Below are 55,452 nucleotides of genomic sequence, written 5' to 3' on the forward strand. Positions count from 1 at the left end.
GTGGCCGGTCTTGCTGTGGCTCAGGCGCAGGACGCTGCCGTCCTGCCGCCGCTTCCCAATGTCATCGATGCGCGCGTGACCGCCACGGCCGATCGCGCGCGGCTGGTGGTCGACCTCGCCGAGCGCACTGCATTCTCCTTTGTTTCCCTCGCAGACCCGCAGCGGCTGGCGATCGACGTGCGGGCCGGCACCTTTTCCGTGCCCGAACCTTCGGGCGCACCGGCAGAAGGCCTCGTCGAAGCCTATGTCATCGAACAGGCAGCGGCGGACCGCGTGCGCACGACGTTGACCCTGCGCGGGCCGGCACAGGTGCAGCAGGCCTATGTGCTCGACGCCTTCGAGGGCCAGCCGGCCCGGCTGGTGGTCGACATCATTCCCGCCACGGCCGAGGAATTCGCCGCCAATGTGGAGCGCGACAAGCAGGGTTCGGAGGCCGTTGCCGCGCCAGCCGTCTCGACGCCCGCGGGCGGCTCGGAAGTGGCCAGCGACAGCCGGCCGCTCGTGGTGATCGATCCCGGCCATGGCGGCATCGACAGCGGCGCGGAGACGCCGGAGGGCGTCAAGGAAAAGGATATCGTCCTGGCCTTCTCGCTGCGCCTGCAGGAACTGCTCGTGGCATCGGGGCGGTTCGACGTGGCCCTGACCCGCGAGGACGATTCCTACCTGCGGCTCGAGGAGCGCGTGGAACTGGCGCGTCAGAACAAGGCCGACCTTTTCATCTCTCTGCATGCCGATAGTTTCCAGCAGCCGGAAATCCGCGGCGCTTCGGTCTATACGCGTGACGAGAACGCCACCGACGTGCTCGACAAGGTGCTGGCGGACAACGAGAACGCCTCGGACGTGATCGCGGGCTTTGCCATGCCCACGACCATGGCGCCGGAAGTGGTCGATATCCTGCTGGACCTGATGCGGCGGGAGATGCGCGTGCAGTCCTTCATGGCCGCCCAGTCGATCGTGCATCAACTGGAGCCCAGCGTGCAGTTGCGGCGCTTCCCCGTGCGGCAGGCCGACTTTTTCGTGCTGCAAGCGCCCGATGTTCCATCCGTGCTGGTGGAACTGGGTTTCCTCTCCAACGCCAGCGACATGGCCAACCTGATGCAATCCGATTGGCGGGATCGCACGGCCGAAGCCATTGCGCGCGGCATTTCCACCTATTTCGACGGTCTCGAGGAACAGCCGTGAATCGCGTTCGAGTGATCAACAGGGCGGTTCGCTTCTGGTATGATTCCGTGAAGGCCGCTTCGGCAGCCGGGAGAGTCTGACCAGATGTTTCGTCTGCTTGGCTGGCTGTTTGGCTTCGGCATGTTCCTCGCCCTGGGCGGGGTTGCGGCGGCGGCCGTCTATCTGAGCGTCGTTTCGGCGCAATTGCCCGACTATACGGTGTTGCAGGACTACCAGCCGCCCGTTACTACCCGCGTGCACGCCGCCGACGGGACGCTGCTGGCCGAATATGCGCGCGAACGGCGCCTGTTCCAGCCGATCGAGACCGTGCCGCCATTGGTGGTCGAGGCCTTCCTCTCGGCCGAGGACAAGGATTTTTACAGCCATAGCGGCATTGCCGTAGACGGCGTGATCCGCGCCCTGCGTGACAACGTCATGGCGCGCATGGATGGCGACAGCTCGATCCAGGGTGGCGGCTCCTCGATCACCCAGCAGGTGGCCAAGAATTTCCTCCTGACCTCGGAACAGACCTGGGACCGCAAGATCCAGGAAGCGGTGCTGGCGCTGCGGATCGAATCGACTTTTTCCAAGGACAAGATCCTCGAGCTCTATCTCAACGAGATCTTCCTCGGCCTCAATTCCTACGGGGTGGCGGCGGCGGCGCTGAATTATTTCGACAAGGCGCTCTATCAACTGACGCTGCCGGAGGCGGCCTATATCGCTGCCCTGCCCAAGGGACCGAACAACTACCATCCGTTCCGTCGCGCCGAAGCGGCCATCGAGCGCCGCAACTGGGTGATCGACCGCATGGTCGAGAATGGCTATGTCACCTATGAAGAGGCGGCGGCCGCACAGAAGGAGCCGCTGAACGTCATTCCGCGTGCCGCCGGCAGCCAGCTCTATTCGGCGGAATATTTCACCGAGGAAGTGCGCCGCGACCTCGCCAAGCTCTACGGCGAGGACCAGCTTTATGGCGGGGGCCTGTCGGTGCGCACGACGCTGGAGCCGCGCCTGCAGGAATATGCGCGGCGGGCGCTGATGGACGGACTGGTGGATTTCGACCATGCCCGCGGCTTCCGCGGTCCCGTGGCCAGCGTGGAACTGGGCGATGACTGGGGCGCTGCCGTCGCGGCCATCGAACCGCTCAGCGACGTGCCGGAATGGCAGCTCGCCGTCGTGCTGGACGTTGGCAACAACCAGGCGCGCATCGGGCTGCGGCCCGAAGACGATGTCGATGGCGCGGTGACTTCGGCGCGCGTCGAGGGGACGCTTTCCGGGCCGGAGATTCGCTGGATTTCCCAGCCGGTGCAGGACATCCTGAAGGTCGGCGACGTGGTCTATGTGTCCCCGGTATCGGGGCAGGACGGCGTCTTCACGCTCGAGCAGGTGCCCGAGATCGAGGGTGCGCTGGTGGCGATGGATCCGCGCACCGGCCGCGTCCTGGCCATGGTGGGCGGGTTCTCGTTTGCCGAAAGCGAGTTCAACCGCGCCACGCAGGCGCTGCGGCAGCCCGGTTCGTCGTTCAAGCCCATCGTCTATGCGGCGGCACTCGACAATGGTTATACGCCGGCTTCCGTGGTGCTGGATGCGCCGGTGGAAGTGCGGATGGCGGATGGTTCAGTCTGGCGGCCGGAAAACTATTCGCAGGAATTCTACGGGCCGCAGACCTTGCGGCGCGGCATCGAGCGCAGCCGAAACGTCATGACCGTGCGCCTGGCGCGCGATATCGGCATGCCGCTGATCGCCGACTATGCCCAGCTCTTCGGCATTTATGACAATATGCAGCCGGTGCTGGCCATGGCGCTGGGTGCCGGGGAAACGACGGCGATGCGGATGACGGCGGCCTATGCGACCATCGCCAATGGCGGGCGCAAGATCGTGCCGACGCTGATCGACCGTATCCAGGACCGCTATGGCGAAACCGTTTATCGCCACGACCAGCGGGTCTGCGACGGCTGCGAAGCGGCGGACTGGCACGGGCAGGGGGAGCCGCGCATCCTCGACAATCGCCCGCAGGTGCTCGACCCGATGACCGCCTACCAGATCACCTCGATGATGGAAGGCGTGATCCAGCGCGGCACCGGCACCAAGGCCCGCGCGCTCAATCGGCCGGTGGCAGGCAAGACCGGCACCACCAATGACTACAAGGATGCCTGGTTCGTCGGCTTTACGCCCGAGTTGGCCGTCGGCATCTATGTCGGCTACGACCAGCCGCGCTCCATGGGTTCGGCATCGACCGGCGGCGACATGGCCGTGCCGATCTTCACCAGCTTCATGGCCAATGCGCTCCAGGGCAAGCCGGCGACGCCGTTCAACGTGCCGGATGGCATGCAGGAGACGTGGATCAACCCATCGACGGGCGTCAAGGCGTTCGAGGGCGAGGAGGCCATCGCCGAAGCGTTCAAGCCCGGCACGGGGCCGAACCTGATGACCTCGGTCATCGGGCTCGATGTGCAGGCGTTCGACGCCATCCAGCGCGAACAGATGATGCAGCAGCAGTATGGCGCCGGCTTCACGACCACCCAGCCGAGCGGCAATGGCAGCTTCCTCGATCCCAGCTTCGAGGAGAGCACCGGACGCTGGTGACAGGGCCGCGCAGGCTGTTGCGCGGCGCCCACTTCTCGGCTAGGAACCGAGCCGTGCCCCTCTGGCGGAATGGTAGACGCAGAGGACTCAAAATCCTCCGCCGCGAGGCGTGCCGGTTCGAGTCCGGCGGGGGGCACCATTCCTTCCAATCCGATCCGGACATGGATTGCGGCGACGACCGCCGGGCAGTCGTCGCGCGCCTGTTGCGGCACCGCAATTGACGCTCCGCCGGGCGAGGCGTATGCAAGCCGCCGTCATTGCCCAAGCCTCCAGCGCCCGTCCAGCCGGCACCGCAATTGCGCGGTGTGAATTGGTCCCCCCGGCCGCCTGCCAGGTATTTTCGACAGCAGCCGGATTGGGGCCAGAGCCGTGACGCGCCCTTTGTTGCATTTTCCGGAGCGTTCGCATGAACCCCCAATCCACCCGCCCCCTCTGGCAGCGGTTTGCCTTTTTCCTGGTGCCTCTGATGGCATCGAATATCCTTCAGGCGCTCTCGGGCACGATCAATTCTATTTATGTTGGGCAGATGATCGGCGTGGAGGCGTTGGCCGCCACCGCGACCTTCTTCCCCATCATGTTCTTCCTGATGAGTTTTATCATCGGCCTGTCGTCCGGCTCGACCGTGCTGATCGGGCAGGCCTGGGGCGCACGTGACATCGACAAGGTGAAGCGGATCACCGGCACCACGCTGACCGCGGCGATCGCCCTGGGACTGGTCGTGGCCTTTGTCGGCGGCATCTTCACCGAGCAGATCATGACGGTGCTGGGGGCGCCGGAAAACATCCTCCACATGGCCGTGGGCTATGCGCGGATCGTGCTGATCGGCATGCCTGGCTTTTTCCTCTTCCTCGTTGTCACCTCGGTGCTGCGCGGGGTCGGCGACACGATCACGCCGCTCCTTTCGCTGATCATGTCCATGGCCGTGAGTCTGGTGGTGACGCCGGCGCTGATCCAGGGATGGTTCGGCCTGCCACAACTGGGCGTCGATGCCGCTGCCTGGGGCATGATCGCCGGCTTCCTCACCGTGCTGGTCTTCCTGTTCGTCTATATGCGCGCCCGCAACATGCCGCTTGCCCCCGACGCGGTGTTGCTCGGCGCCATGCTGCGTCCTGACTTCAGGCTGCTCGGGCTGATCCTGAAACTGGGCGTGCCCGCAGGCCTGCAGATGGTGATCTCCTCCATCGCCGGCATTGTTGTGGTGGGCCTCGTCAACCGGTTCGGTTCCGATGCCACGGCCGCCTATGGCGCGCTGGGGCAGGTGATGAGCTATGTGCAGTTTCCGGCCATGTCGATCGGGATTGCCGCCTCGATCTTCGCGGCCCAGGCGATCGGCGCGCGCCGCAACGATCAGATCGGGGAGATCACCCGCACGGCGGTGGTGCTGAACCTCATCATCACGGGCGGGCTGATCATCCTGGCCTATCTGTTCAGCCAGCATGTCGTGGCCCTGTTCATCACCGATCCGGAGGTCGTGGAGCTGACCGAGACGCTGCTGCATGTGGTGCTGTGGAGCATCCTCTGCTTCGGCTGGAGCGTGGTGTTCTCGGGCATCATGCGCGCCAGCGGCACCGTCTATGCGCCGATGATCCTGTCGCTGGCCTGTATTCTCCTGATCGAGCTTCCCGGCGCGGTGTGGCTGAGCCAGACCAGCCTCGGGCTGACCGGCATCTGGGTGGCTTATGCGGCGAGCTTCACCATGATGCTGGTGCTGCAAGCGGCCTGGTACCAGTTCGTGTGGAAGAAGAAGGAGATCGTGGCGCTCGTTTGAGCGCCACGACACCGATCAGACAGCCCGCGCTGCGGCTACGGCCAGGTAGTGCGGGTTGTACATCAATGCCAGGATGTGGCCGAAGGGATCGATCACCGAGGCGCCGATGAACCCGCGGCCGAAGTCGCGTGCCGGTTGATGCAGCGTAGCGCCGAGGCTGACGAGGCGCGCCAGCTCGGCCTCGATATCGTCGACATGCCAATAGACGATGGCGCCACCGGCCGCAGCGGGCGCCTGGGCGAAGCCACCCGACATCGGGACGTTCAGAAGACCGAATTCATGCTGGTAGTCCCCGACCCGGAACTCGGCATAGGCCGGCGTGTCCATATAGGGCGCAATCCCGAAGACTTTGGTGTACCAGCTCTTGGCGGCGTCGAAATCGGTGACCGGAAAGACAACGGTCGTGAGGCCGCGCAGCGGCGACGGGATGGGGTCGGTTTCGGTACTCATGCTGGGTCTCCTTTTGAAACGAGGCCAGCATGGAGGAGCGGGGCGTCAGTTTTCGTCAGCTGACGCCGGATGTCAGGAGACCTCAGCCCTGGCCGAGGGTCAGCCGCAGCGCGCGCTTGCCGCCGGGGGCGAAGACATCGACTTCGACATGGACCGGGTCCTGCGCCATGCGGCGGGTGCGGGCCGAGAGCGCCATGACCACGCCGAGCAGGTCGCCCACCGAGCGCTTCTGGCGCGGCAGCATCCGCTCGGTCATGCCACTCAGCGCCTTGTTGCGGACCTTCATGTCCGGCGAGGCGAGGGGTGAGCGGCCAACGAAATTGGCCAGCTCGATAAGAGCATTGCGGTCACTCATTGGGCTACTCCATACACAAGCACCAATTGATCCCCGGAGACGGCAATACGCGCCGTCCATTTGCTTGGGCCGGTTAGGGGCCCGCGGCCGGCGGTAGGTCCGCCGTGCCGAAGCTTGCTGTTACCCCTGCATGGCCAGGCACGACATGTCCTGGTCCTTGAGGTGATTGCACATGGTGGTCGCGGCATCGCGGTCGCCGAAGCCGACGAAGCGGGCGCGGTAGAAGGTCTGGCCGTTCTTCTCGAAGGGTTCGACATAGGACCGGAAGTCGCCGAGCGAACCGACCTTGCTGGCCGCGTCGGACAGCATGGCGCGGGCGCTGGTCTCGGAAGGGCCTGCGCCGATCTGGACGATCCAGCCGCTGACCGGGGCTGCGTCGGCGACGGAACCCGAATGCATCAGGTCGACCGGCTGGCCGGCGGCGGGAGCGGCATTGTTGTCGACCGATCCGGGCGGCAGCAGTGGGCTCGAGGGCGCGGTCTGGCCGAGCGCGGCCGGCGGGGCGCCGAGATTATAGGTCTCGCTGAGCCAGGCGCCGATGACATCCTCGTTGGGATAGATCGGCTCGGCCTGGCTGGGAGCGGCAAGGACGGTGGCAGCATGAACGGCCGGCGACAGGCCGAGGTCGGCCGGGGCAGGGGTGGGCAGCGCCACCGGGGCAGCCGAAGCGACGGCGACCTGGGGCTGCGCGCCATTGGCCGCAACCAGCGCCGCAAGCCGGAAATCGGGCATGGGCGTGGGCATGGCGAAAGTGGGCTTGCGCGGCTGGGCCAGCGCGAACTGGGTATTGCCCTGGCGACCCGGGACCGGAACCATGGCGGTCTGCAAGTAGTCGCCGCGGCGGCCCTTGTCGAGATAGTTGGAGACGAGCTGGCGGACCTTCTCATCGCGCGATGCGGCGGAGTTGAAGCCGAAGGCGACGACCACGATGTGGCGGTCGTTCTTGCGGGCAGCGGTCAGGAGGTTCGAGCCGGCAGCATTGATGTAGCCGGTCTTGATGCCGTCGACGGCGCCCATATAGCCCAGCACGCGGTTGTGGTTGCCATAGGTCTTGCCGCCATAGCGGAACGACGTGGTCTGGAAGAATTCGTAGTATTGCGGGAAGTGCTGGTAGACGGCGATGCCGAGGATGGCCTGGTCGCGCACGGTGGTGACCTGGCCGCCATCGGGCAGACCCGAGGCATTGCGATAGGTCGTGCTGCTCATGCCCATGGCGCGAGCCGTGGCGGTCATGCGCTCGGCGAATTTCGATTCAGTGCCGGAAATGTGTTCGGCAATGACGCGGGCCATGTCGTTGGCCGACAGCGTCACGAGGGACTTGATGGCGTCTTCCACTGAAATGGTCGACCCGGCGCGCAGACCCAGTTTGGTGGGGACGGCCGAGGCGGCGTGACGGGAGACGGTCATCTTGGTGGAGAGGCTGAGATTGCCTGCCTGCAGCTCCTGGAAGAGCACGTAGAGCGTCATCACCTTGGCCACGGAGGCCGGGTAACGCCTTGAATCGGCTTGCTCCTCATAGAGGATACTGCCGGATTTGGCGTCCACGACGATGCCCGCATATTTGCGCAGGTTCTCAATGGCGTGGGCCGGCGCCGCAGCTGAGAGGCTGACGGTCAGAACAAAAAGAACGGCCGCAACAGCGCGAAAAATGGCGACGTGAAAGGGGGTCTTTGCCAGGAAAATCACCCGGTACTCCAATTACTTATCGGACTTCTGCCCGTACGCACTCGTTTGACGCAGCCGGTTTTCGATTGGCCCCAAACCTCGAAATCCAGCCTCAGTGCAGATTAGCCACAGGCCGTTACGAATCTGTAAAATGCGATGGATTTTTGGCGCCTCACGGCATTTTGCCGGCTCACTGTGGGCAGTTGGCTGCACCAGTTCCCGAAAAAGGTTGCCTGGCGCGAACTAAGACCCAGGTCACATTTTCGGGATGGGATGGCCCTTAACATGGCGCTGATTTTGCCTACATAATGGGTCCAACCAACTGCTTCGTTTCCTCCGGCGACAGTACGACTGCCATGACCATGACTTCCCCTTTGCCCGATCTCATCCTGCCGTCCGCCAGCCGGTTCGCTTCGCCTTTGCGCGTCGTTGCCGGCCCCAAGGATGACGACGGGCGCCGACCAGGCGGAAACGATGCGGATTTCGAAACCGGGACGGTGACCAAGACGCGTCCCAAAACCAAGCGCCCGAACCTTTACCGGGTGCTGCTGCTCAACGACGACTACACGCCGATGGAGTTCGTCGTTCTGGTGCTTCAGGACGTCTTCAACAAGTCACGCGAAGACGCCATGCGCATCATGCTGCACGTCCACCAGAAGGGGGTCGGTGAGTGCGGCGTATATCCATACGAGGTGGCCGAGACCAAGGTGACCCGCGTCATGGATACGGCACGCAAGAACCAGCATCCGCTGCAATGCGTGATGGAAAAACAGTAGGAACATCATATGCCCTCATTTTCGCGCGGACTCGAAAAGGCCCTGCACCAGGCGATGAACCTGGCTCGTGAGCGCAACCATGAGTTTGCCACGCTCGAGCACCTGCTCCTGGCCCTGACCGATGACCGCGACACCGTGGCCGTGCTGACCGGGTGCGACGTCGATATCGACGCGCTCAAGAGCGACCTCGAAGACTTCATTAATGAAGAACTGGACAGCCTGGTCGTGCAGAACGGCCAGGATGCGCGGCCGACTGCCGCCTTCCAGCGCGTCATCCAGCGCGCGGTGATCCACGTCCAGTCATCCGGTCGCGAAGAGGTTACGGGTGCGAACGTGCTCGTCGCCATCTTTGCCGAACGCGAAAGCCATGCCGCCTATTTCCTCGAGCAGCAGGACATGAGCCGGCTCGACGCGGTGAATTTCATCTCCCACGGCATCACCAAGTCAGGCCCCAGCGAAGAGCGCAAGGTGCGCGGCTCCGAAGAGGGCGAAAACGGCCATGCCGAAGGCGGACCGGAGGCCAAGAAGAGCTCGGCCCTCGCCGATTTCTGCGTCAACCTCAACGAGAAGGCGCGCCTCGGGAAGATCGACCCGCTGATCGGCCGCGATGCCGAGCTGCGCCGTACCATCCAGGTGCTGTGCCGTCGGTCCAAGAACAACCCGCTTTATGTGGGTGACGCGGGCGTGGGCAAGACGGCCATCGCCGAAGGCCTGGCGCGCAAGATCATCGAAGGCGACGTCCCCGAAGTGCTGCAGGAAGCGGTCATCTATGCGCTCGACATGGGCGCGCTGCTGGCCGGCACGCGTTATCGCGGCGACTTCGAAGAGCGTCTCAAGGCGGTGATGAAGGAACTCGAGAAGATGCCCAATGCGGTGCTCTTCATCGACGAGATCCACACCATGATCGGCGCCGGCGCCACCTCGGGTGGCGCGCTCGATGCATCGAACCTACTGAAGCCTGCTTTGGCGTCGGGTGCGATCCGCTGCATCGGCTCGACCACCTACAAGGAATATCGCCAGTTCTTCGAGAAGGACCGGGCTCTCGTGCGTCGCTTCCAGAAGATCGACGTCAACGAGCCGACCGTTCCTGACGCCATCGAGATCGTGAAGGGCCTGAAGCCCTATTTCGAGGACTTCCACAAGGTCACCTATACCGACGAGGCCATCAAGTCGGCAGTGGAACTGAGCGCCCGCTACATCACCGACCGCAAGCTGCCGGACAAGGCGATCGACGTCATCGACGAAACCGGGGCCAGCCAGAAGCTGCTGCCGGAAGGCGAGCGCAAGAAGGTGATCGATGTCGAGGACATCGAAGCCACCATTGCCACGATCGCGCGCATTCCGCCCAAGTCGGTCAGCAAGTCCGATGCGGAGCTGCTCTCGGGGCTCGAACAGAGCCTCAAGACGGTGGTGTTCGGGCAGGATTCCGCCATCACGGCGCTGTCCTCGGCGATCAAGCTGGCGCGCGCCGGCCTGCGCGAACCGGAAAAGCCGATCGGCTCCTACCTGTTCACCGGCCCGACCGGCGTAGGCAAGACCGAAGTCGCCAAGCAGCTCGCCGATACGCTCGGCGTCGAACTGCTGCGCTTCGACATGTCCGAATATATGGAGCGCCACACGATCAGCCGGTTGCTGGGCGCCCCTCCGGGCTATGTCGGCTTCGACCAGGGGGGCCTTCTTACGGACGGCGTGGACCAGCATCCGCATAGCGTGGTGCTGCTCGATGAAATCGAGAAGGCCCATCCGGATCTCTACAACGTCCTGTTGCAGGTGATGGACCACGGCAAGCTGACCGATCACAACGGCAAGGCGGTAGATTTCCGCAATGTCATCCTGATCATGACGTCCAATGTCGGCGCCGCCGAACTGGCCCGCTCGCCCATCGGCTTCGGCCGCAAGCGTGAGCAGGGGGACGACGAAGAGGCGATCAACCGCACCTTCTCGCCCGAGTTCCGCAACCGGCTCGACGCGATCATCTCCTTTGCGCCGCTGCCGCGCGAAGTGGTCCGTCGCGTGGTGGAAAAGTTCGTGCTGCAGCTCGAAGGCCAGCTGGCCGAGCGCGGTGTCACGATCAACCTCACGCCGGAAGCGGCCGACTGGCTGGCCGAGCACGGCTATGATGAACGCATGGGCGCGCGCCCGCTGGGCCGCGTGATCCAGGAACACGTTAAGAAGCCGCTGGCCGACCAGGTGCTGTTTGGCGAACTGGTCAATGGTGGCTCCGTCACCGTGGCCGTGGTCGGCGAGGGCACGGAGGCCAAGCTGGAGCTGGTGGCCGTGCCGCCGCGTCCGGCCAAGCCCAAGGCGCTGCCGCGGCCCAAAAAGCCGAAGGCGACCGCCGACAAGAGCTGACAATTCAGCTCGGACGAAATGAAGAAGGCCCGGAGCGATCCGGGCCTTCTTGCTGTGTGAGCGATCGGAGTCAGTCGGCGCCGCTGATGCCAGCAGGGATGCGCCCACTTGGAGAAATGGCATCGGCCGGGCAGCGGCCTCGGTCCCTTGCTTGATCCAGGTCAACGTACCCGCTGATTGGTTGACGTATAGGGAAGGGTAAGGGCACACGCAGGAAGGCGGTACGGAATGGACCAACAATTTACGCAACTGATCACGCGCAGCGGCCTCACCCTGCGGGTGCGGCCGGTTCGTCCCGGCGATGAAGCGGCGCTGGCGAAATTTTTCGAAGAGGTCACAGCCGAGGACAGGCGGTTCCGCTTTCTGAGCGTCGTGCGGGTGGGGCGCGAGCATGTTGCGGCCATGACCCAGGTCGATCACCACCAGACCGAAAGTTACGTGGCCCTCGACGAAACCGGCACCACCATTCTCGGGACGGCCATGCTGGCCTGCGATCCAATGCTCGAAACGGGCGAAGTGGCGATCTCGGTGCGCGGGGATCAGAAGAACCGCGGAATCGGTTGGGAATTGCTGCGCCATGTCGAACGCCAGGCCGAGGCCAGGGGCGTCAAGCGCCTGATGAGCATCGAAAACTGCGCCAACAAGTCCGCCATCCAGATCGAGCGGGAAATGGGATTCGACGCGCATGCCTATGACGGCGACATGACCCTGGTGGTGCTGCAAAAGGGTCTGGCGGCCTGATCGGGTAGCCGCATCACGCTGGCCGGACATGGTTCCGGCGCCTGGTGCGAGGCCAGTGCCCGTGCCGACCCCGTACGCAGATAGGGACGCCGACCATGGTTGCGGGACGCAATGCCATTCGCAGCGGGCCGGGGCGGGATAGGCTGGCGCATCCAAAAGCCAATGGGTGCGTCATGAGGGTCTATTCCACAGTGCAGTCCAGCGAGCGCTTGAGGCTGCGAGCCGCCGTCTCCACAGCATTGCTGCTCATCGCTGCCCCGGCCGCCATGGCCCAGCCGATGCAGGAGACAGTGATCTTCGAGAATGTCCGGATTTTTGACGGACAGTCTGAAACGCTGTCGGAGCCTAGCAATGTCCTCGTGAGCGAGGGACTGATCTCAAGCATATCTGCCAGCCCCATTACCGAGGAGGGTGCCGTCGTCATCGATGGCGAGGGCATGGTGTTGATGCCGGGGCTTATCGATGCGCATTGGCATACTATGCTGATCCGCAATACGGCGCCGCAGAGCATTGTCGGCGACGTCGGCTACAACAATATCGCCGCAGCCGACGAAGCGGCCGATACGCTGATGCGCGGCTTCACCACTGTGCGGGACGTCGGCGGGCCTGCCTTCGGGCTCAAGCAGGCTATCGACGAGGGGCTGATCGAAGGGCCGCGGATCTATCCGTCCGGCGCGATGATCACCGTGACATCAGGTCACGGCGATTTCCGCCAGTTGCACGAATTGCCGCGCACCATCGGCGGGCACATGTCGCGCATGGAGGTGATCGGCGGCGCCATGGTGGCCGACAGTCCGGACGAAGTGCGGGTGCGGGTGCGTGAGCAGTTGATGCAGGGCGCCAGCCAGATCAAGCTGACGGCCGGGGGCGGGGTGTCGTCGCCATTCAGCCCGGTGGACGTCTCTACCTTCACGCTCGAGGAACTGACGGCAGCGGTGGAAGCGGCCGAAAACTGGGGCACCTATGTGACCGCCCATGCCTTTACGTCAGCAGCCATCCGGCGTTCCATCGAGGCAGGTGTGAAGGTGATCGAGCACGGCTTCCTGATGGATGAGGAAACGGCGCAATTGATCGCCGAAAAGGATGTCTGGCTCAGCCTGCAGCCATTGCCCGAGGCGCTGCGGCTGGGCTTTCCGGAAGGATCAGTGCAGCGTGTCAGCGCCGATCAGGTTTTTCCCGGCATCGGGCCGACTTATGAGTTGGCCAAGAAATACAACATCAAGACGGCCTGGGGCACGGACGTGCTGTTTTCCCAGGCGCTGGCGCAGCAGCAAGGTGCGATCCTGGCCTCGCTGGAACAGTGGTACACGCCGGCCGAGGCTTTGATCATGGCCACCAGCGCCAATGCCGAAATGCTGGCGCTGTCGGGCCCGCGCAATCCCTATCCGGGTGCGCTCGGCGTGGTCGAGGACGGCGCGCTGGCCGACCTGCTGCTTGTGGACGGCAATCCGCTGGAGGACCTTGGCCTCGTGGCCGACCCGGCAAACTTCGTGGTGATCATGAAGGATGGGGTCATCTACAAGAACACACTTGATGAGGAGCCGTCGGATCCCTAGCCGAGGTAGACCTTGAGGTTCTTGAGCGAATAGAGCGGCACCAGCGGCAGCAGGATAGGGACGCGACGCTCATAGCCCCGGAACTCCGCATCGTCGCCATAGCGCTCCGCCTGCTTGAATTCGAGACGGCGGGCGGAGCCAAGCATGATGAGCTGGATGCAGATCAGGCCCGCAAGCGCCAGGGCCCAATCGAGAAGGCTCGCATAGGCCGATAGGCCGGAGACGAAAATGCCGAGCCAGAAAACCATTTCGCCGAAATAGTTCGGGCAGCGGACCATGGAAAAGAGGCCGGTGTCGCAGAAGCGCTGCGGATAGGCTTTCTTGAATTGGGTCTTCTGCCAATCGGCAAGCGCTTCGAGAGCAAGCCCGAGCGCCGCGACCGAAAGCCCCCATGGCAGCGAGGACAGGTCGGCACCGTCCGCCCGCGCGGAGAGGCTGATCAGCGCCGGCGCATACATGGCGACGTAGAGCGCCGCCACGCTGACCCAGATCACCAGTTTCAAACCACCCTTGATATGGCGGCTGCGCTCCTTCGAGGCCTCGAGCTCGCGGGCAAAGCTCGGCTGGCGTTCGCGGGCGATCAGGTGGCTCGAGAGCCGTAGGCCATAGGCCAGCAGCAGTCCAGACTGCGCCAGCGTAAAGAGATCGAGCTGAGGCTGGTAGGCCAGCGGGAAAGCCACCGCGAGCAGGGCGATGGAAAAGCCATAGCCGAGACTGACGAAGTAATCGGTGCGGATGAAGCCCAGCGCCGAAACCAAAAGGGTGAGGACGAGGGCAGCCGGCAAAGCGGGCCAGGGATAGGCTAGCAGCATGGGACGTCTCCGGATCGCAGAGCACAACGCAGCAAGTGGCGCTCTGGATTGCCCGCGAGCGCAACCTTTGCGGCTGCATATGGCGGATCGGAGGTGCAGCCAGTCTGCGATTGAGTTGCTCGGTCGCAATGTTTATCTAGGGCGAAGTTCCCTGAGGCAAAATTGTGCTCCGTACTGCGCGTCTTTTAGCAATCTGGCCCGGACTCCTTCTCAGTATGGGTGTCGCCGCCCTGGCCGCCGGAGTGGAATGGGCGGAAGTAACCCTCAGCGGGCATCGTTGGATCGATGGTCTGGTGCTGGCCATTCTGTTCGGTACCGGCATCCACACTGCGTTTGGGCTCGATCCCCGGTTTCGTGCGGGCGTCAATTTCGCTGCGAAAATCGTGCTGGAACTGGCGGTGGTGGCGCTCGGCGCGACGATCAGCGGGGCGGCGATTCTGGGATCCGGTGCGCCCTTGCTGGCGGCCATTGTCGTGGTCGTGGTCGTGGCACTGGGTGCCAGCTACGCAATCGGCCGGCTGGTCGGGCTCAACCGGCGTCAGGCGGTGCTGGTTGCCTGCGGCAATTCCATCTGCGGTAATTCGGCGATCATGGCGGCGGCGCCGGTGATCGAGGCCAAGGCCGAGGACGTGGCGGCTTCGATCGGCTTTACGGCGGTGCTGGGCATTCTGGTGGTGCTGCTGCTGCCGGGGACCCTGCTGCTACTCGACCTGTCAGCGGGCCAGTATGGCATTGTGGCCGGCTTGTCCGTTTATGCGGTGCCGCAGGTGCTGGCGGCAACGGCACAGACCGGGCCGGTGAGCAGCCAGATCGCGACGGTGGTAAAGCTCGTGCGCGTGCTGATGCTGGGGCCGGTTGTGCTTGTGCTCGGTCTCATTACCGGCAGGCGGCAGCGGCGCCGGGTGGCCCCCGGGCTGCTCGTGCCATGGTTCATCATCGGCTTTCTGGTGTTGATGCTGCTGCGAAGCGCCGGTGCGCTGCCGCAAGGCGCCATCGACCTGCTCGGCGTAGTGTCCGGCCACCTGACGCTGGTGGCGATGGCCGCGCTCGGGCTGTCCGTCGACCTGCGATCCATAGTTGCCGCAGGCGGAAAGGTGCTGCTGGCCGGAAGCCTATCCATTGCCATGCTGGTGACGCTGGCACTGATCGCGGTGGCGGTGCTGCCGCCGATCTAGAGTGTCACAGAATCGAAATACGCCTAGCTTATCGGTTCGCTGACCTCCTTCCGGTGCTACCACCTTGCACGCTCTGCGATACCTGCTTGTCCTTGCCATTGGCCAGAATGTCGGCTGGGGCACGATCGGCCTGCTCACCGTGCTGGGCGCCGATATCGCGGCGGGTCTCGATATGTCGCTGCCTTCAGCCTTCATGGGCAGCACGGTGTTCTACGTCACCATGGGCCTTGTCGCCCCCGTGATGGGGGCTGCTTTCGTGCGCTTGGGCGCGCGTCGCCTGCTGGTGGCTGGGTCGCTTGGCCTGGCGCTGGGCTTTGCCGCGCTCGGAGCGAGTCAGGACATCGTGACTTACCTGGCAGCCTGGCTGGTGCTGGGCCTGTCGGGGGCGACCTCGCTGTCCACGGCGGCCCATATTGCGCTCAACGAAGCGCTGGGCGCCAAGGCCGGGCGCGCCATCGGGGCCTTGATGATCGCATCGGGTCTGTCGGGAACGATTTTCTGGCCAATCACTGCCTATCTCAGCCAGGGCATGGACTGGCGACTGGTCTGCGCGCTCTACGCTGCGCTGCTGGTGGCCACCGCCGTGTTGTATCTCGGGGGACTGCCCATGAGGCCCAATGCGGAGCCGGGCACGAACAAGGGCGTCGAAGCCCCGCCGCCTGTGGAGCTGGGTGGCACATTCTACATTGTCGCCGCGGCCATTTCGCTCAATGCCTTCGTGACCTTCGGTTTTTCGGGCATCATCATCGAACTGCTCAAGAGCTATGGCCTGCCGCTGGCGACTGCCACGACACTCGCGTCGTCTCTGGGGATCATCCAGATTTCTGCGCGCGCCCTGGATTTTCTTGGCGGTCAGCGCTGGGACGGCCTCAACACGGCGCTGGTCGCCGGCCCGACGCTGCTGGCGTCATTGCTGCTGCTGCTGGTGATGCCGGAGCCGAGCCTCGTTGCCATCATCGGTTTCATCGTGATCTACGGCTTTGGGGCGGGAGCGCTCGCCGTGTCGCGGGCGACGATGCCGCTGGTGTTCTACGACCGGGCTGACTATGCGCGGGCGCTGTCGCGGATTGCCCTGCCGCTGAACCTGCTCTCGGCTGCGGCGCCGCCGATCCTCGTCGCCCTGCTCGAGGGCATCGGGCCCTCGCTCATGCTGCTGGTCGCGTCGACCTGCTCTGCCGCGGCGCTGGGCCTACTCGTCATGCTGCACCTGCGCCGGCCGGCACAACGCCGCTGATTTCAAGCGTGCAGCCGACCTGCCCACAGATGGGCGAGGGTGAAGGCCGCGTAGATGGCGAGGGGTAGCAGCAGGGTGAAAATGCCGACGAAACGATAGGCGAAGGCGCCGAGGACCGCGCCACCAAGCAGGCCGAACCAAACCGCCAGATGCTGGAGCCAGCGGAGGGGCGGCGCCAACCGGCGTAGCGCCAGCGCCAGGTCCTGCCCGGCGGCATAGAGCGTTCCTGTCACGAAGGTGGCGCCGAGCCGCACCGCGCCGCGCATGGGCAGAATGGCATTCTGCGCGCCGGCAGTGGCCGCCAGCACCAGCATGGTCTGTCGCGCCGGGTAGCCCGCAACGGTCAAGGCCAGCGTGGCGGCAGTACCGGCGAAGACTGCGCCGCTCGCCAGCGCCGGACCCCATCGCGTTCCCGAATGCGCAAGGAAGGCGCCGATCGCGCTGCCGATAAAGAAGAGAAGGATCAGCGAGCCCGTCAGGACGACCGTGGGCCAAACACCGTCCACAAAGGCGGCGCCGCCTTGGGTGGTGTTGCCGCTCATGAAGGACGTGAAATAGCCACCCAGCTCGATAAAGCCGACGGCGTCTATAATGCCGGCCGACGCCGTGAGCACCATGCCGGACGCAAGAAGACGAGCGGGTGTCACGATAGGGTCAGAGCTGGGCCGCGATGGACTTGGCCAGCGCCGCCAGTTCGGCATCGTCGGCGCGGCCGGAAGCGTGGGCCCCCGGTGCGATGCCCTCATAGGCCGGGATGAGGTGGAAATGCAGGTGAAAGACGGTCTGTCCGGCAGGCGCCTCATTGTACTGGGCGAAGCGCAAGCCGTCGGCATTGGTCACAGTTTTGAGGGCTCTGGCGACGCGCTGGACGAGGGGCATGACGGCCGCGAGGTCGCCCGGATCGGCATCGAGCAGGTTACGCGACGGGGCCTTGGGAATGATGAGCGTATGCCCCTTGGATTGCGGAAAAATGTCCATCATCACGAGGGCGGTGTCATCGTCGTAGACCTTGTGGCAGGGCAGTTCGCCCTTGAGGATCTTTGCGAAGATGTTGGTGGGATCGTAGGTCATGGACTTCCTCTCAGGCACACTCGCAGAAGCCCTCAACACCCCGATCGTCACCCTCGGGCTTGACCCGAGGGCCTGCGCTTGATCTAGGCATTGCAAGTATAGAGCCCTCGGGTCAAGCCCGAGGGTGACGCGCGGTGATGGCGAATACCCCCACCCGACCTCCCCCTGAAGGAGGGGGAGGAGAAGAGCTACCGTTCCTGCCGCTCGCCTTTGCGGAAGGGCATAAAAGTCTCCAGCAGCTCCTGCTGGTGTTCGATGGCCGGGCGTTCGTCTTCGAGATAGTCGGCGACGGCGCGGCGCAGGCCGGGGTGGGCAATCCAGTGGACGGAGTGGGTCAGCACCGGTTCGTAGCCGCGGGCCAGCTTGTGTTCGCCCTGGGCCCCGGCCTCGACCACGGCCAGCTTGTGGGCAATGGCATAGTCGATGGCCTGATAGTAGCAGACCTCGAAATGGAGGAAGGGCACGTCGCGGACGGCGCCCCAATTGCGGCCGTAAAGCCGGTCCTTGCCCCGGAAGTTTATGGCACCGGCAATCGGAATATCGCCGTCATAGGCGAGCATCAGCACGACACGCTCGGCCATGTATTCGCCGAGCAGCGAAAAAAAGGAGCGATTGAGATAGGGACGGCCCCATTTGCGGGCGCCGGTATCCTCGTAGAAGTCGAAGAAGGCGTCCCAGTGCTGCTCCTCGATTTCGCGGCCGGAAAGCCACCGGACCTCGATGCCGTCGGCCAACGCATCGCGGCGCTCGCGGCGAATGGTCTTGCGCTTGCGGGAGGACAGGGTTTCGAGAAAATCCTCGAAGCTCGAATAGGACTGGTTGTGCCAGTGGAACTGGGTATCGACGCGGCGCAGCCAGTCGAGAGAACCGGCGAGACCTGATTCGGCCTCGGGCACAAAGGTGAGGTGTACCGACGAGGCATCGAGCCGGCCGGCCAGTTGCTGGGCGGTCGACAGCAAGGCGGACTGGGCTTCGAGGCTGCCCGAGGGGACGAGCAGTTTTGGCGCGGTTGCGGGGGTGAAGGGCACAGAGCCCTGGAGCTTGGGGTAATAATGCCCGCCGGCGCGTTCGAGGGCATTGGCCCAGCCGTGATCGAACACATACTCGCCCATGGAGTGGGATTTCAGGAAAAGCGGCAGGAGCCCGACGGGCGTGTCCGCCGCATCCTTGAGAAGGATATGCTGCGGCTGCCAGCCGGTCTTGCCGGTGGCGCAGCCGGATTCCTCGAGCGCGCGGAAAAAGGCGTGGTCAAGGAACGGATTGTCGGGGACGCCCGATGTAGACGGCACGAGGCTGTTCCACACCGCAGCGGGAATAGATGCCGTGGTGGGGTGGATTGCAGCCGTAAAACTGGGTTCGGGCACTGGGATGGATATCCCTGACTGGAGGTCAGGCCGATATGGTGAAAGGCCGCCCCGGTTTCAACCGGGGCGCCCGGTCACACTTCGATGACTGCCTCGATCTCGACGGCGGCGCCGAAGGGCAGGGCGGCCACGCCAAAGGCGGCGCGGGCATGCTTACCCTTGTCGCCAAGGACCCCGACCAGGAGGTTGGAAGCGCCATTGGCCACCAGGTGATGCTCGAAGAATTCGGGCACCGATGCGACCAGCACGGTGAGCTTTACCACGCGCTTGACTTCGTGGAGCGGGACGCCGGCCATGTGCACGACTTGGGCGAGGATGTTGACGGCGCAGAGCTCGGCGGCATTGCCGCCCTGCTGCACGTTCATGGTGTCGCCGAGGAGGCCGGTGACGACGCCCTGGTCGTTGCTGGAGAGCTGGCCGGAGACGTAAAGGAGATTGCCGGTGCGGGCGACCGGGACGTAGCTGGCAACCGGCGCCTTGGGGGCGGGCAGTTCGTAGCCATATTCGCGGAGCTTTTCGATCGGGTCGGTCATCTGGATTTGCCTTCGAGGTCGTCTGCTTCTTCTTCGGATATCGGAGCCGATGGAGCATCGGGCCGGGATGAATAGAGCTTGCCGCGAACCACGGCGCTGCGCCCGAACCGGGTGCGCACCTTGTCCATGGCCCGCTCGGCGGCGGCCTTGCGGGCCACCATCGGCTCCAGCAGATCGCCTGGATCGGAGCCATCGGCAGCATCGAGGCCGGAAACGCCGATGCCGATGAGGCGGAACGGCGTGCCATCGATTTCGCGCTGCAACAGGCTCATACCGGATTCGTAGAGCACATTGGCAAGCTGTGTCGGCATCATCAGGTGTCGGGCGCGCGTGCGCAACCGAAATCCCGCAGTCTTGAGTTTCAGCGTCACCGTGTCGCCCACCACGCCCTTGGCCTTGAGGCGCTCGGACAGGCGCTCCGAGCATTTGAGGAGCTCGGTGGAGAGGTCTTCGAGCGAGGCGATGTCCTGGTTGAAGGTGGTTTCCGACGAGATGGTCTTCATCTCGCCGTCGATGGACACCTTTCGGGCATCCTGACCCTGGGCGAGGCGGGCGAGGCGCGCGCCGGATTCGCCATAAAGGCGCATCAGGCGGGTCGGATCCTCCTGCTGGAGCTGACCGATCGTGTGATAGCCGTCCTTCTTGAGGGTTTCCGAAAAGACCTTGCCGACGCCATAGATGAGGCTGATCGGCCTGGGCGCGAGGAAATCGAGGGTTTCTGCCCTGCCGATAACGGCAAAGCCGCGCGGCTTGTCGAGATCGGAGGCGACCTTGGCGAGGAACTTGTTGTGGCTGAGGCCCACGGAGATGGTAACGCCGATCTCCTGTTCTATGGCGCGGGCAAACCGGGCGAGGGTAAGGGCCGGTGGCGCCTTGTGGACGCGCTCGGTGCCGGTCATGTCCAGAAAGGCCTCGTCGATGGAGAGCGGCTCGACCAGTGGGGTCAGGGCGTCCATGTGCTTGCGGATCTGCCGGCTGACCTCCACATATTTGCTCATGTTGGGTGGAATGATCACGGCATCCGGACAGAGTTTGCGCGCCTTGAACATGGGCATGGCGGAGCGCACGCCGGACTGACGGGCGATGTAGCAACAGGTGGAGACGACGCCACGCTGGCCACCGCCGATGATCAGCGGCTTGTCCCGCAGGCTGGGATCGTCGCGCTTCTCCACCGAGGCATAGAAGGCGTCGCAATCGACATGGGCGATGGAGAGCGAAAAAAGTTCGTCGTGGTGCCGGAGCCGCGGCGAGCCGCAGGACGGGCAGCGCCCCGGCGGGGCACTGGACCCGCTGGTCAGGCAATCGCGACAGAACCAGTCCGTGGCCATCTACTCGGTCCGGTTGAGCTTGTGCCAGACGCGCATGAAACTTTCCGGCGTCATGCCGGCATTGGCGCACAAAGCGAGCAGAATCGGTTCGTTTGCGGCAAAATAGTCGATGAGGCCGTGCTGCAGACGCACGGAGCCGAGCGCAGCGCGCAGCGAAGTGGGGTCGAGACCTGCCTGCTGCATGAAGGCCAGGAGGTCCTCGGGATGTTCCGCGAGGTATCCGAGGCAGGAATCAGCAAGGGCGGAAACGTCCGGCGCGCGGTCGGAAACGGGCAAGAGGCGGCCTCATGAAGGTGTTTTGTTTAAGTTTCAATGCTAGCCCAGAAGCAATGGAAAGCGAAGCTGCGGGACGTGCCGCGGCAGCGCTTTCGGGCAGGGCGCCGGGCAGGCGCCCAAGCGAGGTAGAATGCCCAAGAGTGTGATGATCGTCGAAGACAACGAGCTCAACATGAAGCTCTTCAACGATCTGCTGGAATCGCGCGGCTATGAAGTTATCCAGACCCGTAACGGGATGGAGGCGCTGGACCTGGCGCGCGCCCATATGCCCGATCTGATCCTGATGGACATCCAACTGCCTGAGGTTTCGGGGCTGGTGGTGACCAAGTGGCTTAAGGATGACGAGCAGCTCGCCCATATCCCCGTCGTGGCGGTAACGGCCTTTGCGATGAAGGGTGACGAGGAGCGCATCCTGCAGGGTGGCTGCGAGGGCTATATTTCCAAGCCGATCTCGGTGTCTCACTTTCTGGAAACCATTGCGCAATATATTGGCCCCGCCTGAATAACTTCGCGCCCCCCGCGCGTAACTGATGGCAGTGGCCGGGCCGGCGTGTGTTTGCCGCCGGATGGTCGAGTATGGATTGCGTGATCTGTGGCTCTGCCTTCGGTTACGCTGCGTATCCGGAGTGCTGTTGTGACCGCGCGCGTTCTTATCGTCGATGACATTCCCACCAATGTCCGCCTGCTCGAAGCGCGGCTGACCGCCGAATACTATGAAGTGGTCACGGCCAGTTCCGGCGCGCAGGCGCTCGAGATCTGCGAAAACCAGGACATAGACATCGTCCTCCTTGATGTCATGATGCCGGAAATGGACGGGTTCGAGGTCTGCCGGCGACTCAAGGCCAGTGCGAAGACCCACCACCTGCCGGTGCTGATGATTACGGCTCTCGACCAGCCCTCCGACCGCGTGCAGGGGCTTGAGGCCGGCGCCGACGACTTCCTGAGCAAGCCCGTCGATGACACGCAGTTGATGGCGCGAGTGAAGAGCCTGGTTCGGCTGAAATCCCTGACCGACGAATTGCGGGCCCGGGCCCTGACCGGCCAGCAGATCGCCATCGAGGACGCGTTGCGGGCCATGGACAGCATTTCGGCCAGCGGCGGCAATATCCTCATCATCGACACCGACCGGCGCCATGCCGAGCGGATCCAGGGTTATCTCACGCCGGAGCACAGCGTCGACATCCTGACCGAGCCGGCCGATGCCGTGTTCCAGGTGACCGGGGCGAGCTATGAACTGGCGCTGGTCAGCATGAGCCTTGAAGATTTCGACCCCTTGCGGGTATGCTCTCAGGTGCGGACGGTGGATCACTCGCGCAACCTGCCGATCATCCTGCTGGCCGACACGGCTGACAAGCCGCGCGTGGTTCGAGCCCTCGACCTGGGCGTGAACGACTTCATCAGCCGCCCGGTGGATCGCAACGAGCTGATGGCGCGGGTGCGGACCCAGATCCGACGCCACCGCTATGCCATGGAGCTGCGCGAGAGCGTCAACAACACCATGGCGCTGGCGGTGACGGACGCGCTGACGGGGCTCTACAACCGGCGCTATTTCGACCGGCACCTGGGCGTCCTGCTGGGCAAGGCGCAGGAGCAGGACCGCGACATGGCCCTGATGATCCTCGACATCGATCTCTTCAAGTCGGTGAACGACAATCACGGCCATGATATCGGCGATGCGGTGCTCAAGGAATTCGCGGCGCGGCTCAAGCGCAATATCCGGGGCGTGGACCTCGCCTGCCGCTTTGGTGGCGAAGAATTCGTGGTGCTGATGCCCGATACCGATATCGGGCAGGCGGAGGCGGTGGCCGAACGTGTGCGCCAATCCATGGCGGAAAGGCCGTTTGACGTGGGTGCGGCGCGGCCGCTGTCGGTGACGGTGTCCGTGGGCGTTTCGATCCGCGAACGGCAGACCGATACACAGGAAAGCATCATCAAGCGGGCTGACGTGGCGCTCTACCGCGCCAAGCGCGAGGGTCGCAACCGGGTGATTTTCGACGCCGCGTGAGCCGCGGTCGGTAAAACCCGAGGCGTTAGGGTTATCTGTTATAATTAACAAAGAGTTGCGAGCGCGGAAGCGCTGGATTCGCTTGGCCTTTTGACGGCTTGGGACTAGGTTCTTCTACAGAGGGCTTGGGAAATATCCCAATGCCTCATGAGGTCCCTACGGCCCAATCTCAGGTCCGCCGCAACTCCTGAGTTCCCGTAGGGCGGTTGGTCCGGACGCGGACAGAGTGGCCTCTTCGACATGCCGCTCCGGACCAGCCACTCACTTCCCCTCCATCCATACCTGTGGACGCAGGACCGCTCCCGTGAGCCGTGGCATCATGCCTGGCCGGGAGCGGAACGCCAATCAAAACGAAAACCCCGCAATCGCTTGCGGGGTTTTGTTCATTACGAGAATGAGGAGCCAGATTACTTGATCTTGGCTTCCTTGAATTCGACATGCTTGCGCACGACCGGGTCGTACTTCTTGAAGGCCAGCTTTTCGGTCTGGGTACGGGCATTCTTCTTCGTCACGTAAAAGAAGCCGGTGTCGGCCGTCGAGACGAGCTTGATCTTGATGGTGGCGGCCTTGGCCATGATAGTGGTCCTTCACAAAGCGAAAGGCGCCGCATCTGGGCAGCGCCGGAATTTGCGCGCAACCTACGGATTTGCCCGCCGTTGTCAAGTGATAGCATCGGCCGAGGAAACACAGGATGACCGCACCGACGGAATTGCTGCACAAACTGCAGATCAAGTCCGGTGCCAAGCTGTGGCTGATCAATGTGCCGCAGGTACTGGCCGAGGAATTGTCGGCCGGAGCGGAAGTCGAAATCGTGCGGGAGCAGGATGCCTATGACGGCGTGCTCGCCTTTTTCGACAATGCGGCAGAGGTGGCCGCGCTGGTGCCGCGCATTCTCAAGGAGATGCCGCCCGATGGTCTGCTCTGGGTGGCCTATCGCAAGGGTCCGGATGCAAAGGCCGCCGGGCTCAACCGCGACAGTGGCTGGGATGCCCTAGACGCCGCCGGCTGGCGGCCGGTGCGACAGGTGGCCATCGATGAGGAATGGTCGGGACTGCGATTCCGTCCGCGTGAGCTGGTGAAGGCGAAAGAGGGTAGCCAGTTCGGGTGACCGTGCGCCACCGAATAGACCCCCTCATCCGCCCTTCGGGCACCTTCTCCCACGAGGGGAGAAGGGAAAGTGCGACGGCTGCCTACCTGGAAGCGCAACTCCCGCCACTCGAGCGCAGCTCTCATGGCCTTCGGCGCTCCGATTGATCCACTGGATCAATCGGCCCTTCGGGACGGGCTGCCCGCCCTGCGAGCATAGCTCTTCGGGCCTTCGGACCTCGAATTGATCCACTGGATCAATTCGCGCTGCGCGACGGTCCGAAGCCATACATCCGGTTGGCCCATTGGAGGCCGATGATGGCGCCCTTGATGGAGGGGAGCATGGCCAGCGGGAGCACGATGGCCAGGGGCACCATGGTCACTACATAGGTGATGGGCTGGACGTGGTAGGTCATGTCCAGGTGCAGCATCAGGAAGACGATGATGTGGCCCACGATCGTGATGGCGATATAGGGTGGGAAATCGTCGGCGCGGTGATGATTGAGCTCCTCACCGCAGACATTGCACTGGTCGGCGGCCTTGAGATAGGCGCGGAACATCTTGCCCTGGCCGCAATGCGGGCAGCGGCAGAGAGCGCCGCGCCACATGGCCTGGCCGACGGAACGCTGTTCGAGAGTACGGGTCTGATCTTGCATCAGTTACCTCTTTCTCCGGCCTGCACCTTTGGACGATCGGGGGCCGAAGCTCTTAGATGGCCCCTTGCGGAGCCGCTTGCCAGATGGCGGATTGCCGCGCTTGCCTTCCGAGAGGAGTTCAAAGCGTAACGCGCCGGCGACGGGTGCTGCTTCGAGCAGCCGGACCTCAACGCGGTCGCCCAGGGTAAAGGTTTCACCGGTGCGCTCACCGATCATCGCCTGCCGCTCCTCGACGAAGCGATAATAGTCCTGCCCCAGCGTCGAAGCCGGAATGAAGCCATCGGCGCCGGTTTCGAGCAGGCGGATGAATAGGCCGGATCGGGTGATGCCCGAGACACGCCCCATGAAGCGCGCGCCGATGCGTTCCGAGAGGAACTGGGCCAGGAGCCGATCTGAAGTTTCGCGCTCCGCCAGCATGGCCCGGCGCTCGGTGGCCGAGATATGCTGGGCAATTCCGGGGAGCTTGGCCGCTTCCTGGTCGGTGAGGCCGTCGTCGCCAAGACCCAGGGCCCGGACAAGCGCGCGATGCACGATGAGGTCGGCATAGCGGCGGATGGGCGAGGTGAAATGGGCGTAGCGATCGAGGTTGAGGCCGAAATGGCCGTAGTTCTCGGCAGCGTATTCGGCCTGGGCCTGGGAGCGCAGCACCATCTCGCTGACTTGCTCTATGTTACCCGCCTTGCGCGCCTGGCCGAGAATGCCGTTGAAATCGGACGCGCGGACGCTGTCGGACTTCTTCACGGCGATGTCGAGCGAACCGAGGAATTCCCGCAGGGCCTGGAGCTTTTCGGAACTGGGCTCGTCGTGGACGCGATAGAGCAGTTCGCTGCGCTTCTGTTCCAGCGTTTCGGCGGCCGCGACATTGGCCGCGATCATCATCTCCTCGATGAGACGATGGGCGTCGAGGCGCTCCGGAATGTGGATGTCGCGGACCATGCCCTTGTCATCGAGCAGGATCTTGCGCTCCGGCAGGTCGAGATCGAGCGGCCCCCTGATGTCGCGGGCGCGCGCCATGGCGTCATAGGCGTCCCACAGGGGCCTGAGGATCGGGTCGAGCAGGGGGCCGGTCTGGTCGTCGGCATTGCCGTCGATGGCGGCCTGCGCCTGCTGGTAACTGAGTTTCGCGGCCGAGCGCATCAGGATGCGATGGAAGCTGTGGCTCTTCTTGCGGCCATCGGCGCCCAGCACCATGCGCACGGCAAGGGCCGCCCGCGGCACGCCTTCCTTCAATGAGCACAGCTCGTTGGAGATGCGCTCGGGCAGCATGGGCACGACGCGGTCCGGGAAATAGACCGAATTGCCGCGGATATAGGCTTCGCGGTCGAGAGCCGAGCCGGGGCGCACATAGGCGGCGACGTCGGCAATGGCGACGGTGACGACGAAGCCACCCTTGTTGGCAGGGTCCTCGTCGGGCGCGGCGTGGACGGCGTCGTCGTGGTCCTTGGCGTCGGCCGGGTCGATGGTGATCAGCGGCAGGTCGCGCCAGTCCTCGCGACCCTTGAGAGTCGCTTCCTTGGCCTCTTCGGCTTCGCGAATGACGCTTTGCGGGAAGACATGCGGGATTTCGAGATTGTGGATGGCAATCAGCGAAACCGCGCCCTCGGAATTCGGGTTGCCGATGACTTTTGTCACCTTGGCGCGCGGAATCATCAGCCGGCCGGAGAACTTCACCTCGACCTCGACGAGATCGCCGTCGGCAGCATCGCCCAGGTCGCCCAGAGCGATGCGCATTTCCTTCTGCTTGCGGTCGACGGGCACGAGCCGCGCGCCCTCATTGTCCGTGCGGACAATGCCGATATGGGCGCGGCGGGGCTTGTCGAGCACCTTCATCGGCTTGGCGGTGTAATGGGGAATGGCGTCCTCGCCGGCATCGATGCGGGCAAGGATGCGGTCGCCAGGCGCGGGAACGACACGCGTATGGGGCCCAGTGAGCACGCGCACGCGAGGCATTTCGCCCTCTTCCGGGTTCCACTGGGCCGGGAAGGCGTGGAGGTTGTCGGGGTCGGCGTCGGTGGGGATGTCGAGCACGGTGACATGGGGCAGGGCGGCGGTGCGCCGGAGCGCCTTGCGGGTGCGCGTGATGACGCCCTCGCCCTCGAGGTCGGCCAGCATGGCCTTGAACGGCCGCCGCAGGTCACCACGAATGCCGAACACCTTCGCCAGGTCGCGCTTGCCCTTGATGTCATCTTCCTGCGCCAAGGCTTCGAGCAATTGCTCGCGCGAGGGGAGGCGATCGGCGACGGGCAGCCGCGGACGCTTGGGTCCGGATGTGTTTTTGGGTTTTGGAGTTTTGACCATGTATTCTTGTTCTTGCGTGTTGCCCAATATGTAGGTCATCGCCGTGCGATTGCCAAACCTGGGCCATCACAGGATGGTGCGCAATTCTCGCGTCCCTCTTGTGACGGGGCAGGATGAGAGGCTATCCCTTGGCAAATGAAGCAAGGAGGGGCCGCGTTCATGCCCGCCGATATTCTGCCGCTGATCCTGGCCCTGGCGCTGGGCTACCTGTCGGGATCGATTCCCTTTGGCCTGATCCTTACCGGTGCGGCGGGGCTGGGCGATATCCGCTCCATCGGTTCGGGCAATATCGGCGCCACCAACGTGCTGCGCACCGGCAACAAGAAGGTAGCGGCGGCGACGCTGGTGCTCGACGCACTCAAGGCGGTGTTGCCCATCCTCGTAGCGCGCTATTTCTGGGGCGAGGACGCCGCTCGGCTCGCGGCGATCGGCGCCTTCCTCGGTCATTGCTTCCCGGTCTGGCTCGGCTTCAAGGGTGGCAAGGGCGTGGCCGTCATGATCGGCTCGACGCTGGCCCTGAGCTGGCCGGTGGGGCTCATCTTCTGCGCCGTGTGGCTGCTGATTGCCTTTACCCGCAAGATGAGCTCGCTGGCGGCACTCACCGCGGCGGCGACCGCCCCGATCTTTGCCTATGTGTTCGATGGTGAGCGGCTGGCTCTCGTGGTTGCGGGCCTGGCGCTGCTGCTGTTCTTCCAGCACCGGGAAAATATCGGGCGCCTGCTCAAGGGGACCGAACCCACTATCGGCGGCAGCAAGAAAGCCTGACGATGAACCAGGGCCGGGTGACCACGACGTTCACATCGGCCCAACGCATCGCCTGGCTGCGGTTGATCCGCACCGAGTCGATCGGCCCCGTCACCTTTCACCAGTTGCTGCATCGCTTCGGCTCGGCTGAGGCGGCGCTCGAAGCCCTGCCGGACCTGAGCCGCAGGGCCGGGCGCGCAATCGTGCCCATCAGCCAGGCCCGCGCCGAAGACGAGGTCGCCGGGCTCACCAGATTCGGCGCCCGGCTGGTGGCGGAGGTGGAGCCGGACTATCCCGCCCATCTCCTCCATATCCCGGGCGCGCCGCCATTACTGACCATGGCCGGCGGCGAGCGACTGGACTGGAAGCGAACCGTGGGCATTGTCGGTGCGCGTAATGCCTCGACGGCGGGGATCAAGTTGACGCGCATGCTGGCGGCAGACTTGGGCGAACGGGGTTACACGGTCGTCTCCGGGCTGGCGCGGGGCATCGACACGGCAGCGCATCGCGCAAGCCTTGGCACGGGCACGATCGCCGTGCTGGCCGGAGGGTTCGACCGGATCTATCCTGACGAAAACATCCCGCTGGCCCACGATATCCTTGACCAGGGCGGAGCATTGCTCACCGAAATGCCGCTGGGCTGGGAGCCGCGGGCGCGGGATTTCCCCCGCCGTAACCGACTGGTTTCGGGTCTGTCGCTGGGGATCGTGGTGGTGGAGGCGGCCAAACGCTCTGGGTCGCTGATCACCGCACGGCTGGCGCTGGAGCAGAATCGCGACGTCTTTGCCGTGCCCGGATCGCCGCTCGATCCGCGCGCCGAGGGCGGCAATCACCTGATCCAGCAGGGCGCGCGCCTGGTCACCAATGCCGAGGATATCATCGAGGTGATCGGCAGCGCCGACCCGTCGCGCAGCGCGCTGTTCGACCCCGAATGGCGGCCCGAGGGCGAACCTGTCGGCGACGCCGAGCCAGCGGCGGACGACCGGGCGAAGGTGCTGGAGGCGCTGAGTTCGACGCCGGTGGAAGTGGATGAACTCATCGCCCAGACCGGCATCGCGCCGCATGTGATGCAGGTGCTGCTGCTGGAGCTCGATCTGGGTGGGCAGGTGGAGTGGTCCAGCGGGCAGCTTGTGGCACTGCGGCATTCTTAGCCAATTGCGAAAAACCCCTCACCCGTCTCGGCCTTTGGCCGATCCACCCTCTCCCGCAAGGGGAGAGGGGGAGCCGGTGGTCGTTCAAACTCGGTGCGCCCTTCTCCCCTTGCGGGAGAAGGTGCCCGAAGGGCGGATGAGGGGTGCGCTCACAAAAAAATCGGTTCTTCGTGGAGCTGCACGGCGAAGCGGTTGCGAACCGTCGCCTTGACGTGAGCAGCCAGTGCAGCAACGTCGCTCTGCGTGGCGCCGCCATGGTTGACCACGACCAGCGCGTGGCGCTCGGACATGCCGACCCGCCCCATTTGAAAGCCCTTCAGGCCGCTCTTTTCGATCAGCCAGCCGGCCGAGAGTTTGGTTTGGCCATCGGGCTGGGGATAGTTCGGGGCTTCTGGGAATTCGGCGAGGACCGGCGCGGCATCGGCAACCGGCAGGATCGGGTTCTGGAAAAACGAGCCGGCATTGGGATTGACCCGCCAGTCCGGCAGCTTGCTCTGGCGCAGGGCGATGACCCGGTCCATGACCATGCGGGGCGACAGGCCCGGCGTGTCGGCGAGATCGGTGAGGCCGGCGAAGCGCAGGTTGGGCTGCCAGGCTTTTGGCAGGGCCAGGCGGATGGCGAGGACGACGTAGCGATCGGGCGCATGCTTGAAGGCGCTGTCGCGATAGGCGAAGGCGCAGGCGGCGCGGTCGAAGGTGACTGTCTGGCTCGTCTCGCGGTCATAGGCGTCGAGGGAGAGGAAGAAGTCGGCCAGTTCGGCGCCATAGGCCCCGATGTTCTGCACCGGTGCGGCGCCCGCCGTGCCGGGGATCAGCGCCAGGTTCTCGATGCCGCCAAGGCCCTGGTCCACGGTCCAGGCCACAAGATTGTGCCAGGTTTCCCCCGCCGCGGCTTCCACGAGCACATGATCGGATGATTCATCGATGATCCTGCGGCCGGACAGCGCAACGAGGGCGGTGATGCCGTCGAAATCTTCGGCGAGGACCACATTGCTGCCGCCACCCAATACCCGGACCGGCACGCCTTCGCCCGCAGCATGCGCGAACAGGGCCGGCAGTGTTCCGGGCGCCGTCACGGTGAGCCCGAAGCGCGAACGGGCGCGCAGGGCGAGCGTGTTGCGGGCCGAAAGGTCGAAATCGGGAATCAGCAGCGAGGCAATATCGGTCATGGCGGGCCATAAACACCATTGTTCCGGGCGGTTCGGCAAGCCTGCCATTCCGTCGCCCCGTTGACACCGCCCCCCGGCTTCACCATGTTGCGCGCTCTTTGAATACTGTTGCGGAACGGAACCCGGCATGAAGGTCGTCGTCGTTGAAAGTCCGGCTAAAGCCAAGACAATCAACAAATATCTGGGCAAGGACTACGAGGTCCTGGCCAGCTTCGGCCATATCCGCGATCTGCCGGCCAAAGATGGTTCGGTCCGTCCGGACGAAGATTTCGCCATGTCCTGGGAAGTCGATACGGCAGCCAAAAAGCGCGTCGCCGACATCGCCGCCGCCCTCAAGGGCGCCGATGGACTGATCCTCGCCACCGACCCTGATCGCGAAGGCGAGGCGATTTCCTGGCATATCCTCGATGTCCTCCGCGCCAAGAAGGCGCTGAAGAAGGACGTTCCAGTGCAGCGCGTGGTGTTCAACGCCATTACCAAGGACGCGGTCACCGCGGCCATGGCCAAGCCGCGCGACATCGATATGCCGTTGGTGGACGCTTATCTCGCGCGCCGGGCCCTCGACTATCTGGTCGGTTTCACCCTGTCCCCCATTCTCTGGCGCAAGTTGCCGGGGTCGCGTTCGGCGGGCCGCGTGCAGTCGGTGGCGCTGCGCCTGGTCTCGGAGCGCGAAGCCGAAATCGAACGGTTCAAGCCGGACGAATATTGGTCGGTCGAGGCGCAATTGGCGCAAGGCGGCAAGAGCTTCCTCGCCCGCCTCTTTTCCGTGGACGGCAAGAAGACCGACAAGCTCGACATCAAGACCGGCGACGATGCCGCAGCGCTTAAGAAGCTGATCGAGGCCGGCCAGTTCAACGTCTCGAACGTCGAAAAGAAGCCGACCAAGCGCAATCCCTATGCGCCGTTCACGACGTCGAGCCTGCAGCAGGACGCGTCCTCGCGCCTCGGCCTCTCGCCCAACCGCACCATGCAGATCGCCCAGCGGCTCTACGAGGACGGGCTTATCACCTATATGCGTACCGACGCGGTGCAGATGGCGCCCGAAGGGATCGCCATGGCTCGCTCGGTGATCGGGAAATATTTCGGCGCGGAATACCTGCCGGAAAAGGCGCGCATCTACCAGACCAAGGCCAAGAACGCGCAGGAAGCGCACGAGGCCATCCGCCCCACCGATATGTTCAAGCGGCCCGAGCAGTTGAGCCTCGATGCCGACCAGCAGAAGCTCTACGGGCTGATCTGGAAGCGCACGCTGGCCAGCCAGATGGCTTCGGCCGAGATCGATCGCACCACGGTGGATATCGCCGTCAACGTGCCGGGGCGTGCCGTGAGCCTCCGGGCCACCGGCTCGGTCGTCACTTTCCCGGGCTTTCTCACCCTCTATGGCGTCGAAGCCAAGACGGATGGCGAGGAGGATGACGAGGACGGTCGCGAACTGCCGCCGCTCAAGGTCGGCGACAAGCCGGACCTCAAAAAGGTCGAGATCGAGCAGCATTTCACCCAGCCGCCGGCCCGCTATTCGGAAGCGAGCCTGATCAAGAAGATGGAAGAGCTCGGCATCGGACGGCCGTCCACCTATGCGGCGACGCTGACGACGCTCAAGGATCGCAACTACGTCAAGCTCGAGGGTAAGGCGCTGCATCCGGAAGATCGCGGCCGGATCGTCACCTCATTCCTCGAGAGCTTCTTCGCGCGCTATGTCGAATATGGCTTTACGGCGCATCTCGAAGAACAGCTCGACCAGGTCTCGGCCGGCGAGCTCGACTACAAGGTGCTGCTGCGCGACTTCTGGAAGGATTTCACGGCCGCGACCGAGGAAATCAAGGATCTGCGCGTCTCGGAAGTGCTCGACGCACTCAACGACATGCTGGCCGATCACATCTTCCCGGCCAAGGCGGATGGCTCCGACCCGCGCAAGTGTCCGACCTGCGGCACCGGCACGCTTTCGCTGAAACTGGGCAAGTTCGGCGCCTTTATCGGCTGTTCGAACTATCCCGAATGCAAGCACACGATGCAGCTCTCGGACGCGGCCACCGGCCAGTCCTCCGAGGCTGCCGCCGGCGACGGCGTGCTCGGCACCGATCCGGATACGGGCGAGGAAGTGCATCTCAAGTCCGGCCGTTTCGGCCCCTATGTGCAGCTCGGCGAGGGCAAGGAGCCCAAGCGCTCGTCGCTGCCCAAGGGCTGGGAGCCGGCTTCGCTGACACTGGAAAAGGCGCTGCAACTGTTGTCGCTGCCGCGGGAAGTGGGCCTCCATCCGGAGACCGGCCTGCCGATTTCGGCAGGTCTCGGGCGATATGGACCCTTCGTGCTGCATGACGGCAAATACGCCAACCTTCCCGACGTGGAAGAGGTGTTCACGGTCGGCCTCAACCGTGCCGTGGACCTCATCGCCCAGAAGGCAGCGGGCGGTTTCCAGCGCACCAGTGCCTCGGCCATCAAGACCTTCGAGCATGATGGCGGGCCGATCAAGATCGCCGTCGGCCGGTTCGGCCCCTATGCCAATCAGGGCAAGGTGTTCGCCAACATTCCCAAGGACATCAAGCCCGAGGACGTCACCCTCGAACAGGCCATTGCCCTGATCGCGGCCAAGATCGAGGCTGGTGGCGGCAAAAAGAAAGCTCCGGCCAAGAAGGCTGCGGCGAAGAAGGCACCGGCGAAAGCTGCGACGGCCAAAAAGCCCGCAGCCAACAAGCCGGCCGCCAAGAAGGCCACGACCAAGAAGCCTGCCGATTCGGAAGACGTGCCGTTCTAGCGAACACGCGTCCCGTCTCGCGCTGCGCGCGATCCCCCTCTCCCGCAAGGGGAGAGGGGGAGATCGGGATTGCGGACAGCGCAGGTGCCCTTCCCCCCTTGCCGGTGAAGAGCCCTCGGGCCTGACCCGAGGGTGCCCGAAGGGCGGATGCGGGGTACTATCCGATCGTGCGTTCGATGACGCGAAGCCAGTTGTCGAGCGCGATCTTGCGGACCAGCGTTTCCCCATACCCGCGGTCCAGCATGCCTTGGAACAGCCTGGGCACGCCGGTGACGTCGCCGATGACGGCGGGCATCATGGCGCCGTCAAAATCAGAACCAAGCGCCACGCCGTCTTCACCGACTGCTTCGAGCAGGGCATCGACATGGCGCACCATGAGGTCGATGGGCGTATCGGGCAGGAATTTTCCATCCGGGCGGAGGAAGCCGGTGGCGAAGTTAATGCCGACGACGCCGCCGGTGTCGCGGATAGCGGCGAGCTGCCAGTAGACCAGATTGCGGGTGCTCTGGCAGATGGCGTGCACGTTGGAATGGGTCGCGACCAGGGGCTTCGTCGACAGGGCGGCCACATCGCGAAAACCGGCGGCGTTGAGGTGGCTGAGGTCGATCATCACCCCGCGCGCGTCGCAGAGGCGCACCAGCGCCTTGCCGGCATCGGTGAGGCCTGGGCCAACGTCTGGATCGGCGGGAAAGCGGAATGGCACGCCCGTGCCGAAAGCATTGGCTCGGCTCCAGGTGATGCCGATGGAGCGCAGGCCGGCGGCATAGAGGACTTCAAACGAGTTGAAATCGGTGTCGACGGCTTCAGCGCCTTCGATGTGGAAGATCGCGGCCAGCTTCTGCGCCGAGATGGCTGCGCGGATGTCGGCAGCGGAGCGGCAGATGGCGACGGCGCCGGCGCGTTCGAGGCCCAGCAGCAGGGCGGCCATGCCATTGGTGGACTGGAGCGCGTCGGCGATGGCCAGTTGTGCCGGCAACTCGCCCTTGGCGTAGTCGGGGGACGCTGCCACAGCGGCCAGGCTGGACTTCAGCGGCGGCGGGAACATGGCGAAAAAGCCGCCCACCATGCCGGCCGCCCGGGCCCGCGGCAAATCGATGTGGCCATCGATGGTCCCATTGTTGAAGGCCTGGACGCGCGCGTCACGTGGCTTTTCCTGCAGCCGCAAGAGGGTGTCGTTGTGGCCGTCGAAGAATGGAATGGTCATGGAATCGCTCTGCCGGAAAACGACAGGGTAGCCCCTTCGGGTCTGGGGGACACCCCCACCGAGCTGCGCTATGGCCTGGCGGCTAAGCTGCGCTACCTCCCCCGCCTAGGGGGAGGTGAAGAAGTGGGTCACGCCTCGTCGATGAAAACCGTCCGGCCGCCGACCAGGGTGCGGATGACCTTGCCCTGCATGCGGGCGCCTTCGAAGCTGGTATTGCGCGAGCGGGAGCGAATGGTCTTTTCGGTGACCTGCCAGGGATAGTCGAGGTCGATGAGGATTAGGTCGGCCGGCGCCCCCCTGGCGATGCGCCCTGTGTCGAGGCCGAGGATTTCCGCTGGCCGGACAGTCATGGCGCGGAGCACGGTCGACAGGTCGACGTCGCCGGAATGAACAAGCCGCAGTGCCGCGGCGAGCAGCGTTTCGAGGCCGATGGCACCATTGGACGCTTCGGCGAAAGGCTGGCGCTTGACCTCGGAATCCTGCGGATCGTGGTCGGAATGAATGGTGTCGATGATACCGGCCTTGAGCGCCTCGACCATGGCCTGACGGTCATCCTCGGTGCGCAGGGGCGGACTGAGCTTGAAGAAGGTCCGGTAGCGCCCGATGTCGTTTTCGTTGAGGCAGAGATTGTTGATCGAAATGCCGGCCGAAACGGACGGGTTACGCGTCTTGGCGGCATCGAGCAGGGCAGCGGAGCCGGCCGTCGAGACCTGCGCCGCGTGATAGCGCACCTTGGTCAGCGCGGCCAGTTGCAGGTCGCGGGCCAGCGGAATGGTCTCGGCTTCTCGCGGAATGCCCTTCAAGCCCAGCACGGTGGCAAACAGGCCCTCGTTCATCACGCCATCGCCGACGAGGCCGGCTTCGGCCACGTGGTGAACAATGGGCATGTCGAAATTGGCGGCATAGCCCATGGCGCTGCGCAGCAGCGAGGCGGACTGGATCGACTGGGCGCCATCGGTCAGGCAGACGGCGCCGGCCTCGCGAAGGAGCCCGAATTCGGTGATCTCCTTGCCGGCCAGCCCCTTGGTGATGGCCGCAGCGGGAAGGACGCGAGCCGGGGACTGCACTTCAGCGCGACGGATGAGGAAGTCGACCAGCGCGCCATCGTCTACCGTTGGCGTGGTGTCGGGCATCATCACGAAACTGGTGACGCCGCCGGCGACGGCGGCAGCGCCGGCCGAGGCGAGAGTTTCACGATATTCCTTGCCGGGCTCGCCGACAAAGACTCGCATGTCGATGAGGCCAGGCGAGAGGATCAGGCCACCAGCATTGATGACCTCCGCATTATCAGGCACGCCCGCTGGACCGCCGAGCACGAGATCGCTGATGCGGCCATCCTCGATCAGCACGGCGCCGAGCTGGTCGGTGCCCGAGGCGGGATCGACGATGCGGGCATTGTCGATGATGAGCGGACGGGTCATGGCTCGTTCCTTGCCGGCAGGAGTGCGTCGAGCACGGCCATGCGCACGGCCACGCCCATTTCCACCTGGTCGGTGATGACCGAACGCTCGCCATCGGCAATGGCCGGATCGATCTCGACGCCGCGGTTCATGGGCCCCGGATGCATGACGATGGCGTCGGGCTTGGCCCAGCTCAGCTTTTCTTCGTCGAGGCCGTAGAAGCGGTAATATTCGCGCACCGAGGGGACCATCTTGCCATTGGCGCGCTCGTGCTGGAGCCGCAGCATCATGACGACGTCGGCGCCCTTGAGGCCTTCCTTCATGTCGGTGAAGACCTCGGTGGCGAGGTTTTCGATGCCTGCCGGGAGCAGGCTGCGCGGGGCGATGACGCGGGTGCGGACATTGAGCGCGCCGAGCAACAGCAGGTTCGAGCGGGCGACGCGGGAATTGGCGATATCGCCACAGATCGCGACCGTCAGGCCCGCAAGCGTACCCTTGTGGTTACGGATGGTGAGCGCGTCGAGCAGCGCCTGGGTGGGGTGCTCGTGGGCGCCGTCGCCGGCATTGACCACGGAGCAGCCGACCTTCTGAGAGAGAAGCTCGACGGCGCCGGCAGCCGAGTGGCGGACCACCAGCACGTCGGGACGCATGGCATTGAGCGTGGCGGCGGTGTCGACCAGGGTTTCGCCCTTGGAGACCGACGAGGTCTTGACCGACATGTTGACGACCAGGGCGCCGAGGCGCTTGCCGGCAATCTCGAACGACGACTGCGTCCGGGTCGAGGGCTCGAAGAAAAGGTTGATCTGGGTCTTGCCCGAAAGCGTGGGCAGTGACTTGCGCTCCTGCCGGGAGATTTCGATCATCCGTTCGGCGCGATCCAGGAGATCGACGATTTCGTGCTGCTTGAGATCAGCAATGGAAATCAGATGGCGCTGCTGGAACGGGGGGAAGTCGCCCGAGAAACGGGCAGGGCTCGATTGCGGCATGTCGCATCCCTTGCGATTTGCTGCGGTCTAGCCGAGGGGGCAGGGTGGGGCAAGCCCACCCGTGCCGTTTCGCGAAATTATCCTCGGGCCTGTCGCCACAAGGCCGCGGCGAAGAAGGCGCCGAGAACCAGCTCGACCGCCATGGCCGCGACGAGCGAAGCCGGCGGCATTCCATCAGCGGCAAGGGCCAGCAGGCGGCCGACGCCAAAGCCGAGATAAAGAAGCCCGCCCGCGAGCAGAGCGGGCCCCAGCCAGTCCGACCGGAAGAGGCCAGCGGCCATGACAGCAGCCGCGAGCAGGATGGCGCCGGCGGGCGCCTTCATCTCGTTAAGCGGGGCGATGTCACTGCCCAGTGCAATGCCATAGCTGCCATAGAAGGCGGTCGGCGCCACGAGGATGGCGAGGGCCAGCACCAGGGCGATGGTCGCCCCGGTGCCGAGCAGGATGCGGTTGCCCCAGGCCACGGATCAGGCCGCCTGGTGCCAGGCGCCGGAGCGGGCCACAGTGCGGCAGAAATCGGCGAAGTCGCGCGGCGGGCGGCCAAGCGCCTGCTGGACACCATCGGTCACGCTCTCGTTGCGCCCGTCGAACAGTTCGCGGAACAACTCGGTATAGAGCTCCGCATCTTCGGGGCCGACCTCGCCCGCCATGGCAGCATGGAAGTCATCGAGCGAGATGGGGGCGTATTGCACGCTACGGCCAGTGGCGGCGCCGATTTCGGCCACGGCATCGGCAAAGCTGATGAGGCGCGGCCCAGTGACTTCATAGAGCCGGTTATGATGGCGATCATCAACCAGGGCGGAGGCGGCGATTTCGGCGATGTCGTCTACATCGACAAAGGGCTCGACCCGCTGGCCTGCGGGCAGGGCAAGAATGCCCTGCATGACGCCGGGATACATCATGCCCTCGGAGAAATTCTGGTTGAAGAAGGCGGCGCGGACGACGGTGTAGCCCAGGCCACTGTCTCGCAGCACGTTCTCGGCGCGCACGGCGCCGCTTTCGCCGCGGCCGGACAGGAGAACCATGCGCTTGAGACCCGCTGCCTTGGCGACCGCCACGAGCGCCGCAATGTCTTCGGCGCCCTGGGGCGAGGCGAGGTCCGGATAATAGGCCACGAAGGCGGTGTCGATCCCGGCGAAATGGGCGGCCCAATTGGAGCGGTCCTGCCAGTCGAACGGCAGGGGGGTGCGGCGGCCGGCAGGGCGAGCGGCGTGGCCCTGGGCGGCGAGGTTGGCGAGCACGCGGCGACCGACCTTGCCGGTGGCGCCGATGACGAGGATGGGTGACGTGGTCATTGAAAACTCCTGATTGCGATTGCAAGGAGAAAGATCGTCGACGACGACTGGACTTTCCATCGCCGAATTGCCAGTTATCTATGCAGTTCGTCCAAATCGAATCCCGATGATGTCCGACATCCATTTCCAGCCGCCCGATGCCGTCGACCCGCTCGGGGACGTGCTGCATATGCTGCGGCTCAACGGCACGCTTTATTGTCGCGCGGACCTCTATGCACCCTGGGGCGTGGCTTTGCCGCAGATGGACCGGTCCATGCTGTTTATCGTCATCCTCGCGGGCGAAGGCTGGATGCGGCTGGCCGGCCGCGAACCCGTGCTTGTGCGCGAGGGCAGCATGGTGGTGTTGCCGCAGGGCACCCCGGTGGATCTCGTCAGCGCCGCCCATGACCCTGCCGTGCCGCTGTTCGATTTGCCGGCCACCAAGGTCAGCGAGCGCTACGAGATGATGACCATAACCGGCCCCGGTCCGGTGACGCGGGCCATGACCGGCGTGGTCTCCTTTGACGACGTGGCGGCGCGACGACTTGTGGACCTCCTGCCCGAGGTGCTCGTCGTCGATCGCTGGCATGACGCGGCCGGTCTCTGGCTCCGGAGTACGCTCGACCTCATTTCGCACGAGGCATCGACGCTGAAGCCAGGGGGCGAGGCGGTCATCACCCGCCTGGCCGATATTCTCATCATCCAGGCGATCCGCGGCTGGCTCGATACGGCGCCCGAAGCACAGACGGGTTGGCTCGCGGCGCTGCGCGATGCGCAATTGGGGCGCGCGCTGGCGGCCATCCACAAGGCACCTGGCGAGGACTGGACGCTGGAGCGCCTGGCACGGCTCGCCGGCATGTCACGATCCGGCTTTGCCGCAAGGTTTTCCGAAATGGTGCGGCAGCCGGCCATGCGCTATCTCACGGAATGGCGGATGCAGAAGGCGCGCATGGCCATCGTGGGCGGGCGCGACGCCATCGGGCAGATCGCCCGCAATGCCGGTTACCAGTCGGAAGCGGCCTTCGGGCGGGCCTTCAAACAGACGTTTGGCGAGTCTCCGGGCAGCCTGCGAAAGGCAGGCTAGCGCGAGCGCAGCCGGTCCAGTGCGCCTTGCAGGATATAGCTGGCGGCGAGCTTGTCGACGACTTCTGCGCGGCGATCGCGGCGCAGGTCCGCCTCGATCATCATGCGGGTCACGGCCGAAGTGGAGAGGCGCTCGTCCCAGAAGGCGATGGGCAGGTTGATCTTGGGCGCGAGATTGCGGGCAAAGGCGCGGGTCGATTGCACGCGCGGCCCCTCTGATCCGTCCATGTTGAGCGGCAGGCCCAGCAGCAGCGCAACCACCTGATTCTCGCCAATCAGCGCGATGATGCGCTCCGCGTCCTGGGTGAATTTCGTGCGCTTGATGGTTTCAAGCGGCGTCGCCGAATAACGCATGCCGTCGGAAATCGCGACGCCGATGGTCTTGGTGCCAAGATCAAGGCCGAGAATTTTCCCGGACGCGGGAATGGCGGCGAGGGGGTCATTGTCCAAGCGAAAGCACCTTGACGCAGAACGTAAATAGAACAATAATAGAACTTATCCGGTATATGTATTTATCCCGAATTGCGTGAATACCCGCCGAATGGCTCGCTTAAATCGGCAGTATGTGCCTGATTTTGGGCTGGAGGGCGGGGGTATGCGGTATTGCCTGGATATAACGATACGTAACCAGCACCATTCGAGGCCTGTGAAGGCTCCGATATGCTGCGCGATGACGCGCCTTAGTAGGCCTCAAGTCATCGTCTGTATAGGTGAATCAAGACGTCGAGCACTTTCCTGCATCCACCTCAGCCGGCGGAGACTGTGCAAGTTAGGGCTCGCGGGAGCAATTGCATTGATGTTGAATCTCGCTGGCGCTGGTCGGCTGGCTCCGAAATTGTCTGTAGTAACGCCGCTCGCAGGAAGGGTAATGAGACTTACCTGGATGGACGGTGTGATGGCCGAAGTCGATTTAGCGCCACTTCTGGCCAACCACCGGTCATATGTGTCACTCAGGAAAGACGACGCGCTTTTTCAATCCGCGCGGGTCGCGTCCGACGGAGCGGCGATTGAATGGAGTGATGGAAGTCGTGTTTCCGCTTCAGCCATGATGAAACTTCCGCAGACCTACATGGACGCTACGGAGTTACGGGCGATCATGGACGAACTCCGTATTAGCGTGGAGGGATTGAGCGCGCTTCTTGGACTTTCGAGACGTGTAATATCCGATTACAGATCCGGTATCCCGATACCAAAACCACTTGCATTGGCAATGCGATACCTGCAGGACAGGGGCAGTATCTAACAAAGCCCAAGAAGAGCGGATGAAACTGACCTGGTTCGGTGAGACTGCCCTGCGCATCCATCTTGGCGGGGAGGTGGTGGTGATCGATGCCGATCGGGCGGCCGAGGGCGTGGACCGGAATGAATTGCAGAGCGGGGCGGACCACGTGCTGGAGCTGGGCGGCGCGCATGCGCCTGCTGACAGCCGGACCTGGAAACCACGGCCGGCACAGCGGTTGCTGGAGGCGGGGGATGCCATCCGTCCGGTGGATGTCTGGTCGCTGGGCGACCGGGCCCTCTTGATCGACCCGGATGAGGACATGCCCCTCCTTGTGCTGGGCGGCGGCGTGCCGGAACCGGGCCGGTGGATGGAGCGGGCCGTGGTGCTGCTGGTTGGACCGCGCCTGGCCGAGCCGGCAGAGGCCCTGGTCGCTTCCACCGCGCCGAAACTGATTGCCCTGGCGGCACCGGAAGCCGATGTCGAAGCGACGCTGGATGCCATTCGCGATCGCCTCGATGGGACTGGCCTCGTGGCGCTGGAGCCGGGGCTCGCAGTGGAAGTCTGATCCGCCACATAAGGCATTTTCATTGTCTTTTTGGCCGCGGCATTGCTAATAACGCGCCAATACGCCTTGTCTCTCTGGAGTTTTCGCATGTCTGTCGACGCCGCCACCGTCAAGCGCATCGGGCGCCTCGCACGCATCCGCATCGAAGAGGAGGAGGTTGCCGGCTACCAGAACGAGCTCAATGCCATCCTCGGCTTCGTCGAGCAGCTGGGCGAGGTCAATGTCGAGGGCGTCGAAGCCATGACCTCGGTGACGCCGATGCAGCTCCGTCGCCGTGACGATGTGGTCACCGACGGCAACTACGCCGACAAGATCGTCAGCAATGCGCCGCTGACCGAGGATAATTTCTTCATGGTGCCGAAGGTGGTCGAATAAATGACCATCTCGATCGCCATCGAGACACCCCTCCAGGACGATGTGCGGGCATTGGTCGCCCGCCTCAATGACCACCTGCTGCCGCTGTCACCGCTTGAATTCCAGTTCAAGATGACGGTCGAGCAGATGGCCGACAGCGAAACCACGCTTTTCGTGGCGCGCGATGCCGATGGCAAGGCCGTGGGCATGGGTGCACTCAAGATGCACGGGCCCGACCTCGGCGAGGTCAAGCGGATGTATACCGTGCCCGAAGTGCGCGGACAACGTGTCGGCCGGCAGTTGCTGGAGCGGATCGTGGACCTGGCGCGCTCGCGCGGTTTGCCCGTGGTGATGCTGGAAACCGGCACGGGCGACGGCATGGCGGAAGCGCACCGGCTCTATAGCCGTTACGGATTCATTCCACGCGGACCGTTCCTCGACTATCCCGACAGCGAGTGGTCGGCGTTTTTCGAGCTGCGGCTGGACGCGGAGAAGGCCGCGTGAAGTTCGCTGTTGCCGGATTGGTCGCCATGCTTGCCGTGCCGGCGCTGGCGCAGGAAGACCTTCGCATTGACCGCGAGTCTCTCTACGTGACCGATCCCGCGGCCTGCCAGGCGCTCGAAGACAAAGGTCTCGACGCCTGGATGGAGCATGATTTCCTGAGCCTCGATTTCGACGACGGCATCCAGTCGATGGAGTTCCACTGCAACTTCTTCGACGTAAAGACACGCGAAGGATCGACGCATCTGTTTATCGACTCGATCTGCGAACTGCCTGGCGCCATCTATCCCGACGCGCTCGCGGTGACGCCCTATAGCGAGACGCAAATCCAGGTCGTTTCGGCCTTTGAGGCGACCATGGCCGCAACCGGCCAATTTGAAATGAGCAGCGAGGTTGCGACGCCCGGCGCGACGCTCTACACACGCTGCGACAATCTGAGCGAGATCCCCGTTGACTGACCTGACCAAGCTGAGCCTGGCCGATGCCCGCAAGGGCCTCAATGACAAGAGCTTCACTGCCCTTGAGCTGACTGACGCCTATATCGGCGCCATTGAAGCGGCCAATCCCAAGCTCAATGCCTATGTGGCGACGACGCCTGAAAAGGCGCGCGACATGGCGCGGGCCAGCGACGAAAAGCTCGGCAAGGGGCAGGGCGGTCCGCTGGAAGGCATTCCGCTCGGCATCAAGGACCTGTTTGCCACCAAGGGCGTGCATACCCAGGCGGCCAGCCACATCCTCGATGGCTTCAAGCCGGAATACGAGTCGACCGTAACCGCCAATCTCTGGCGCGATGGCGCGGTCATGCTGGGCAAGCTCAACATGGACGAATTCGCCATGGGCTCGTCAAACGAGACCTCCTATTACGGCCCCGTGGTGAGCCCGTTCCGCGCCGAAGGCAGCAATGCCAACCTGGTGCCCGGCGGGTCGTCGGGTGGTTCGGCCGCGGCGGTTTCCGCCTGGCTCTGTGCTGCTGCGACGGCGACCGATACCGGCGGTTCGATCCGCCAGCCCGCTGCCTTTACCGGTACCGTCGGCATCAAGCCGACCTATGGTCGTGCTTCGCGCTGGGGCACGGTGGCCTTCGCATCCTCGCTCGACCAGGCCGGGCCGATCGCCCGCACCGTGGAAGACGCGGCCATGATGCTGACCTCGATGTCGGGTTTCGATCCCAAGGATTCGACCAGCGTCGATCTCCCGGTCCCCGATTTCGCCGCCGCCGTCGAACGTGGCGTCAAGGGCCTGACCATCGGCGTGCCCCGCGAATACCGCATGGACGGCATGCCGGGCGAAATCGAAAAGCTCTGGTCCGAGGGTCTTGAATGGCTCAAGGCCGAGGGTGCCTCGGTCAGGGACATTTCTCTGCCGCATACCAAATATGCCCTCCCTGCCTACTATATCGTGGCGCCGGCCGAAGCCTCGTCGAACCTGGCACGCTATGACGGCGTGAAATATGGCCTGCGCGTCACGGGCAAGGACATTACCGACCTTTACGAACTCACCCGCGCCGCCGGTTTCGGCCGCGAGGTGAAGCGCCGCATCATGATCGGCACCTATGTGCTTTCGGCCGGTTACTTCGACGCCTATTACGTCAAGGCGCAGAAGGTCCGCACGCTGATCAAAAAGGATTTCGAGGACGCCTTCCATGCCGGCGTCGACGCCATCCTGACCCCGGCCACGCCGTCGGCAGCCTTCGGCATCGGCGACGAGGCCCTCGCGGCCGATCCGGTGGCCATGTATCTCAACGACGTCTTCACGGTGACCGTCAACATGGCGGGCCTGCCTGGCATTGCCGTGCCGGCCGGCAAGGACGCGCAGGGGCTGCCGCTGGGCCTGCAGGTCATCGGCAAGCCGTTCGACGAAGAGACCCTGTTCGCGGCCGCCCGCGTCATCGAAAAGAGCGCAGGTGGCGATTTTGCCCCCAAGCAGTGGTGGTAGGTCGTAACCTGTTACGCGGACGGTGGCGCTTGATTGTGCCGCCGTTCCGCACTATTTGCGGCCAATGCACAAATTGAAACTGGTGGAGACGCGCCCAGCTGCCGCGTCCGGGCCAACAGGAAATCTGCCGATGGCCGTTGATATCTTTACTTCGCTCGACTGGTCCGAGCCGCCCAAGGACATGAGCAAGCCGTTGCAGGCGCTCTGGTGGCTCAAGAAGGGCGAGTTGCGCGTCGGCGCGGAGTGGGAACGCGCTCATGCCATCGTCCAGTCCATGGAAGGCGTCCAAGCCTTCGACTGGGTTCACGCCCTGATGCACTGGATCGAAGCCGACATGGGCAATGCCGATTACTGGTATCGCCGCGCTGGCAAGCGCCGCGCTACCGCCAGCGTGTCCCAGGAATGGGAACATATCGCCGCTGCGCTGAGCGACGTGACCAAGCACTAGTTCTTCTCCCCCTCGGGGAGAAGGTGGCGCGCAGCGCCGGATGAGGGGGATCTTTCCACCGATCCGGACTAACCGGACAATCCCCCTCATCCGGCTCGGCTGCGCCGAGCCACCTCTCCCCGATGGGGAGAGGAATACCGGCCTACCTGTTATCCAACTGGCTGCGCACCAGCTCCAGCCCCCGCCTGGTGATGCGGTAGGGATGGCCGCCGTGGGATTTTATCGCCTTCTTCGCCTTGAGCTTGTTGAAGATGAGCGGCGTCAGGCCGCTCATCAGCCAGCCATCGCGGCTGAAGAACTCAAAATCGACAATCCTGCCGCGCTCGTCCTTGATGGCGGCGATGCAGCCGCCCTGCGCGAGTGCGTGAAGCACCCGCTGTTCGTTCCGGGAAATATCCATGGGAAGTCTAAAGCCTGAATGTGCGGGCGTTCGACCCGCGAACAAACTTGGCCGCGTCCCGCAGGTGCGGGCGGCGTCCGGTTCATTCATGCCCCGTCGCGTCGGACGGGGTCTCAGGCAATCTCAGACTGTGTAGACATGGATTTCAGCGTAGCCTGAGGCCGTGCGTCTCGCCAGTGCGCAACGGCCACAGTGCGGGGGCAATTGCAGCCTTCGGCCGTTCGGCTGCCCTTTGCTGGCCGATGAGGATGGCCGCGCCTGTGCCGACGAACCACATGGTCTGCGGCCAGACCGCGAGGCGCTCCATGGCGCCACGCCCAAATGGAACGATGCCCATCGAGTAACACAGTCCGGCGAGCACGATGACAAGACCGGTCAGGGCCGTCCAGCGTGCGAAGGTGGGCGACGAAGCCCAGCACACGCCGGCCATGATGAGGAAGGCGATGCCCGGGGCCGCAATGGCAGTCACCGCGCCGTGGCTATGCAGGGCAAGCTCATAGTCGAGCGGCACCAGGCCGACGACCATGGCGCCCACGCCGCCCAGCGCCAGCAGCAGCAATGCCGCCGACATCGGGAGACTGGACGGCCAGAGGCTGCGCGTCAGCCAGGCGCCCAGGATAGTAAGAACGCCGTGAAGCACGATGCCGGTATTGAACACCACGTGCAGGGGCGAGCATTGGATATCCGAACTGCCCGATGTCGGCCAGAAATGGACCCCGCAGGTGGTTATGCCCAGCATGCTGATGTCGTGCAGGAACAGGTTGTGTTCAGGATAGAGCGACTGGGCCGCGAACTGCGCGACGAAGAACTGGACGCTCATCAGCCAGCAGAGGGCACCAAGACGAACCTGACCAAGCATCGACTTCTCCTACACTGGCAAAATGCCAGAACGGACAAACTGTTCCGCCGCGCCCATCCGCCGGGTTGAAATCGTGCGGCGAGGCGTGCAAACAAGCCCTCGACTGACGAAATATTGGGGAAGACCTGTGACCGCCGCCAAACTGCCAGCCCAATGCGAGAGCAAGGATGACGTCCGCGCCGAGATCGACCGGATCGACCAGGCGCTGCTCAGCCTCTTCGCCGAGCGCCACGGTTATGTGACGCGCATGGCCGAGATCAAGACGGACCCGCATGAAGCCTATGATCCGGCCCGGATCGAGGCGGTTATAGGCAAGGTCAGGTCACGCAGTTTGGACCTTGATCTCGACGAAGATCAGGCCGAACTTATCTGGCGGACCCTGATCAACTGGAACGTCAACTACGAGAAGGGCATCATCGCGGCGCGCAAGCGCGCAAAATAGGAGGCAGTCATGCCAGGCATTCGGATACGCAAGGCGGAAATCACGGATGCCCCACGACTTGCGGATATTGCCTATCGCGCCTGGGAAACCGGCATCTTGCCCCTTCTCACCGACCGGCCCGGCCTCCGGGAGGCGGAGCGTCGGCGCCTTTCCCATGCCGTGGGACATGGCTGGCGCAGCACGATCGTGGCCGAAATCGACGGGGTCGTGACGGGCTGGTGCTCCCGCGTGCCTGGGCGCAGCTACATTCCCTATCTCTTCGTGATCCCTGAAATGCAGGGCAATGGCATCGGCGCCACGCTGCTCGACCGCATGGAAATGATGCTCGAACTGCAGGGCGCCGAACGGGTGCATCTCGAAACCCCTGCCGATCATGTGCGCGCCGTGCGCTTCTACGAGCGGCAGGGCTATCGCATCCTGGCGCTGCGCCCCGACGGACGGGAGGGGCATGACCCCTTTGTCAGCGTCCATCTCGAAAAGCGGCTGAAGCCCTATGACGGCGAGATCGGCGACGAGTGAGGCGACCGGGTTTGCTGATTGAACGGGCCGATCCGGCCCTTGCCGAAAAGATGGGTGAAGTCGGCCTTGGCGCCTGGGCGCAGAGCGCGTTTGGCATGCACGATGCAGGCCGGACGGATCGCCACAAGCTGCGTCAAGAATTCATCCGGTTCTGCCGCGAAAAGCCCGAGACCATCCTGGTTGCCGGAGCGGACGGGAAAATCCTCGGCTGGGGTGCGCGCGAGGATATGGACAATATCATCTCCGATCTCTGGGTCGGCCCACATGCGCAGGGGCAAGGGGTCGGAGCGGCCTTGCTTGCCGCGCTGGAAGAGGCTATCGCCAAGCAGGGTCTCGGTTTTGCCGAACTCGAAACTTTCGCCGGCAATGCCGGGGCGGTACGCTTCTACGAGCGCCATGGCTATGAGGCCGTCTGGCGCGGCATGAAGTTTTCCGCCAGCCTGAATTATGAACTCGACAAGGTCCGCTTTCGCAAGTCTCTGCGGGAAGCGGCATAGGACTGCCCGAACATGACCCTCGTTGATACCCGCACCCCCGACAAGAAGCGCCTGATTTCCGGTTCGACCGGCGACTGGGAAGTGATCATCGGCATGGAAGTGCACGCCCAGGTGACATCGGAGAGCAAGCTGTTCTCGGGCTCCTCGACGGCCTTCGGTAATCCGCCCAATGCCAATGTCAGTTTCGTGGATGCGGCCATGCCCGGCATGCTGCCCACCATCAATGAGGAATGCGTCCGCCAGGCCGTCCGTACAGGTCTCGGGCTCAAGGCAAAGATCAACAAGCGCTCGGTGTTCGACCGGAAGAACTATTTCTATCCGGACCTGCCGCAGGGCTACCAGATTTCGCAGTTCAAGGATCCGATCGTCGGCGAGGGTAAAGTGCTGCTCGATGTCGATGGCGAGCGGATCGAGATTGGCATCGAGCGCCTGCATCTCGAGCAGGACGCTGGCAAGTCGATCCACGACCAGCATCCCAATATGAGCTTCGTCGACCTCAACCGCTCCGGCGTGGCGCTGATGGAGATCGTCTCCAAGCCCGACCTGCGCTCCTCGGAAGAGGCGAAGGCTTATCTTTCGAAGCTGCGCACCATCCTGCGCTATCTCGGCACCTGCGACGGCAATATGGAGCAGGGCTCCATGCGTGCCGACGTGAACGTCTCGGTGCGTCGTCCGGGCGGGGAATTCGGCACGCGCTGCGAGATCAAGAACGTCAACTCGATCCGCTTTGCCGGCCAGGCCATCGAATACGAGGCGCGCCGCCAGATCGACATTCTGGAAGACGGCGGCTCGATCGACCAGGAAACCCGGCTCTTCGACCCCAAGAACGGCGAAACCCGCTCGATGCGGTCCAAGGAAGAAGCGCATGACTATCGCTACTTCCCCGATCCGGACCTGCTGCCGCTCGAATTCGACGATGCCTTCGTCGCCGAACTGGGCCAGAACCTTCCCGAGCTTCCGGACGAAAAGCAGGCGCGCTTCATCGCCGACTATGGCGTCACCGCCTATGACGCGATGGTGCTGACGCTGGATCGCGAGACGGCCGACTATTACGAGGCCTGCGTCGCTCATGGAGGAACCAAGCGTGACGGCAAGGCCGTTGCCAACATCCTCAATGCCGACGTGGCGGCCTTTGCCAACAGCCAGGGCCTGGCCGTGTGGGAAACGCACCTGAAGCCGGCGCAGATCGCCGGGCTGGTCGACCTCATCGCCGGCGGCACGATTTCGTCCAAGGGCGGCAAGGACGTGCTGCAGATTCTGATTGCCGAAGAGCCCGAAGGCGACCCGGCCGAGATCGTCGAACGCCGCGGCCTTAAGCAGGTGACCGATCTCGGGGCCATCGAGAAGATCGTCGACGAAATCATCGCCGCCAATCCCGACCAGGTCGAAAAGGTCAAGGCCAAGCCGACCATTATCGGCTGGTTCGTGGGCCAGGCGATGAAAGCCTCGGGCGGCAAGGCCAACCCGCAGGCGCTCAACGAGCTGATGAAATCCAAGCTCGGGATCGAGTAGACACAAAAAGGGGGCCGGTCGGCCCCCTATTTTCTTTCCCCTCCGCCCTTACGGCGCCGGGTCGTTTTCCGGATCGACCGGCCGATTGGGGTCGACTGGAAATTCCTGTTCCTCCCGCAGCGTGGTGCTGTGGGGATTGTCGGTATCCTCGGTGGGCGCATAGGCCGGCATGGGCGGGACGCCGTCGCGATGGATTTCGCGGTTTTCCGGGCGGCGTTCGAGATGATCGGGCATGGTCAAACCTCCCTTGGACGTGGGTCATGGCCGGGATCGGGCGGGATCTCGGGCATCGGGTTGGGGGCAGGGTCCTCGATGGGCTGATCCGGAGTCGGGACTTCGGCCGGGCGCGGCGGCACCGGGTCAACCGGCTGTGGCTGTGGCGGCTCTGGCTGCGGCACGATCTCGGGGATCGGGCGCGGGTCGATGTCGGGTCTCGTCGGATCAGCCATGTCACTCTCCTGCTCGAGGCCGAACGGCAGGGCAGCAGGAGAGTTCCATCACACTAGGCTGGAGCGCGGCGCCAGATCTGGCGAATGCGGCCGTCGATGAACAGCAAGCCGAAGAAGATCACCAGCATCCCCAGCAACTGGATGGGCAGGATCGACTCGCCGAGCACGGTGACGCCGATGATCAGGGCCGAAATCGGGGCGATGAAGGTGGTGGTGGCGAAGTTGGTGGCGCCGACCCGCGGCAGGATGCGGTACATGATCTGGAAGGTGAAGGCGGTCGACAAGAGGCCGATGGCCAGCGCCGCGGCCCAGGTGGATGGCTGGGTCATGACTGGCACGCCTTCGGAGAAGAAGGCGACGGGGATGGCGATGACGGCGGCACCGGTCAGTGCGATCGATGCAAAGGCCGTCGGTTCCACATGTTTGAAGCTGCGGGTGATGTTGAGAGTGAGCGCGTAGCAGATGGTCGCCCCCAGGCACGCTGCCACGGCCCAGAGCTGGGTGGTGCCGCCCGCGGAGAGTGCAGGGGAGATGAGAATGGCTGCCCCGACAAAGCCGATGCCGACGCCGGTGAACTTGGTCGCTGTGCCCTTTTCGCCGCCTATCCAGAAATGCGAGATGACGGCGGTGACCATGGGGGTCAGGGCGTTGATGATCGCGGCGATGCCGCTGGCCAGATGCGCCTGGGCCAGCGGGAACAGGGCGAAGGGAATGGCATAGGCGACCACGCCGAGACCGGCGAGCTGCAGCCAGAGGACGGGGTCGCGCGGGATCGGCTTGCGCAGGGCGACCATCACGGCCCAGCAGCCGAGCGCGCCGATGCCGACGCGCAAGGACGTCACCCAGAGCGGTCCGAGTTCACGGATCAGGATGGCGTTGAAGACAAAGGAGCAGCCCCAGATGGCGCCGAGCAGGACAATCCAGAACCAGTCGCGCAGACTCATTTGCAGTTACCCTCGAACAAGGCGCGCACGCTACGCCCGGCCAGAACAAAGGTCGAACCGATTTTAACGATGGTGGCGATCAATTGTAGTGATGAATGGCGATTGCGCCTTGCTGACACCACCGCCAGCATCGAATCCCGCTGGCCCAAACGGCAAGCGACCGCGGTAACCTGCAGTCCGCCGGAGCTGACGATGGAGCCGTGGCCAGAGGAACCTAGAAGCGCACATCGCCGCTGGCCAGCAGGCGCAGCGCCTCAGGGTAGATGCGGTGTTCTTCCACCAGCACTCGTGCCGAGAGCGTCGCGGGCGTATCGTCGGGCAGGACCGGCACGCGGGCCTGGAGAATGACTGGCCCTTCGTCGAGGCCGGGGGTGACGAAATGGACCGAGCAGCCATGCTCGGTCGCGCCGTCGGCCAGAACGCGCTCGTGTGTATCGAGGCCCTTGTAGGCCGGCAGCAGCGAGGGATGGATGTTGATCATCCGACCCTGCCAGCGGAGGACAAAATCCTCGCCCAGGATGCGCATGAAGCCGGCGAGGCACACATAGTCGACCTCCCAGCTTTCGAGCACCCGGGTCATGGTGTCTTCGAACATTTCCCGGCTGGGGAACTTGCTCTGGGCCAGGGAAGCCGTGGCAATGCCATGGGCAGCGGCGGTGTCGAGGCCCGCCGCTGCGGCCCTGTTGGACAGGACACCGACGATCTCGGCCGGATAGTCGGCAGCCTTGGCGGCCTCGATCAGCGCGGCCATGTTGGAGCCACGGCCGGAGATCAGGACGGCGACGCGCTTCCTCGCCGTCACAGCGCCAGCTTGCCCTGGAAGGTGACCGGCTCGCCGGTGCGGGTGGTGAGCTTTCCGACCACGGCGGCGATCTCGCCCGATGCGGAAAGGCTGGCCACCAGCTTTTCGGCATCCCCGGGCGCCACGGCCACCAGCATGCCGACGCCGCAATTGAACGTGCGCAGCATTTCGCGCTCGCTCATGCCACCGACCTTGGAGAGCCATCCGAAGACGGCAGGCACGGTGACGGCGCCGAGATCGATGTCGGCCGCCAGTTCGTCGGGCAGGACACGCGGAATATTGTCGATAAAGCCGCCGCCGGTGATGTGGGCGAGCGCCTTGATGCCGAGGCCCTCGCGCAGGGCGGCGAGAAGGGGCTTCACGTAGATGCGGGTCGGTTCGAGCAGGGCGTCGGCAAGCGTCTTGCCCTCAGCAAAGGGGGCAGGGGCGTCCCAGGCGAGGCCGGAGAGGTCGACGATCTTGCGGACCAGCGAATAGCCGTTGGAATGTACGCCCGACGAGGCAATGGCCACCAGGGTATCGCCGGCGGCGATATCCTTGCGCGGCAGGAGCGCGTTACGCTCGGCCGCGCCCACGGCAAAGCCGGCCAGGTCATAGTCGTTGCCATGGTACATGCCCGGCATTTCTGCCGTTTCGCCGCCGATCAGGGCGCAGCCGGCAAGGCGACAGCCATGGGCGATGCCTTCGACAATAGCCGTGCCCTGTGCGACATCGAGCTTGCCGGTGGCGAAGTAGTCGAGGAAGAACAGCGGCTCGGCGCCCTGGACCACCAGGTCATTGACGCACATGGCGACGAGGTCCTGACCTATGGTATCGTGCTTGGCGGTATCGATGGCGATCTTGAGCTTGGTGCCGACGCCGTCATTGGCGGCCACGAGCACCGGATCGACAAAGCCCGCAGCCTTGAGATCGAAGAGGCCGCCGAAGCCGCCGATCTCGCCATCCGCACCCGGGCGACGCGTGGAGCGCACGGCCGGCTTGATCGCCTCCACCAGCGCATTGCCGGCATCGATGTCGACGCCGGCCTGCTTGTACGAAAGACCGTTTGATGGCAGGTTTTGTGCGTCGGACATGAGCCTCTTGCCAATGCTGGGGATTGCGGGCGCAATCGGCACCGCGCGAACCCGGGTTGGTTGAATTTTTCGGTATTGGCCGTTAGACGGCCTGATAGCTTTTCGATTACCCAGACGCAAGGGCTGCCCGGCTTCATGGCACTCAGAAATCAAGTGTTCATCTGGATTGGCCTCCTCCTGGCGCTGATCCTGTTCCTTTGGGTTTTCCGTGGCGTTCTGCTGCCCTTCGTGGTGGGCGTGGCACTGGCCTACTTGCTCAACCCGCTGGTCAACCAGTTGCAGCGTTGGCATTTCCCGCGCTTCTGGGCGACGGTCGTGGTGCTCCTGAGCGTGCTCATCCTGGTCATGAGCCTCTTTTACATGCTGGTCCCGCTGATCCGGGACCAGGTGTTCGAGCTGATCCAGCGCTCCCCTGCCTATTTTGCCGACCTGCAGGAATTGGTGGCGACCTGGTCGCCGGAAATCAATGCCTGGTTGGGGCCGGAGCGCGCAGCTCAGGTTCAGGCCAGCCTCAGCGACATCGCCCGGCAGTTCATGGGCTTTCTCGCCCAGCTCCCTGCCGAGCTGGTCAGCATAGGCCTCACCGGTGCATCGGTTGTCGGCTTCATCGTGTTGGCGCCGTTTGTGGCCTTCTATCTGCTGCTCGACTGGGAAGGCATGGTGCGTGGCATCGATGGCCTCCTGCCCAAGCAGCACAAGGGGGAGATCAAGAGCGTCTTGGCCGACGTCAATACTTCCATGGCCGGCGTGATCAGGGGGCAGGGCGGTGTGCTGCTGCTCGATGCCGCCTTCTACGCGACGGCGCTGAGCCTCGTCGGGCTCAATTACGGTCTCGCCATCGGCCTTCTTGCAGGCCTGATGAGCTTCATCCCCTTCGTTGGTTTCCTTGTCGGCTTTGTGCTGTCGGTCGGCGTCGCGCTGGTGCAGTTTGCGCCCAACTGGTGGATGGTCGCCCTGGTCGCTGGCATTTATCTGTTCTGGCAGGTGATCGAGGGCAATATCCTTTATCCCAAATTCGTGGGCTCATCGATCAACATCAATCCGGTCTGGATGATGTTTGCGCTGCTCGCCCTCGGTGCCGTGTTCGGCTTTGTCGGCCTGCTGCTGGCCGTGCCGATGGCGGCGATCGCGTCGGTGCTGATTCGCTACGGCGTGCGCAAATACAAGGAAAGTGCGCTTTACCTCGGACCAACAGAACCAGGCGGCGATGTCACCCCCTGAGAGCGGCCCGCGGCAGTTGCCGCTCGATTTCGGCCACGACCCGTCGCATGCCGAAGACGACTTCCTGGTGGGCGAGGGCAACCGGCTGGCTTATGCCCGTATCCTCGCCTGGCCGCATTGGCCGGACGGTGTCACCCTGCTGGTCGGACCGGCTGCATCGGGCAAGTCGCATCTCGCGCGCATATTTGCCGATCGCAGCCACGCGCTGCTGGCGACGCCGGAAGCCATCGGCAGCATTGCGGCCGTGGTCGACACGCGGGCGGTGCTGGTTGAAGACGTCGATCGTGGCGAGCATGACGAGCATGCCCTGTTCCACCTGCTCAATCAGGCGATGCGCGGGGAGCGGACACTCCTGCTGACGGCGCGGGAAGATGTTGCAGCCTGGCCACTGAAGACCGATGATGTGCGCTCACGGGTGCGACGGGCAGCCGTGTTTCGTCTGGAGGTCAGCGACGACATCGAGTTGTCACAGATGTTCGTAAAACTGTTCGGGGATCGGCAGATCAGGGTCGATCCCAAGGTCATCGGCTACGTGGTGCCGCGCATGGAGCGCAGCCCCGAGGAGGCGGCCGCCCTTGTCGACCTGATGGACAGGCTGGCCCTGGCAAGGGGCTCGGCCATTACCCGCACGATAGCGTCGGAGGCCCTTGTGCAGCGGCAGGCTGCGCTGGGGCTGGACCGCCAAGAGGAATGGGACGCCGATACCGATGAATGAGATGAGCGAATTTGCCGAGGCCGAGGGTTCCGTTCCCGATGTGGAGGCGCTGCGCACGAGCCCCGCGCGCTTCGTCAATCGCGAAGTGAGCTGGCTGCAGTTCAACATGCGTGTGCTGGAGGAGGCCGGCAACGAGGCCCATCCGCTGCTTGAGCGCCTGCGGTTCGTCTCGATATCGGCCAACAATCTCGACGAATTCTACATGGTGCGCGTCGCCGGCATCAAAGGCCAGATCCGCGCCGGCCTGTCCAAGCAGAGCGCCGATGGATTGTCGCCGGCCGAGCAGCTCGAGGAAATCGCGACCCTGGCCCAGCACCTGCAGCTCGAACAGCAGGATCACTGGAAGGATCTCCGCGAGGAGCTTTTTGCGCAGAATGTCGTCATCCACGAAGAGAACGACCTGACGCCGGAGCAGGTGGCATATCTCCAGAAGCTCTTCCGCGAGGAAATCTTCCCCGTGCTGACGCCGATCGCCGTCGATCCGGCCCACCCGTTCCCCTTCATCCCCAATCTTGGTCTGGCCCTGGCGTTTGAGCTGAAGCGCCCCAATTCTGACCAGCCGCTGACTGCCCTGGTGCGTATTCCGGGCAATCTCGATCGCTTCATCAACCTGCCCAGCGGGCTGGTTTCGGAAGGGCGCTCGGAAGTCGTGACCATCGACACGCTGGTGAAGCTCTTCTTCCACAAGATGTTCCCCGGTCACGAAGTGGTCGGCTCGGGGGCCTTCCGCATCATTCGCGACAGCGAAATCGAAATCGACGACGAGGCGGCCGACCTCGTGGTGGAGTTCGAGAGCGCGCTGCGTCAGCGTCGCCGCGGCCAGGTGATCCGCCTCGAGATCGAGCGCTCCATGCCGCGGGCGCTGAAGCGTCAGATCGGAGAGCAGCTCGGGGTCAAGGAAGGCGATGTCTTCGAAGTGCACGGCTTCCTCGGCCTCGCCGACGCGCGGAAAATCTGCGACGTCGACCGGCCTGACCTGAAGTTCAAGCCCTATCACGCGCGCTTCCCGGAACGCATTCGCGACTATAATGGCGATGGCTTTGCCGCCATTCGCGCCAAAGACATCCTGGTGCACCATCCGTTCGAAAGCTTTGACGTCGTCGCGCAGTTCCTGATGCAGGCCGCACGCGACCCTGATGTGGTGGCCATTAAGCAGACGCTCTATCGCACCTCGTCGGACAGCCCCATCGTCAAGGCGCTGGTCATGGCGGCCGAGGCCGGCAAGTCGGTGACCTGCCTTGTCGAGCTCAAGGCGCGCTTCGACGAAGAAGCCAATATCCGCTGGGCCCGCGACTTGGAACGGGCCGGCGCGCAGGTGGTGTTCGGCTTCGTTGAGCTCAAGACCCATGCGAAGCTCAGCCAGGTGGTGCGGCGCGAAAAGGGCAAGCTCGTCAGTTACTGCCATATCGGCACGGGAAACTACCATCCGATCACCGCCAAGATTTACACCGACCTCAGCTACTTCACGATCGATCCCTCGATCACGCGCGACGTCGCGCGGGTGTTCAACTTCATCACCGGCTATGCCCGGCCGACCGAACTCGAGACGATCGCAGTGTCGCCGGTCAACCTGCGACAGACGCTGGTCGACAATATCGGCCGTGAAATCGAACTGGCCCGCAGCGGGCAGCCGGCCTCGATCCTGCTCAAGATGAATTCGCTGGTCGACCCGCAGGTGATCGACGCGCTCTACGACGCCAGCCAGGCGGGCGTGAAGGTCGATCTCATCGTGCGCGGCATCTGCTGCCTCCGGCCGGGGATCCCGGGCTTCTCGGACAATATCCGGGTCAAGTCGGTGGTCGGCCGTTTCCTCGAGCACAGCCGCATCTATTGCTTCGGCAATGGCGAGGCCATGCCCAGCCCGCGCGCCAAGGTCTATATTTCGTCCGCGGACTTGATGGGACGCAACCTCGATGGGCGCGTCGAGGTTATGGTTCCGATCCTCAACCAGACTGTGCACAAGCAGATCCTGGACCGGATTCT

The 55,452-nt window shown here is 64.1% G+C and carries 56 protein-coding genes and 1 tRNA gene (2 of these 57 running past the window's edge); 30 read left to right on the forward strand and 27 right to left on the reverse strand.

The window, feature by feature from the left end:
- The 4 genes from JEQ47_RS06095 to JEQ47_RS06110 all read left to right on the forward strand — a co-directional run.
- Nucleotides 1-1,182: the 3' portion of an N-acetylmuramoyl-L-alanine amidase gene (locus tag JEQ47_RS06095; RefSeq protein ID WP_198875464.1), read on the forward strand. Its footprint begins 42 nt before the window's first position; only the last 1,182 of its 1,224 coding nucleotides appear in the window; its start codon lies off the left edge, out of view; it ends in the stop codon at nucleotides 1,180-1,182.
- Between the two features lie 84 nt (nucleotides 1,183-1,266).
- On the forward strand, nucleotides 1,267-3,747 hold the full coding sequence (locus JEQ47_RS06100; protein ID WP_198875465.1) for a penicillin-binding protein 1A: 2,481 nt from the start codon (nucleotides 1,267-1,269) through the stop codon (nucleotides 3,745-3,747).
- Between the two features lie 55 nt (nucleotides 3,748-3,802).
- Nucleotides 3,803-3,886: transfer RNA gene (locus tag JEQ47_RS06105), tRNA-Leu, on the forward strand.
- A 267-nt stretch (nucleotides 3,887-4,153) separates the two neighbouring features.
- Nucleotides 4,154-5,515, forward strand: a complete 1,362-nt coding sequence (locus tag JEQ47_RS06110) for an MATE family efflux transporter (protein ID WP_198875466.1) — start codon at nucleotides 4,154-4,156, stop codon at nucleotides 5,513-5,515.
- A gap of 15 nt (nucleotides 5,516-5,530) precedes the next feature.
- Here the strand turns inward: JEQ47_RS06110 and JEQ47_RS06115 are convergent, their stop codons facing one another.
- From JEQ47_RS06115 to JEQ47_RS06125, 3 genes are all read right to left on the reverse strand, one after another.
- Complete coding sequence (locus tag JEQ47_RS06115; RefSeq protein ID WP_198875467.1) at nucleotides 5,531-5,965, reverse strand: VOC family protein; 435 nt, start codon at nucleotides 5,963-5,965, stop codon at nucleotides 5,531-5,533.
- Nucleotides 5,966-6,047: 82 nt separating this feature from the next.
- Nucleotides 6,048-6,320: a hypothetical protein gene (locus JEQ47_RS06120; RefSeq protein ID WP_198875468.1), complete on the reverse strand. Its 273-nt coding sequence runs from the start codon at nucleotides 6,318-6,320 to the stop codon at nucleotides 6,048-6,050.
- A gap of 120 nt (nucleotides 6,321-6,440) precedes the next feature.
- A complete protein-coding gene (locus JEQ47_RS06125) occupies nucleotides 6,441-8,006 on the reverse strand; it encodes a serine hydrolase (protein WP_198875469.1) in 1,566 nt (521 codons plus the stop codon).
- A 335-nt stretch (nucleotides 8,007-8,341) separates the two neighbouring features.
- Here JEQ47_RS06125 and clpS point away from each other — a divergent pair, with 335 nt between their 5' ends.
- From clpS to JEQ47_RS06145, 4 genes are all read left to right on the forward strand, one after another.
- On the forward strand, nucleotides 8,342-8,761 hold the full coding sequence (clpS, locus tag JEQ47_RS06130; protein ID WP_236020657.1) for an ATP-dependent Clp protease adapter ClpS: 420 nt from the start codon (nucleotides 8,342-8,344) through the stop codon (nucleotides 8,759-8,761).
- A 9-nt stretch (nucleotides 8,762-8,770) separates the two neighbouring features.
- Nucleotides 8,771-11,113 (forward strand): ATP-dependent Clp protease ATP-binding subunit ClpA, encoded by a 2,343-nt coding sequence (clpA, locus tag JEQ47_RS06135; protein WP_198875470.1) that lies wholly within the window; start codon nucleotides 8,771-8,773, stop codon nucleotides 11,111-11,113.
- 228 nt (nucleotides 11,114-11,341) lie between these two features.
- Nucleotides 11,342-11,854 (forward strand): GNAT family N-acetyltransferase, encoded by a 513-nt coding sequence (locus JEQ47_RS06140; protein WP_198875471.1) that lies wholly within the window; start codon nucleotides 11,342-11,344, stop codon nucleotides 11,852-11,854.
- A gap of 266 nt (nucleotides 11,855-12,120) precedes the next feature.
- On the forward strand, nucleotides 12,121-13,410 hold the full coding sequence (locus tag JEQ47_RS06145) for a metal-dependent hydrolase family protein (protein ID WP_198875743.1): 1,290 nt from the start codon (nucleotides 12,121-12,123) through the stop codon (nucleotides 13,408-13,410).
- Here JEQ47_RS06145 and JEQ47_RS06150 read toward each other — a convergent pair.
- Nucleotides 13,407-14,222, reverse strand: a complete 816-nt coding sequence (locus tag JEQ47_RS06150; protein ID WP_198875472.1) for a DUF1295 domain-containing protein — start codon at nucleotides 14,220-14,222, stop codon at nucleotides 13,407-13,409. The two genes, JEQ47_RS06145 and JEQ47_RS06150, sit on opposite strands and share 4 nt — an antisense overlap.
- Before the next feature lie 161 nt (nucleotides 14,223-14,383).
- On the opposite strand from JEQ47_RS06150, the gene JEQ47_RS06155 reads away from it, so the two are divergent.
- Both JEQ47_RS06155 and JEQ47_RS06160 read left to right on the forward strand, forming a co-directional pair.
- On the forward strand, nucleotides 14,384-15,397 hold the full coding sequence (locus tag JEQ47_RS06155; RefSeq protein WP_328768452.1) for a YeiH family protein: 1,014 nt from the start codon (nucleotides 14,384-14,386) through the stop codon (nucleotides 15,395-15,397).
- 64 nt (nucleotides 15,398-15,461) lie between these two features.
- A complete protein-coding gene (locus JEQ47_RS06160; protein WP_236020658.1) occupies nucleotides 15,462-16,631 on the forward strand; it encodes an MFS transporter in 1,170 nt (389 codons plus the stop codon).
- A gap of 2 nt (nucleotides 16,632-16,633) precedes the next feature.
- Here JEQ47_RS06160 and JEQ47_RS06165 read toward each other — a convergent pair whose 3' ends face one another.
- From JEQ47_RS06165 to JEQ47_RS06190, 6 genes are all read right to left on the reverse strand, one after another.
- On the reverse strand, nucleotides 16,634-17,278 hold the full coding sequence (locus JEQ47_RS06165; RefSeq protein WP_328768321.1) for a YoaK family protein: 645 nt from the start codon (nucleotides 17,276-17,278) through the stop codon (nucleotides 16,634-16,636).
- Nucleotides 17,279-17,285: 7 nt separating this feature from the next.
- On the reverse strand, nucleotides 17,286-17,702 hold the full coding sequence (locus JEQ47_RS06170) for an HIT family protein (RefSeq protein ID WP_198875475.1): 417 nt from the start codon (nucleotides 17,700-17,702) through the stop codon (nucleotides 17,286-17,288).
- A gap of 188 nt (nucleotides 17,703-17,890) precedes the next feature.
- On the reverse strand, nucleotides 17,891-19,066 hold the full coding sequence (locus tag JEQ47_RS06175; RefSeq protein ID WP_198875476.1) for a GNAT family N-acetyltransferase: 1,176 nt from the start codon (nucleotides 19,064-19,066) through the stop codon (nucleotides 17,891-17,893).
- Nucleotides 19,067-19,140: 74 nt separating this feature from the next.
- The gene (locus JEQ47_RS06180) at nucleotides 19,141-19,599 is read right to left on the reverse strand and encodes a RidA family protein (protein WP_198875477.1); all 459 of its coding nucleotides are present in this window, start codon (nucleotides 19,597-19,599) and stop codon (nucleotides 19,141-19,143) included.
- Nucleotides 19,596-20,927, reverse strand: a complete 1,332-nt coding sequence (locus JEQ47_RS06185; protein ID WP_198875478.1) for a DNA polymerase IV — start codon at nucleotides 20,925-20,927, stop codon at nucleotides 19,596-19,598. The genes JEQ47_RS06180 and JEQ47_RS06185 overlap by 4 nt, the downstream gene beginning before the upstream one ends.
- On the reverse strand, nucleotides 20,928-21,203 hold the full coding sequence (locus tag JEQ47_RS06190) for a DUF3572 family protein (RefSeq protein ID WP_198875479.1): 276 nt from the start codon (nucleotides 21,201-21,203) through the stop codon (nucleotides 20,928-20,930).
- Nucleotides 21,204-21,333: 130 nt separating this feature from the next.
- On the opposite strand from JEQ47_RS06190, the gene JEQ47_RS06195 reads away from it, so the two are divergent.
- Both JEQ47_RS06195 and JEQ47_RS06200 read left to right on the forward strand, forming a co-directional pair.
- On the forward strand, nucleotides 21,334-21,705 hold the full coding sequence (locus tag JEQ47_RS06195; RefSeq protein WP_198875480.1) for a response regulator: 372 nt from the start codon (nucleotides 21,334-21,336) through the stop codon (nucleotides 21,703-21,705).
- Between the two features lie 132 nt (nucleotides 21,706-21,837).
- A complete protein-coding gene (locus JEQ47_RS06200; protein WP_198875481.1) occupies nucleotides 21,838-23,208 on the forward strand; it encodes a PleD family two-component system response regulator in 1,371 nt (456 codons plus the stop codon).
- A 407-nt stretch (nucleotides 23,209-23,615) separates the two neighbouring features.
- On the opposite strand, the gene rpmG is transcribed toward JEQ47_RS06200, so the two are convergent.
- Entirely contained in the window at nucleotides 23,616-23,783 is a 168-nt protein-coding gene (rpmG, locus tag JEQ47_RS06205) for a 50S ribosomal protein L33 (RefSeq protein WP_046104197.1), read from the reverse strand.
- 116 nt (nucleotides 23,784-23,899) lie between these two features.
- On the opposite strand from rpmG, the gene JEQ47_RS06210 reads away from it, so the two are divergent.
- Entirely contained in the window at nucleotides 23,900-24,316 is a 417-nt protein-coding gene (locus JEQ47_RS06210; RefSeq protein WP_198875482.1) for a hypothetical protein, read from the forward strand.
- Between the two features lie 235 nt (nucleotides 24,317-24,551).
- On the opposite strand, the gene JEQ47_RS06215 is transcribed toward JEQ47_RS06210, so the two are convergent.
- Nucleotides 24,552-24,950, reverse strand: a complete 399-nt coding sequence (locus JEQ47_RS06215) for a DUF983 domain-containing protein (protein WP_198875483.1) — start codon at nucleotides 24,948-24,950, stop codon at nucleotides 24,552-24,554.
- 3 nt (nucleotides 24,951-24,953) lie between these two features.
- Nucleotides 24,954-27,248: a ribonuclease R gene (gene rnr, locus JEQ47_RS06220; RefSeq protein ID WP_198875484.1), complete on the reverse strand. Its 2,295-nt coding sequence runs from the start codon at nucleotides 27,246-27,248 to the stop codon at nucleotides 24,954-24,956.
- A gap of 159 nt (nucleotides 27,249-27,407) precedes the next feature.
- Here rnr and plsY point away from each other — a divergent pair, with 159 nt between their 5' ends.
- Entirely contained in the window at nucleotides 27,408-28,013 is a 606-nt protein-coding gene (gene plsY / locus JEQ47_RS06225; RefSeq protein ID WP_198875485.1) for a glycerol-3-phosphate 1-O-acyltransferase PlsY, read from the forward strand.
- A 2-nt stretch (nucleotides 28,014-28,015) separates the two neighbouring features.
- On the forward strand, nucleotides 28,016-29,143 hold the full coding sequence (dprA, locus tag JEQ47_RS06230; protein ID WP_198875486.1) for a DNA-processing protein DprA: 1,128 nt from the start codon (nucleotides 28,016-28,018) through the stop codon (nucleotides 29,141-29,143).
- 149 nt (nucleotides 29,144-29,292) lie between these two features.
- Here the strand turns inward: dprA and murB are convergent, their stop codons facing one another.
- Nucleotides 29,293-30,312 carry a UDP-N-acetylmuramate dehydrogenase gene (gene murB / locus JEQ47_RS06235; protein WP_198875487.1) on the reverse strand — a complete coding sequence of 340 codons (1,020 nt, stop codon included), beginning with the start codon at nucleotides 30,310-30,312 and terminating at the stop codon, nucleotides 29,293-29,295.
- A gap of 127 nt (nucleotides 30,313-30,439) precedes the next feature.
- On the opposite strand from murB, the gene topA reads away from it, so the two are divergent.
- Nucleotides 30,440-33,064, forward strand: a complete 2,625-nt coding sequence (gene topA / locus JEQ47_RS06240) for a type I DNA topoisomerase (protein ID WP_198875488.1) — start codon at nucleotides 30,440-30,442, stop codon at nucleotides 33,062-33,064.
- 157 nt (nucleotides 33,065-33,221) lie between these two features.
- Here the strand turns inward: topA and JEQ47_RS06245 are convergent, their stop codons facing one another.
- The 5 genes from JEQ47_RS06245 to JEQ47_RS06265 all read right to left on the reverse strand — a co-directional run bounded on the left by JEQ47_RS06245 (nucleotide 33,222) and on the right by JEQ47_RS06265 (nucleotide 37,949).
- Entirely contained in the window at nucleotides 33,222-34,268 is a 1,047-nt protein-coding gene (locus tag JEQ47_RS06245; RefSeq protein ID WP_198875489.1) for a dipeptidase, read from the reverse strand.
- 128 nt (nucleotides 34,269-34,396) lie between these two features.
- A complete protein-coding gene (gene pyrC / locus JEQ47_RS06250; protein ID WP_198875490.1) occupies nucleotides 34,397-35,689 on the reverse strand; it encodes a dihydroorotase in 1,293 nt (430 codons plus the stop codon).
- A complete protein-coding gene (locus JEQ47_RS06255; RefSeq protein ID WP_198875491.1) occupies nucleotides 35,686-36,654 on the reverse strand; it encodes an aspartate carbamoyltransferase catalytic subunit in 969 nt (322 codons plus the stop codon). Before JEQ47_RS06255 ends, pyrC begins: the two co-directional genes overlap by 4 nt.
- Before the next feature lie 77 nt (nucleotides 36,655-36,731).
- A complete protein-coding gene (locus JEQ47_RS06260) occupies nucleotides 36,732-37,118 on the reverse strand; it encodes a DUF4345 family protein (RefSeq protein ID WP_198875492.1) in 387 nt (128 codons plus the stop codon).
- Between the two features lie 3 nt (nucleotides 37,119-37,121).
- Entirely contained in the window at nucleotides 37,122-37,949 is an 828-nt protein-coding gene (locus tag JEQ47_RS06265; RefSeq protein WP_198875493.1) for an NmrA family NAD(P)-binding protein, read from the reverse strand.
- A 109-nt stretch (nucleotides 37,950-38,058) separates the two neighbouring features.
- On the opposite strand from JEQ47_RS06265, the gene JEQ47_RS06270 reads away from it, so the two are divergent.
- Nucleotides 38,059-39,012, forward strand: coding sequence for an AraC family transcriptional regulator (locus JEQ47_RS06270; protein ID WP_198875494.1), 954 nt, complete (start codon nucleotides 38,059-38,061; stop codon nucleotides 39,010-39,012).
- Here the strand turns inward: JEQ47_RS06270 and ruvX are convergent.
- Complete coding sequence (ruvX, locus tag JEQ47_RS06275; RefSeq protein ID WP_198875495.1) at nucleotides 39,009-39,461, reverse strand: Holliday junction resolvase RuvX; 453 nt, start codon at nucleotides 39,459-39,461, stop codon at nucleotides 39,009-39,011. The genes JEQ47_RS06270 and ruvX overlap by 4 nt on opposite strands.
- Nucleotides 39,462-40,273: 812 nt before the next feature.
- Between ruvX and JEQ47_RS06285 the strand changes: the two genes are divergently transcribed.
- The 6 genes from JEQ47_RS06285 (at nucleotide 40,274) to JEQ47_RS06310 (ending at nucleotide 44,036) form a co-directional block, all read left to right on the forward strand.
- Nucleotides 40,274-40,798 carry a hypothetical protein gene (locus JEQ47_RS06285; RefSeq protein WP_198875497.1) on the forward strand — a complete coding sequence of 175 codons (525 nt, stop codon included), beginning with the start codon at nucleotides 40,274-40,276 and terminating at the stop codon, nucleotides 40,796-40,798.
- A gap of 87 nt (nucleotides 40,799-40,885) precedes the next feature.
- The gene (gene gatC, locus JEQ47_RS06290) at nucleotides 40,886-41,173 is read left to right on the forward strand and encodes an Asp-tRNA(Asn)/Glu-tRNA(Gln) amidotransferase subunit GatC (RefSeq protein WP_198875498.1); all 288 of its coding nucleotides are present in this window, start codon (nucleotides 40,886-40,888) and stop codon (nucleotides 41,171-41,173) included.
- On the forward strand, nucleotides 41,174-41,656 hold the full coding sequence (locus JEQ47_RS06295; RefSeq protein WP_198875499.1) for a GNAT family N-acetyltransferase: 483 nt from the start codon (nucleotides 41,174-41,176) through the stop codon (nucleotides 41,654-41,656).
- Nucleotides 41,653-42,111, forward strand: coding sequence for a hypothetical protein (locus JEQ47_RS06300; protein WP_198875500.1), 459 nt, complete (start codon nucleotides 41,653-41,655; stop codon nucleotides 42,109-42,111). The genes JEQ47_RS06295 and JEQ47_RS06300 overlap by 4 nt, the downstream gene beginning before the upstream one ends.
- Nucleotides 42,104-43,588, forward strand: a complete 1,485-nt coding sequence (gene gatA, locus JEQ47_RS06305; protein ID WP_198875501.1) for an Asp-tRNA(Asn)/Glu-tRNA(Gln) amidotransferase subunit GatA — start codon at nucleotides 42,104-42,106, stop codon at nucleotides 43,586-43,588. Before JEQ47_RS06300 ends, gatA begins: the two co-directional genes overlap by 8 nt.
- 130 nt (nucleotides 43,589-43,718) lie before the next feature.
- Nucleotides 43,719-44,036, forward strand: coding sequence for a hypothetical protein (locus JEQ47_RS06310; RefSeq protein ID WP_198875502.1), 318 nt, complete (start codon nucleotides 43,719-43,721; stop codon nucleotides 44,034-44,036).
- Nucleotides 44,037-44,178: 142 nt separating this feature from the next.
- On the opposite strand, the gene JEQ47_RS06315 is transcribed toward JEQ47_RS06310, so the two are convergent.
- Both JEQ47_RS06315 and JEQ47_RS06320 read right to left on the reverse strand, forming a co-directional pair.
- Nucleotides 44,179-44,436: a YjhX family toxin gene (locus tag JEQ47_RS06315; protein WP_198875503.1), complete on the reverse strand. Its 258-nt coding sequence runs from the start codon at nucleotides 44,434-44,436 to the stop codon at nucleotides 44,179-44,181.
- A 145-nt stretch (nucleotides 44,437-44,581) separates the two neighbouring features.
- On the reverse strand, nucleotides 44,582-45,295 hold the full coding sequence (locus JEQ47_RS06320) for a DUF998 domain-containing protein (protein WP_198875504.1): 714 nt from the start codon (nucleotides 45,293-45,295) through the stop codon (nucleotides 44,582-44,584).
- Nucleotides 45,296-45,422: 127 nt separating this feature from the next.
- On the opposite strand from JEQ47_RS06320, the gene JEQ47_RS06325 reads away from it, so the two are divergent.
- Genes JEQ47_RS06325 through gatB form a run of 4 tightly spaced genes read left to right on the forward strand, consistent with a single transcriptional unit; the run spans nucleotide 45,423 to nucleotide 48,265 of the window.
- On the forward strand, nucleotides 45,423-45,737 hold the full coding sequence (locus tag JEQ47_RS06325) for a chorismate mutase (RefSeq protein ID WP_198875505.1): 315 nt from the start codon (nucleotides 45,423-45,425) through the stop codon (nucleotides 45,735-45,737).
- Between the two features lie 9 nt (nucleotides 45,738-45,746).
- Nucleotides 45,747-46,256 carry a GNAT family N-acetyltransferase gene (locus tag JEQ47_RS06330; protein ID WP_198875506.1) on the forward strand — a complete coding sequence of 170 codons (510 nt, stop codon included), beginning with the start codon at nucleotides 45,747-45,749 and terminating at the stop codon, nucleotides 46,254-46,256.
- 11 nt (nucleotides 46,257-46,267) lie between these two features.
- Entirely contained in the window at nucleotides 46,268-46,753 is a 486-nt protein-coding gene (locus JEQ47_RS06335; protein ID WP_236020659.1) for a GNAT family N-acetyltransferase, read from the forward strand.
- Nucleotides 46,754-46,765: 12 nt separating this feature from the next.
- Nucleotides 46,766-48,265 carry an Asp-tRNA(Asn)/Glu-tRNA(Gln) amidotransferase subunit GatB gene (gene gatB / locus JEQ47_RS06340; protein WP_198875507.1) on the forward strand — a complete coding sequence of 500 codons (1,500 nt, stop codon included), beginning with the start codon at nucleotides 46,766-46,768 and terminating at the stop codon, nucleotides 48,263-48,265.
- Nucleotides 48,266-48,313: 48 nt separating this feature from the next.
- Here gatB and JEQ47_RS06345 read toward each other — a convergent pair whose 3' ends face one another.
- The 5 genes from JEQ47_RS06345 to purM form a co-directional block, all read right to left on the reverse strand.
- Nucleotides 48,314-48,499, reverse strand: coding sequence for a hypothetical protein (locus JEQ47_RS06345; protein ID WP_198875508.1), 186 nt, complete (start codon nucleotides 48,497-48,499; stop codon nucleotides 48,314-48,316).
- A 2-nt stretch (nucleotides 48,500-48,501) separates the two neighbouring features.
- Nucleotides 48,502-48,714 (reverse strand): hypothetical protein, encoded by a 213-nt coding sequence (locus JEQ47_RS06350; RefSeq protein WP_198875509.1) that lies wholly within the window; start codon nucleotides 48,712-48,714, stop codon nucleotides 48,502-48,504.
- Between the two features lie 53 nt (nucleotides 48,715-48,767).
- On the reverse strand, nucleotides 48,768-49,658 hold the full coding sequence (locus JEQ47_RS06355) for a DMT family transporter (protein ID WP_198875510.1): 891 nt from the start codon (nucleotides 49,656-49,658) through the stop codon (nucleotides 48,768-48,770).
- Nucleotides 49,659-49,872: 214 nt separating this feature from the next.
- Nucleotides 49,873-50,460: a phosphoribosylglycinamide formyltransferase gene (gene purN / locus JEQ47_RS06360; protein WP_198875511.1), complete on the reverse strand. Its 588-nt coding sequence runs from the start codon at nucleotides 50,458-50,460 to the stop codon at nucleotides 49,873-49,875.
- Nucleotides 50,457-51,533: a phosphoribosylformylglycinamidine cyclo-ligase gene (purM, locus tag JEQ47_RS06365; RefSeq protein ID WP_198875512.1), complete on the reverse strand. Its 1,077-nt coding sequence runs from the start codon at nucleotides 51,531-51,533 to the stop codon at nucleotides 50,457-50,459. Before purM ends, purN begins: the two co-directional genes overlap by 4 nt.
- Before the next feature lie 135 nt (nucleotides 51,534-51,668).
- Here purM and JEQ47_RS06370 point away from each other — a divergent pair, with 135 nt between their 5' ends.
- The 3 genes in view from JEQ47_RS06370 to JEQ47_RS06380 are tightly spaced (each overlapping or abutting the next) and all read left to right on the forward strand, a layout consistent with a single transcriptional unit that may run on beyond the window.
- The gene (locus JEQ47_RS06370) at nucleotides 51,669-52,754 is read left to right on the forward strand and encodes an AI-2E family transporter (protein WP_198875513.1); all 1,086 of its coding nucleotides are present in this window, start codon (nucleotides 51,669-51,671) and stop codon (nucleotides 52,752-52,754) included.
- On the forward strand, nucleotides 52,741-53,469 hold the full coding sequence (locus JEQ47_RS06375) for a P-loop NTPase family protein (RefSeq protein WP_198875514.1): 729 nt from the start codon (nucleotides 52,741-52,743) through the stop codon (nucleotides 53,467-53,469). The genes JEQ47_RS06370 and JEQ47_RS06375 overlap by 14 nt, the downstream gene beginning before the upstream one ends.
- On the forward strand, nucleotides 53,462-55,452 hold the 5' portion of the coding sequence (locus JEQ47_RS06380) for an RNA degradosome polyphosphate kinase (protein WP_198875515.1). It continues 175 nt past the right edge of the window; the window shows 1,991 of its 2,166 coding nt (coding positions 1-1,991); its start codon is at nucleotides 53,462-53,464; its stop codon lies beyond the right edge, outside the window. The genes JEQ47_RS06375 and JEQ47_RS06380 overlap by 8 nt, the downstream gene beginning before the upstream one ends.

Origin of the sequence: Devosia sediminis, from assembly GCF_016411825.1 — a bacterium.
Classification (GTDB): domain Bacteria; phylum Pseudomonadota; class Alphaproteobacteria; order Rhizobiales; family Devosiaceae; genus Devosia; species Devosia sediminis.

Excerpts from the sequence above, each read along its gene's own strand:
- JEQ47_RS06100 (WP_198875465.1), top strand. The coding sequence starts at position 1,267 with ATGTTTCGTCTGCTTGGCTGGCTGTTTGGCTTCGGCATGTTCCTCGCC.
- JEQ47_RS06110 (WP_198875466.1), top strand. The coding sequence starts at position 4,154 with ATGAACCCCCAATCCACCCGCCCCCTCTGGCAGCGGTTTGCCTTTTTC.
- JEQ47_RS06115 (WP_198875467.1), bottom strand. The coding sequence starts at position 5,965 with ATGAGTACCGAAACCGACCCCATCCCGTCGCCGCTGCGCGGCCTCACG.
- JEQ47_RS06120 (WP_198875468.1), bottom strand. The coding sequence starts at position 6,320 with ATGAGTGACCGCAATGCTCTTATCGAGCTGGCCAATTTCGTTGGCCGC.
- clpS (WP_236020657.1), top strand. The coding sequence starts at position 8,342 with ATGACCATGACTTCCCCTTTGCCCGATCTCATCCTGCCGTCCGCCAGC.
- clpA (WP_198875470.1), top strand. The coding sequence starts at position 8,771 with ATGCCCTCATTTTCGCGCGGACTCGAAAAGGCCCTGCACCAGGCGATG.
- JEQ47_RS06140 (WP_198875471.1), top strand. The coding sequence starts at position 11,342 with ATGGACCAACAATTTACGCAACTGATCACGCGCAGCGGCCTCACCCTG.
- JEQ47_RS06145 (WP_198875743.1), top strand. The coding sequence starts at position 12,121 with ATGGCCCAGCCGATGCAGGAGACAGTGATCTTCGAGAATGTCCGGATT.
- JEQ47_RS06150 (WP_198875472.1), bottom strand. The coding sequence starts at position 14,222 with ATGCTGCTAGCCTATCCCTGGCCCGCTTTGCCGGCTGCCCTCGTCCTC.
- JEQ47_RS06170 (WP_198875475.1), bottom strand. The coding sequence starts at position 17,702 with ATGACCTACGATCCCACCAACATCTTCGCAAAGATCCTCAAGGGCGAA.
- JEQ47_RS06180 (WP_198875477.1), bottom strand. The coding sequence starts at position 19,599 with ATGACCGACCCGATCGAAAAGCTCCGCGAATATGGCTACGAACTGCCC.
- JEQ47_RS06185 (WP_198875478.1), bottom strand. The coding sequence starts at position 20,927 with ATGGCCACGGACTGGTTCTGTCGCGATTGCCTGACCAGCGGGTCCAGT.
- JEQ47_RS06195 (WP_198875480.1), top strand. The coding sequence starts at position 21,334 with ATGCCCAAGAGTGTGATGATCGTCGAAGACAACGAGCTCAACATGAAG.
- rpmG (WP_046104197.1), bottom strand. The coding sequence starts at position 23,783 with ATGGCCAAGGCCGCCACCATCAAGATCAAGCTCGTCTCGACGGCCGAC.
- JEQ47_RS06210 (WP_198875482.1), top strand. The coding sequence starts at position 23,900 with ATGACCGCACCGACGGAATTGCTGCACAAACTGCAGATCAAGTCCGGT.
- JEQ47_RS06215 (WP_198875483.1), bottom strand. The coding sequence starts at position 24,950 with ATGCAAGATCAGACCCGTACTCTCGAACAGCGTTCCGTCGGCCAGGCC.
- rnr (WP_198875484.1), bottom strand. The coding sequence starts at position 27,248 with ATGGTCAAAACTCCAAAACCCAAAAACACATCCGGACCCAAGCGTCCG.
- plsY (WP_198875485.1), top strand. The coding sequence starts at position 27,408 with ATGCCCGCCGATATTCTGCCGCTGATCCTGGCCCTGGCGCTGGGCTAC.
- dprA (WP_198875486.1), top strand. The coding sequence starts at position 28,016 with ATGAACCAGGGCCGGGTGACCACGACGTTCACATCGGCCCAACGCATC.
- murB (WP_198875487.1), bottom strand. The coding sequence starts at position 30,312 with ATGACCGATATTGCCTCGCTGCTGATTCCCGATTTCGACCTTTCGGCC.
- topA (WP_198875488.1), top strand. The coding sequence starts at position 30,440 with ATGAAGGTCGTCGTCGTTGAAAGTCCGGCTAAAGCCAAGACAATCAAC.
- JEQ47_RS06245 (WP_198875489.1), bottom strand. The coding sequence starts at position 34,268 with ATGACCATTCCATTCTTCGACGGCCACAACGACACCCTCTTGCGGCTG.
- pyrC (WP_198875490.1), bottom strand. The coding sequence starts at position 35,689 with ATGACCCGTCCGCTCATCATCGACAATGCCCGCATCGTCGATCCCGCC.
- JEQ47_RS06255 (WP_198875491.1), bottom strand. The coding sequence starts at position 36,654 with ATGCCGCAATCGAGCCCTGCCCGTTTCTCGGGCGACTTCCCCCCGTTC.
- JEQ47_RS06265 (WP_198875493.1), bottom strand. The coding sequence starts at position 37,949 with ATGACCACGTCACCCATCCTCGTCATCGGCGCCACCGGCAAGGTCGGT.
- JEQ47_RS06270 (WP_198875494.1), top strand. The coding sequence starts at position 38,059 with ATGTCCGACATCCATTTCCAGCCGCCCGATGCCGTCGACCCGCTCGGG.
- JEQ47_RS06285 (WP_198875497.1), top strand. The coding sequence starts at position 40,274 with ATGAAACTGACCTGGTTCGGTGAGACTGCCCTGCGCATCCATCTTGGC.
- gatC (WP_198875498.1), top strand. The coding sequence starts at position 40,886 with ATGTCTGTCGACGCCGCCACCGTCAAGCGCATCGGGCGCCTCGCACGC.
- JEQ47_RS06295 (WP_198875499.1), top strand. The coding sequence starts at position 41,174 with ATGACCATCTCGATCGCCATCGAGACACCCCTCCAGGACGATGTGCGG.
- JEQ47_RS06310 (WP_198875502.1), top strand. The coding sequence starts at position 43,719 with ATGGCCGTTGATATCTTTACTTCGCTCGACTGGTCCGAGCCGCCCAAG.
- JEQ47_RS06315 (WP_198875503.1), bottom strand. The coding sequence starts at position 44,436 with ATGGATATTTCCCGGAACGAACAGCGGGTGCTTCACGCACTCGCGCAG.
- JEQ47_RS06320 (WP_198875504.1), bottom strand. The coding sequence starts at position 45,295 with ATGCTTGGTCAGGTTCGTCTTGGTGCCCTCTGCTGGCTGATGAGCGTC.
- JEQ47_RS06330 (WP_198875506.1), top strand. The coding sequence starts at position 45,747 with ATGCCAGGCATTCGGATACGCAAGGCGGAAATCACGGATGCCCCACGA.
- gatB (WP_198875507.1), top strand. The coding sequence starts at position 46,766 with ATGACCCTCGTTGATACCCGCACCCCCGACAAGAAGCGCCTGATTTCC.
- JEQ47_RS06345 (WP_198875508.1), bottom strand. The coding sequence starts at position 48,499 with ATGCCCGATCATCTCGAACGCCGCCCGGAAAACCGCGAAATCCATCGC.
- JEQ47_RS06350 (WP_198875509.1), bottom strand. The coding sequence starts at position 48,714 with ATGGCTGATCCGACGAGACCCGACATCGACCCGCGCCCGATCCCCGAG.
- JEQ47_RS06355 (WP_198875510.1), bottom strand. The coding sequence starts at position 49,658 with ATGAGTCTGCGCGACTGGTTCTGGATTGTCCTGCTCGGCGCCATCTGG.
- purM (WP_198875512.1), bottom strand. The coding sequence starts at position 51,533 with ATGTCCGACGCACAAAACCTGCCATCAAACGGTCTTTCGTACAAGCAG.
- JEQ47_RS06370 (WP_198875513.1), top strand. The coding sequence starts at position 51,669 with ATGGCACTCAGAAATCAAGTGTTCATCTGGATTGGCCTCCTCCTGGCG.
- JEQ47_RS06375 (WP_198875514.1), top strand. The coding sequence starts at position 52,741 with ATGTCACCCCCTGAGAGCGGCCCGCGGCAGTTGCCGCTCGATTTCGGC.